Annotated in this window: 51 protein-coding genes and 4 pseudogenes (1 of these 55 cut by a window edge); 30 read left to right on the top strand and 25 right to left on the bottom strand. The window is 62.9% G+C overall.

Annotation, left to right across the window (positions count from 1 at the left end):
- Positions 1 to 29 precede the first annotated feature (29 nt).
- Positions 30 to 125, bottom strand: a pseudogene (locus tag ACZ60G_RS22900) (transcriptional regulator); the annotation flags it as partial.
- Between the two features lie 84 nt (positions 126 to 209).
- Between ACZ60G_RS22900 and ACZ60G_RS22905 the strand changes: the two are divergent.
- Both ACZ60G_RS22905 and ACZ60G_RS22910 read left to right on the top strand, forming a co-directional pair.
- Entirely contained in the window at positions 210 to 338 is a 129-nt protein-coding gene (locus ACZ60G_RS22905; RefSeq protein WP_465812059.1) for a hypothetical protein, read from the top strand.
- A gap of 1,019 nt (positions 339 to 1,357) precedes the next feature.
- The gene (locus ACZ60G_RS22910; protein ID WP_465812061.1) at positions 1,358 to 1,921 is read left to right on the top strand and encodes a hypothetical protein; all 564 of its coding nucleotides are present in this window, start codon (positions 1,358 to 1,360) and stop codon (positions 1,919 to 1,921) included.
- A gap of 173 nt (positions 1,922 to 2,094) precedes the next feature.
- On the opposite strand, the gene ACZ60G_RS22915 is transcribed toward ACZ60G_RS22910, so the two are convergent.
- Positions 2,095 to 2,664: a TetR/AcrR family transcriptional regulator gene (locus ACZ60G_RS22915; protein WP_465812063.1), complete on the bottom strand. Its 570-nt coding sequence runs from the start codon at positions 2,662 to 2,664 to the stop codon at positions 2,095 to 2,097.
- A gap of 98 nt (positions 2,665 to 2,762) precedes the next feature.
- On the opposite strand from ACZ60G_RS22915, the gene ACZ60G_RS22920 reads away from it, so the two are divergent.
- Positions 2,763 to 3,188 carry a hypothetical protein gene (locus ACZ60G_RS22920; RefSeq protein WP_465812065.1) on the top strand — a complete coding sequence of 142 codons (426 nt, stop codon included), beginning with the start codon at positions 2,763 to 2,765 and terminating at the stop codon, positions 3,186 to 3,188.
- A 470-nt stretch (positions 3,189 to 3,658) separates the two neighbouring features.
- Here the strand turns inward: ACZ60G_RS22920 and ACZ60G_RS22925 are convergent, their stop codons facing one another.
- Positions 3,659 to 4,063 carry a nuclear transport factor 2 family protein gene (locus tag ACZ60G_RS22925; RefSeq protein WP_465812067.1) on the bottom strand — a complete coding sequence of 135 codons (405 nt, stop codon included), beginning with the start codon at positions 4,061 to 4,063 and terminating at the stop codon, positions 3,659 to 3,661.
- Between the two features lie 624 nt (positions 4,064 to 4,687).
- Complete coding sequence (locus tag ACZ60G_RS22930) at positions 4,688 to 5,233, bottom strand: AAA family ATPase (protein WP_465812068.1); 546 nt, start codon at positions 5,231 to 5,233, stop codon at positions 4,688 to 4,690.
- Between the two features lie 689 nt (positions 5,234 to 5,922).
- On the opposite strand from ACZ60G_RS22930, the gene ACZ60G_RS22935 reads away from it, so the two are divergent.
- From ACZ60G_RS22935 to ACZ60G_RS22945, 3 genes are all read left to right on the top strand, one after another.
- Positions 5,923 to 7,065, top strand: coding sequence for a hypothetical protein (locus ACZ60G_RS22935; protein WP_465812070.1), 1,143 nt, complete (start codon positions 5,923 to 5,925; stop codon positions 7,063 to 7,065).
- A gap of 138 nt (positions 7,066 to 7,203) precedes the next feature.
- Entirely contained in the window at positions 7,204 to 8,208 is a 1,005-nt protein-coding gene (locus ACZ60G_RS22940) for a hypothetical protein (protein ID WP_465812072.1), read from the top strand.
- A 267-nt stretch (positions 8,209 to 8,475) separates the two neighbouring features.
- Positions 8,476 to 9,132 carry a GNAT family N-acetyltransferase gene (locus ACZ60G_RS22945; protein WP_465812073.1) on the top strand — a complete coding sequence of 219 codons (657 nt, stop codon included), beginning with the start codon at positions 8,476 to 8,478 and terminating at the stop codon, positions 9,130 to 9,132.
- Positions 9,133 to 9,328: 196 nt separating this feature from the next.
- Here ACZ60G_RS22945 and ACZ60G_RS22950 read toward each other — a convergent pair whose 3' ends face one another.
- Positions 9,329 to 10,210, bottom strand: coding sequence for an aminoglycoside phosphotransferase family protein (locus ACZ60G_RS22950; protein WP_465812075.1), 882 nt, complete (start codon positions 10,208 to 10,210; stop codon positions 9,329 to 9,331).
- A 315-nt stretch (positions 10,211 to 10,525) separates the two neighbouring features.
- On the opposite strand from ACZ60G_RS22950, the gene ACZ60G_RS22955 reads away from it, so the two are divergent.
- From ACZ60G_RS22955 to ACZ60G_RS22995, 9 genes and pseudogenes are all read left to right on the top strand, one after another.
- Positions 10,526 to 10,918 (top strand): hypothetical protein, encoded by a 393-nt coding sequence (locus ACZ60G_RS22955; RefSeq protein WP_465812076.1) that lies wholly within the window; start codon positions 10,526 to 10,528, stop codon positions 10,916 to 10,918.
- Positions 10,919 to 10,930: 12 nt separating this feature from the next.
- A complete protein-coding gene (locus ACZ60G_RS22960; protein WP_465812078.1) occupies positions 10,931 to 11,629 on the top strand; it encodes a HEAT repeat domain-containing protein in 699 nt (232 codons plus the stop codon).
- A gap of 286 nt (positions 11,630 to 11,915) precedes the next feature.
- The gene (locus tag ACZ60G_RS22965; RefSeq protein ID WP_465812079.1) at positions 11,916 to 12,227 is read left to right on the top strand and encodes a hypothetical protein; all 312 of its coding nucleotides are present in this window, start codon (positions 11,916 to 11,918) and stop codon (positions 12,225 to 12,227) included.
- Entirely contained in the window at positions 12,224 to 14,281 is a 2,058-nt protein-coding gene (locus ACZ60G_RS22970; protein WP_465812081.1) for a hypothetical protein, read from the top strand. The genes ACZ60G_RS22965 and ACZ60G_RS22970 overlap by 4 nt, the downstream gene beginning before the upstream one ends.
- Positions 14,278 to 14,640 carry a hypothetical protein gene (locus ACZ60G_RS22975; protein ID WP_465812083.1) on the top strand — a complete coding sequence of 121 codons (363 nt, stop codon included), beginning with the start codon at positions 14,278 to 14,280 and terminating at the stop codon, positions 14,638 to 14,640. The genes ACZ60G_RS22970 and ACZ60G_RS22975 overlap by 4 nt, the downstream gene beginning before the upstream one ends.
- Before the next feature lie 129 nt (positions 14,641 to 14,769).
- Positions 14,770 to 15,450, top strand: coding sequence for a hypothetical protein (locus tag ACZ60G_RS22980; protein ID WP_465812085.1), 681 nt, complete (start codon positions 14,770 to 14,772; stop codon positions 15,448 to 15,450).
- Complete coding sequence (locus ACZ60G_RS22985; protein WP_465812086.1) at positions 15,443 to 15,901, top strand: YbaB/EbfC family nucleoid-associated protein; 459 nt, start codon at positions 15,443 to 15,445, stop codon at positions 15,899 to 15,901. Before ACZ60G_RS22980 ends, ACZ60G_RS22985 begins: the two co-directional genes overlap by 8 nt.
- An 84-nt stretch (positions 15,902 to 15,985) precedes the next feature.
- A complete protein-coding gene (locus ACZ60G_RS22990; protein WP_465812088.1) occupies positions 15,986 to 16,309 on the top strand; it encodes a WXG100 family type VII secretion target in 324 nt (107 codons plus the stop codon).
- Positions 16,310 to 16,412: 103 nt separating this feature from the next.
- Positions 16,413 to 16,688, top strand: a pseudogene (locus ACZ60G_RS22995) (WXG100-like domain-containing protein); the annotation flags it as partial.
- On the opposite strand, the gene ACZ60G_RS23000 reads toward ACZ60G_RS22995, so the two are convergent.
- The 5 genes from ACZ60G_RS23000 to ACZ60G_RS23020 all read right to left on the bottom strand — a co-directional run bounded on the left by ACZ60G_RS23000 (position 16,578) and on the right by ACZ60G_RS23020 (position 21,416).
- Positions 16,578 to 17,288, bottom strand: coding sequence for a hypothetical protein (locus ACZ60G_RS23000; RefSeq protein WP_465812161.1), 711 nt, complete (start codon positions 17,286 to 17,288; stop codon positions 16,578 to 16,580). The pseudogene ACZ60G_RS22995 and the gene ACZ60G_RS23000 overlap by 111 nt on opposite strands.
- Before the next feature lie 1,272 nt (positions 17,289 to 18,560).
- Positions 18,561 to 18,926: a hypothetical protein gene (locus ACZ60G_RS23005; protein ID WP_465812163.1), complete on the bottom strand. Its 366-nt coding sequence runs from the start codon at positions 18,924 to 18,926 to the stop codon at positions 18,561 to 18,563.
- Positions 18,927 to 19,289: 363 nt separating this feature from the next.
- Complete coding sequence (locus tag ACZ60G_RS23010; protein ID WP_465812165.1) at positions 19,290 to 19,622, bottom strand: hypothetical protein; 333 nt, start codon at positions 19,620 to 19,622, stop codon at positions 19,290 to 19,292.
- A 963-nt stretch (positions 19,623 to 20,585) separates the two neighbouring features.
- Positions 20,586 to 21,026: a hypothetical protein gene (locus ACZ60G_RS23015; protein ID WP_465812166.1), complete on the bottom strand. Its 441-nt coding sequence runs from the start codon at positions 21,024 to 21,026 to the stop codon at positions 20,586 to 20,588.
- Positions 21,027 to 21,194: 168 nt separating this feature from the next.
- Positions 21,195 to 21,416 carry a hypothetical protein gene (locus ACZ60G_RS23020; protein ID WP_465812168.1) on the bottom strand — a complete coding sequence of 74 codons (222 nt, stop codon included), beginning with the start codon at positions 21,414 to 21,416 and terminating at the stop codon, positions 21,195 to 21,197.
- Between the two features lie 69 nt (positions 21,417 to 21,485).
- On the opposite strand from ACZ60G_RS23020, the pseudogene ACZ60G_RS23025 reads away from it, so the two are divergent.
- The 9 genes and pseudogenes from ACZ60G_RS23025 to ACZ60G_RS23065 form a co-directional block, all read left to right on the top strand.
- Positions 21,486 to 21,857, top strand: a pseudogene (locus ACZ60G_RS23025) (toxin glutamine deamidase domain-containing protein); the annotation flags it as partial.
- Positions 21,858 to 21,966: 109 nt separating this feature from the next.
- Complete coding sequence (locus ACZ60G_RS23030; protein WP_465812169.1) at positions 21,967 to 22,500, top strand: hypothetical protein; 534 nt, start codon at positions 21,967 to 21,969, stop codon at positions 22,498 to 22,500.
- Positions 22,501 to 23,003: 503 nt separating this feature from the next.
- On the top strand, positions 23,004 to 25,991 hold the full coding sequence (locus ACZ60G_RS23035) for a hypothetical protein (protein ID WP_465812171.1): 2,988 nt from the start codon (positions 23,004 to 23,006) through the stop codon (positions 25,989 to 25,991).
- 87 nt (positions 25,992 to 26,078) lie between these two features.
- Positions 26,079 to 26,576: a DUF6301 family protein gene (locus tag ACZ60G_RS23040; RefSeq protein WP_465812090.1), complete on the top strand. Its 498-nt coding sequence runs from the start codon at positions 26,079 to 26,081 to the stop codon at positions 26,574 to 26,576.
- Positions 26,573 to 27,022, top strand: a complete 450-nt coding sequence (locus ACZ60G_RS23045; RefSeq protein ID WP_465812091.1) for a TY-Chap domain-containing protein — start codon at positions 26,573 to 26,575, stop codon at positions 27,020 to 27,022. The genes ACZ60G_RS23040 and ACZ60G_RS23045 overlap by 4 nt, the downstream gene beginning before the upstream one ends.
- A gap of 34 nt (positions 27,023 to 27,056) precedes the next feature.
- The gene (locus ACZ60G_RS23050) at positions 27,057 to 27,293 is read left to right on the top strand and encodes a hypothetical protein (protein ID WP_465812093.1); all 237 of its coding nucleotides are present in this window, start codon (positions 27,057 to 27,059) and stop codon (positions 27,291 to 27,293) included.
- Positions 27,294 to 27,720: 427 nt separating this feature from the next.
- On the top strand, positions 27,721 to 28,383 hold the full coding sequence (locus tag ACZ60G_RS23055) for a DUF6301 family protein (protein WP_465812095.1): 663 nt from the start codon (positions 27,721 to 27,723) through the stop codon (positions 28,381 to 28,383).
- Positions 28,384 to 28,518: 135 nt separating this feature from the next.
- Positions 28,519 to 29,001: a DUF6301 family protein gene (locus ACZ60G_RS23060; protein WP_465812097.1), complete on the top strand. Its 483-nt coding sequence runs from the start codon at positions 28,519 to 28,521 to the stop codon at positions 28,999 to 29,001.
- Entirely contained in the window at positions 28,998 to 29,810 is an 813-nt protein-coding gene (locus ACZ60G_RS23065) for a TY-Chap domain-containing protein (RefSeq protein WP_465812098.1), read from the top strand. Before ACZ60G_RS23060 ends, ACZ60G_RS23065 begins: the two co-directional genes overlap by 4 nt.
- A gap of 103 nt (positions 29,811 to 29,913) precedes the next feature.
- Here the strand turns inward: ACZ60G_RS23065 and ACZ60G_RS23070 are convergent, their stop codons facing one another.
- Together ACZ60G_RS23070 and ACZ60G_RS23075 are read right to left on the bottom strand one after the other, a co-directional pair.
- Positions 29,914 to 30,891 carry an ADP-ribosylglycohydrolase family protein gene (locus ACZ60G_RS23070; RefSeq protein WP_465812100.1) on the bottom strand — a complete coding sequence of 326 codons (978 nt, stop codon included), beginning with the start codon at positions 30,889 to 30,891 and terminating at the stop codon, positions 29,914 to 29,916.
- A gap of 182 nt (positions 30,892 to 31,073) precedes the next feature.
- Positions 31,074 to 32,168: an ADP-ribosylglycohydrolase family protein gene (locus ACZ60G_RS23075; protein WP_465812102.1), complete on the bottom strand. Its 1,095-nt coding sequence runs from the start codon at positions 32,166 to 32,168 to the stop codon at positions 31,074 to 31,076.
- A gap of 428 nt (positions 32,169 to 32,596) precedes the next feature.
- Between ACZ60G_RS23075 and ACZ60G_RS23080 the strand changes: the two genes are divergently transcribed.
- The 3 genes from ACZ60G_RS23080 (at position 32,597) to ACZ60G_RS23090 (ending at position 36,011) form a co-directional block, all read left to right on the top strand.
- Complete coding sequence (locus ACZ60G_RS23080) at positions 32,597 to 32,917, top strand: hypothetical protein (RefSeq protein WP_465812103.1); 321 nt, start codon at positions 32,597 to 32,599, stop codon at positions 32,915 to 32,917.
- Positions 32,918 to 33,052: 135 nt separating this feature from the next.
- Positions 33,053 to 35,233: a TPR repeat domain-containing protein gene (locus ACZ60G_RS23085; protein WP_465812105.1), complete on the top strand. Its 2,181-nt coding sequence runs from the start codon at positions 33,053 to 33,055 to the stop codon at positions 35,231 to 35,233.
- On the top strand, positions 35,199 to 36,011 hold the full coding sequence (locus ACZ60G_RS23090) for a hypothetical protein (RefSeq protein ID WP_465812106.1): 813 nt from the start codon (positions 35,199 to 35,201) through the stop codon (positions 36,009 to 36,011). The genes ACZ60G_RS23085 and ACZ60G_RS23090 overlap by 35 nt, the downstream gene beginning before the upstream one ends.
- Before the next feature lie 14 nt (positions 36,012 to 36,025).
- Here ACZ60G_RS23090 and ACZ60G_RS23095 read toward each other — a convergent pair whose 3' ends face one another.
- Both ACZ60G_RS23095 and ACZ60G_RS23100 read right to left on the bottom strand, forming a co-directional pair.
- Positions 36,026 to 36,622 (bottom strand): DUF3558 family protein, encoded by a 597-nt coding sequence (locus ACZ60G_RS23095; protein ID WP_465812108.1) that lies wholly within the window; start codon positions 36,620 to 36,622, stop codon positions 36,026 to 36,028.
- Complete coding sequence (locus tag ACZ60G_RS23100; RefSeq protein ID WP_465812110.1) at positions 36,619 to 37,017, bottom strand: hypothetical protein; 399 nt, start codon at positions 37,015 to 37,017, stop codon at positions 36,619 to 36,621. Before ACZ60G_RS23100 ends, ACZ60G_RS23095 begins: the two co-directional genes overlap by 4 nt.
- A 214-nt stretch (positions 37,018 to 37,231) precedes the next feature.
- On the opposite strand from ACZ60G_RS23100, the gene ACZ60G_RS23105 reads away from it, so the two are divergent.
- Both ACZ60G_RS23105 and ACZ60G_RS23110 read left to right on the top strand, forming a co-directional pair.
- A complete protein-coding gene (locus tag ACZ60G_RS23105; protein WP_465812111.1) occupies positions 37,232 to 38,887 on the top strand; it encodes a hypothetical protein in 1,656 nt (551 codons plus the stop codon).
- Complete coding sequence (locus tag ACZ60G_RS23110) at positions 38,887 to 39,645, top strand: ESX secretion-associated protein EspG (RefSeq protein ID WP_465812112.1); 759 nt, start codon at positions 38,887 to 38,889, stop codon at positions 39,643 to 39,645. The genes ACZ60G_RS23105 and ACZ60G_RS23110 overlap by 1 nt, the downstream gene beginning before the upstream one ends.
- Before the next feature lie 101 nt (positions 39,646 to 39,746).
- Here ACZ60G_RS23110 and ACZ60G_RS23115 read toward each other — a convergent pair whose 3' ends face one another.
- The 8 genes and pseudogenes from ACZ60G_RS23115 to ACZ60G_RS23150 form a co-directional block, all read right to left on the bottom strand.
- A complete protein-coding gene (locus ACZ60G_RS23115) occupies positions 39,747 to 41,354 on the bottom strand; it encodes a hypothetical protein (RefSeq protein ID WP_465812114.1) in 1,608 nt (535 codons plus the stop codon).
- 427 nt (positions 41,355 to 41,781) lie between these two features.
- On the bottom strand, positions 41,782 to 42,255 hold the full coding sequence (locus tag ACZ60G_RS23120) for a DUF4254 domain-containing protein (protein ID WP_465812116.1): 474 nt from the start codon (positions 42,253 to 42,255) through the stop codon (positions 41,782 to 41,784).
- A 979-nt stretch (positions 42,256 to 43,234) separates the two neighbouring features.
- The gene (locus ACZ60G_RS23125) at positions 43,235 to 44,164 is read right to left on the bottom strand and encodes a DUF4254 domain-containing protein (protein ID WP_465812118.1); all 930 of its coding nucleotides are present in this window, start codon (positions 44,162 to 44,164) and stop codon (positions 43,235 to 43,237) included.
- A gap of 3 nt (positions 44,165 to 44,167) precedes the next feature.
- On the bottom strand, positions 44,168 to 44,548 hold the full coding sequence (locus ACZ60G_RS23130) for a hypothetical protein (RefSeq protein WP_465812120.1): 381 nt from the start codon (positions 44,546 to 44,548) through the stop codon (positions 44,168 to 44,170).
- Positions 44,549 to 45,256: 708 nt separating this feature from the next.
- Positions 45,257 to 45,514 (bottom strand): annotated as a pseudogene (locus tag ACZ60G_RS23135) (integrase core domain-containing protein); the annotation flags it as partial.
- A gap of 345 nt (positions 45,515 to 45,859) precedes the next feature.
- Positions 45,860 to 46,297, bottom strand: coding sequence for a DUF7008 domain-containing protein (locus ACZ60G_RS23140; protein ID WP_465812121.1), 438 nt, complete (start codon positions 46,295 to 46,297; stop codon positions 45,860 to 45,862).
- Complete coding sequence (locus ACZ60G_RS23145; protein ID WP_465812123.1) at positions 46,182 to 47,465, bottom strand: McrC family protein; 1,284 nt, start codon at positions 47,463 to 47,465, stop codon at positions 46,182 to 46,184. Before ACZ60G_RS23145 ends, ACZ60G_RS23140 begins: the two co-directional genes overlap by 116 nt.
- Positions 47,458 to 49,533, bottom strand: coding sequence for an McrB family protein (locus ACZ60G_RS23150; RefSeq protein WP_465812125.1), 2,076 nt, complete (start codon positions 49,531 to 49,533; stop codon positions 47,458 to 47,460). The genes ACZ60G_RS23145 and ACZ60G_RS23150 overlap by 8 nt, the downstream gene beginning before the upstream one ends.
- A 714-nt stretch (positions 49,534 to 50,247) precedes the next feature.
- Here ACZ60G_RS23150 and ACZ60G_RS23155 point away from each other — a divergent pair.
- Entirely contained in the window at positions 50,248 to 53,238 is a 2,991-nt protein-coding gene (locus tag ACZ60G_RS23155; RefSeq protein ID WP_465812127.1) for an ATP-binding protein, read from the top strand.
- Between the two features lie 353 nt (positions 53,239 to 53,591).
- Here the strand turns inward: ACZ60G_RS23155 and ACZ60G_RS23160 are convergent, their stop codons facing one another.
- The 3 genes from ACZ60G_RS23160 to ACZ60G_RS23170 form a co-directional block, all read right to left on the bottom strand.
- Positions 53,592 to 54,377: a pentapeptide repeat-containing protein gene (locus ACZ60G_RS23160; RefSeq protein WP_465812128.1), complete on the bottom strand. Its 786-nt coding sequence runs from the start codon at positions 54,375 to 54,377 to the stop codon at positions 53,592 to 53,594.
- A gap of 429 nt (positions 54,378 to 54,806) precedes the next feature.
- A complete protein-coding gene (locus ACZ60G_RS23165) occupies positions 54,807 to 55,343 on the bottom strand; it encodes a hypothetical protein (RefSeq protein WP_465812130.1) in 537 nt (178 codons plus the stop codon).
- Positions 55,344 to 55,566: 223 nt separating this feature from the next.
- Positions 55,567 to 57,671 carry the 3' portion of a DEAD/DEAH box helicase gene (locus ACZ60G_RS23170; RefSeq protein WP_465812132.1) on the bottom strand. 1,345 nt of this gene lie beyond the right edge of the window, so only the last 2,105 of its 3,450 coding nucleotides appear in the window; its start codon lies beyond the right edge, outside the window; the stop codon is at positions 55,567 to 55,569.

The following is a 57,671-nucleotide window of genomic DNA, read 5'->3' on the forward strand; positions in this document are numbered from 1 at the left end:
ATCCGCAACGCCAGCTGCAAGCTCGGGCTACGCTCACCGCCCTGCAGGTACCCGACCGTCTGGTAGTGCACCCCGAGTGCCTCGGACAGCTCTCGCCGCGAGATGCCACGCTCGGCGCGCAGCATCGCGATGCGGTTTGTAGGTAACCTCAGTAGACACTCTGCAGCTCGATCACGCCGGGCGGTGGCAGCGAGCACGACACCGAGATCGTGTTGAGCAACGGGCTACGACTGCTGGTCAAGCACAGCGGCGTCCTGCTGGGCGATTCCCGCGGGAGACGCCTGCACTTTCCCGACGCCGTCAACCCCGAACACGGCCACGATCATCTCGACCTTTGAACACGGAAATCCAGCGCCCCGAGGTGATCACGCTGCGTCAGAACCCACAACGGTGGCAAACGACACGGGCGGGGCCGGTGTGTGGAGGTATGGCATGGAAGTATTTGTGCCGCAAGGACTATCAGATCACTGGTGGCGGTATTCGCGCCGCGCACCTGTCAAGGGAATAGGGAACTGTTGTTGTTGATCGGCGGATCTATCGTGGGCGTCATCGTCGTGCTGGTGTTGCTTGGTATCGCAGCCGCGGCTCTGGATCCACGTGGCCGCACGGAGCGGCGCGACCGGGTCGATTCCGATGTGCACGAGCATGTTCGGTGGCAGTCTCAGTGGCCGAGAACTGATCATCTGCACCGTCGATGACCCACTATGCTGTCCGGCTTCGGTTGTGCCGCTGCCAGATTCGACCGTCTGCAACGATGCCCGCGAATGCCTTGTACTCGGTGGACACGCGTGTAGGCGCAGCGTCACGCTGCGGTCTGGGCACGCCTCGCCCGCGCGGCATCAAACCAAACCCGAGTTTCGTCGCGCCCCGCTTGCCCGCAACGAGTTCCAGTTCATCCCCGACCAGCAACGTGCCTGCGGCGGCTCGACATCCGGCCCGCACCGGCTTGGGGTTCGCGAGGCGATGGTCGAGGTAGCGGCACATGCGACAGTTCGTGTCGGCGACCGAGGCGCCCATGAACATAATGCAGGCGATCCACCGCCAGGGTCACGCGACCGGTAGGTCGCGGATTCGATGAATCAGTACAGCCCTCCCGACTTCCGTCGCGGACGTTCGAGCACATTCCCCCGGCACTACGAGCAGGCAGGACCACACGCCAGCCGAACTTGTTGTAGCGCTTCATTGCTGGTCGCGTCGTGGAACGATTTCATGAGTGAAGATCAGCGAGCTACTCGGGTTCCTATAGCGCTAACGTTGCCATGGCGTGCCGTGAACAGGATGCTTCCCCGCCTCGTGCGCAGGGGCAGTAGGTGCTCGCGGCGCAGTCTCAATCCGTCAATCTCACAGAGGTATTCCCATGCCCATCGAACCAGATGAACGCCTTGGCATACGCGGGCAATCCAAGGCTGTGGTACGCGCCCTGATCACCAGCGTTGTCAGTGTGTTCGCACTGATAGTCGTCGTCGTGCTCATCTCAAAGGCGCTCGGCCTGGGTGCGGAAGAGTCGGGATCGACTGCGGCGACTACAACGAGCAGCTCAGCGCCTACCGCTGAGCAAACCACACCGGCCGCTGCGCCGGTTTCCCTGTCGGATCCGCGATGTGTGCCGGCGTCGGAAAATGTCGTCGCGCAGGTGCAGGCGGGCCTGACCATGGATGGCTACCGGCTCACCAATGCCACGGTGATCATTGACGGTCGTCTCACGTTCTTCGGCGCGACGACCGTCGACGCATCTGGACAGATGCAAGAGCGTTCGGACGTGTGGATCCTGCGCGACCACATCGTGTTCGCCTCCACCGGTGGCGCACGGATCAACTCGCAATTCCCGAAAGCCTCGTCGTCACCGCTGAGTATTTCGCCGGGAGACGAGCGGGTGCTAGCCGTGGACGGGTGTGTAGTGGATGCGACGCGCAGAAGCTGATGCACCTGTTGGGCACGACGAATCGGGAGAGCTCGCAGCGATCACGGCCCGGCCACAAGCTGAATCCCCCCGGACCAGAATTTCCCGACTCACGGCCGAGGGCAAGCTGCGGTCGCATGCTCCTGACTATCCCACCTGATGTGCTCGACGAGGTGGTGCACTGCTTCGGGCGGTCACCGACCTCGGGGATAGCGGTGCCGGATCAGATCTGTTGCGGTGCGGGTTATCCGGTCGAACGGCTCGAGGCTGCCATCGGCGCGGCAGAGCACATGTGCTCCCTGTAGCAGCGTGATCAGGGTCGTCGCCAGGTCGACGGCGGTATCGTGGTCTACACCTGCCGCGGTCAACCGTTGCGCGAGAGTCGTTGTCCACGAGTCGAAGACATCCGACGCCACATCGCGCAGCGTTCCGCTGTCCGGATCGATGGTGACAGCGGCAACCGCGCAGCCCGCACCCTCGGCCGAAGCATCGACCACCGGCCGTACGGAGGCGAGGAAGGTCTCGACCACTGTCAGCGGATCGTCGGTGGGCAACTGCGCCAGATGTCCGCACACGTCGCGGCCATTTCGTGTCGCGGCCTCAGCGACGAGCTCGGCCTTACCGCCGGGGAAATGATGGTAGATCGCGCCACGCGCCGCGCCGCTGGCATCGAGAACCTCGGTGAACGACATTCCCGCGACACCCTTTGTGCGCAGCACATCGATGGCGGCGCCGATCATCCGGTCCCGCGTATCTGCCGCCATGAGTTCCTCCGGAAGAAACGTTGACTAGTACGTCCATCCTACTGCAAACTGGCAATCGCTAGTACGTACGTACTAGCGATTGATTCGAGGAGGCCGCTATGCCCATCACCGTCACCGCGCCGACCGGAGCTCTCACCGAGTCCGGCGAGTGCGAAATTCTGCCCCGGCTCACCGCGGCCCTGCTCGAGGTCAGTGGTGGCACCGGAAATGACTTCTTCACCGGAATCGTCGGTGGGACAGTGCATCTGCTGCCACCCCACGCCATCTATGCGGGTGGGGTGAACCGGCGGATTGTCATGGTCGAGCTGAAGCTGCCCAATATCGGTCTCCCTGATCCGCAGAGCCGGGCCGCGTTCATCATGGCTGCCACCGACATCGTCGACGCGCTCACGATTCCCTCGCACAACCGTGGCGACACCTGGGTGAACATCCTCAATGCCCCCGATGGTGGCTGGGGGATCGGCGGTCGTGCATACACCGGCGACACCCTGATCGCCGCGGTCGCAGCCGCCGGGACGGCATAGGGCTGCCGACGGCACCGTGATACGGGATCTGCGGCACGGTGCCCGTGTAGCCGCGAGTGTAGCCAGACCTGCCAGTCGCGACGAGCCGCAGCAGGAGAAGGTGAGTGACCAGCGAGGAGAGGGGCTCGGCATCGTGCAACCGCTTTGCGGGACCGCGATACCCATACCGAATCCGCAAGGTAGGTCTGAACACTCGCGCCGTCGACGTGTTCGGGGAACTCTTCGGGTCGCAGCTCGGAGCGATCCGCAAGGTCCACACGGACCGGACAATATTTGGTCTGTTTCGGGATTGGTTGCGGTGAGGGGTGCGGAGTTGAGATATACGTTGCGGTTCCCGGGGCATAGGACCCTGTGGCGGGCAGATCGCGTGCCCGTGCCGAACCTGAGCGGCGTCCGCGGACCAAAGCAACTTCACTTCACACCGGATGCCGACGAGCGCACATCATTCCAGCGTCGTCGAGCCGACCCCGTCAGGCACCCTTTGTCCAAGCCCAGGCCGTCAGCCGCCATTGCGTCCCCACCTTGCCGAGCGCGACGGTGAAGGTCGAGCCGGTTTGGGTTACCTGCTTGCCCTGTAGATCGACCGTCATGGTGGCCGGAACAACGACGTAGGCATGGTCACCGGTGACGGCGACGTGTCGTGGTTCGCCGAGAGCAATGTGGTAGCCCGCCGCTCCTGTGTGCTCGCCCTCGTTGCACACGTCCTGCCACCAGTCCTCGCTGGCTGTCGGCCCCTGCCACACATGCGGCGACATTCCGTCGAGTATCTGCATCGGGTCAGCACACAGAGCCGCCATCGCCTTCGAGTCCCCGTTGTTGAAGGCATCGACGTATTCGAGTACCACAGCCATGGGCGGGTCGAGGGCGATGTCCATGCTGGGGACGGTAACCCGAGTTCCCCGCGCTGGGACGAACGCTGCCATCGTGTCGTCGTTCGTCTTCGACCCCGGCACCGAGGCTGCGTGCTCATGCGGAGTCTGGGTCTGGTGCGCGGCAAGTGTCGCTCGCACGTCCAGCGCTACTCGCCCGCTGTGCGGACAGTGGAGCGTTGGTCGTGGACTGCCGATTCGCCGACCGGATCGAGGTGCGGGACGCCGATGCTCGCCACGGCAGACAGTAGTTTTGAGTCCAAGCTGATCAAGATCGTTTTGTCCGTGGCGCAGGAGAGGTTGGTTCCTGGAACCTCACCGGGTTGGCAGTCAGGTCAGCTGAGGTCAAGCGCACGTGCCGAGCGAGGCGTCCTGCCTAACTCCGTCAAGATCTCGGCGCGCTCACGGTAGGCCGCGATGTCGGGGGCGGTGTCGGTGAACCACCCCGAAACGTGCGGCCAAGCTTTGCGTGTCCTGTCCAGGTGTAATTGGCGCAGTACAGGTTTAGATGGCACATGACTGGCACTGTCCACGTGTAGTTGGCGCGTTTGAAGTTGTCGGCAAACGGATTCAGGCAACGCTGGGTACAGGGCGAGGGACGCGTCGGCCCCGGGCCGTCGGCTGCCCACATCAGTAGCGCTCTAACGCTTCCGATCGAGGTTTGTAGAGAAGGTCCGAGCGGATTCGTCGAGCAGTCGTGTGCAAGCTCCAGTCGGCTCCCATGCGCACTTCGTCCACGAAGGACAGTGGCTGCCAGCCGCGGTACCACGAGCGCATGTCGGCGACGGTGAACTCGGCTGCTTGTGGTCGTGTGTGGTGACGCCGTGCAGTTTCTTCGAAGGCCAGGTCCCACGCGTAGAAGTGTGATCGGAACGCACGTTGTTGTAGTCGCTCGAGCATGTGTCCGTATCGGTCGGCGTCGAGGATGCCCTCGACGACTACGACCGAGCAGTGGTCTAGGCAGGCGGTGGCGATCGTCTCGATCAAGGTCACATTGAATGCGTCGGGTTCGTCGCGTTCCCGCAGGATCGTGCGGCGGATAACGTCCTGGCCGACAACGGCGCAGCTTCCCTTTGCGAAGCCGCGCTGTACTTCTCTGGCGACCGAAGACTTTCCTGCCCCCGAGTCCCCACGTAGGACAACCAGTTGCCCGCTGAGTTCACAGTGCCCGTCCACATCCTCAGTGTCTCAACGACACGAGCCGCCATCTCAACCTGGACACCACGATCCGGCAGCGTCCAATCCGAGATGGCGCACCGCACCTCACCGGATCCCGCACGCGCCGACCGAACCTGGAACGGACGGGAGGGGAATGGAGTGAAGGCAGCGCAGCGGCTGGAGAGAGTCGCTCGGCAGTCACGCCCGGCGCGATGGTTTTGGACGAAGAGGCAGATGTTGGGACGGAGCTCGACCTTGTCCTGACTGCGCGGAACCTCGCTGCGCGACCATAGGTGGTGAGTCGGCGGGTGGCGTCCCATGTAGCCGCCCAGTGGATCCAGCACGGTTCGCAGATTACGTCGGCACCACGGGGCCGGCGCGAGAGGCGGGCAATGTACCGAGAGTCTTACGTCTTACCTTCGCCTGGCGCGCCGCCCATGCAGTTTGATCCGGCCCGAGTGGTTCGAGGCGAGCTGGCTTGCGGACCAGTGCTGTTCGATGTGGTCGACGAGTTCGACAGCCATCTACCCATCCGTCGACGTTGTGGCGGAGCGTATGTCGGTGCGTCGGGTCGGACCTTGGGTGCGGTGACTGCGTCGATGGTCGGGTCTGCGGGCACGAGATCCAGGTGTATGCGCGAGAGGTTATACGCAGCCGCGACGGCTTAGTCAGTCGGTCGAAAATCGCCCGATCGCCAGGATCCGTTGGTGGGTTCTGTGATACTGGCCGGACCGAAAATGCTTGGGGGTGTGGTGAAGTCGGACGACGAGCCGGGCGACGGTGAGTTCGCATTGGCGTGGCCGGAGTCTATTGCGCTGGCGTCGATGCAGATCACGATGATGCAGACGGATATCGCGGCAACCCGGGACGAAGACGAGATCGCGGCCAAGCGGGTCGTCCGTGACGAGGCTGTAGCGTGGTTGTGCACGGAGTTGGAGTCCGACCAAAGATCGAGCGCCCATACACAATTCGTTTCGGACCTTGTCAGTGCGATCGAGTCGAGCGATATAGCTCCAGTTGCGCAGACTATCGCCGATCTCGGTCGGCGGGCACCGCGAGGTGTCGGTTCCCGCAGCCGGTCGTTGCTGTTGTTGGTCGATCTCGTGCTCTTCGACCCCTGGCCGGCCAAGCTGCGGTGGCATACATCCGCGCGTCAGGAGGTACTGCGGGCATTGACCGCTGGCTTCCCCGATGTTGAGGAATCAGACTTCGACGCGATGCTGACCGAGCAGAAGTTGCTCATTCGTCGGCTCCGTCGGAAGAACGTCCGTTGGGGACGGGTAGCTGTGGCCGGCGCGCTCGGCCTCGGTATCGGAGTCGCGACCGCTGGCTGGGCCGCGCCACTGATCGGCACCGCAATCGGCACGGCGGCAGGACTTTCCGGCGCGGCGGCAACCTCAGCCGGACTGGCCACCCTCGGTGGCGGAGCGATCGCGGCAGGCGGATTCGGCGTTGCTGGCGGTACGGCATTGGTGACCGGTGTGGGTGGCGTCGTGGTCGCGGGTGCAGCCGCGACCGGTGCGCGCTGGACTCCGTTGGCCGCCGGACAGATCGTGGTCGGGGCAATGCGTCTGGACCTGATCAATCGTGTTGTGCTTGCGGGGGAGATCGATCGGGACGAACAGCGCCGACGGGTGGTGCTGGCGTTGCATCAACGTTTGGAAAGCCTTATCGCGGACCGTGAGTTGCTGATCGCGCGGATCGGGCGTCTCAGCGCCGACAACAAGCGACTCACGGCGGAGAACCGGCGACTGCGCGACGAACTGCGGCTCGAGCGCAGTCAGGTCGAAATGGCCGAGAGCGCAATCGAAGTCGTGCTCAGTCGCATTCCCGAGTCGGCTGGGAGCTGAGATGGACGAGTCCATCGATCGAAATCTCGATACCATCAGCCGACGGATGGCCGAGCTCGAGGCCGCCACCGAATCGGCGCTCACCTAGGCGATGCGGTGATTGTTCGCGGCGAGCCGGCACCTGCGTCGTATGCCGAGATGACCGAGATCAACGATCGGGTGCGCGCCGAATCCGGATGGCTCGAAATAGATCTCGACGCCGCTCTCACACCCGTGCAACGTGCACAGCTCGAGAGTTGGCGGGCGCGTCAGCGCATCGCCTGGGATCACGATGACCTGTTGGCGGTCGGTGTCGCGGGCGTCATCGGAGCGCTTGCGGTGTGGTTCGATTCGGCGCTGGACCGCGCGGTCGTCAAATCAATGAAGCCGATTCGACGCACTAAGCGGATGCGAGCTTGGGAGCGTGCCGGAAAGCGGCTGCCGATCGACTACACCGGGCCGGGATTCGGTGGGCGAGCCCATCGTGTCCGATCTGCCGGACATGATCTCGCTCGGCCGTTGGAGGCGCTGCGGCAGATCCGTACTGGCGAATTCCGTGGGGTGCGTTGGGATCACGGAGAGAAGGAAACTGTCTCGGTATCGGGTGGGTTCCGTGAGGTCGAATCCGCGTCGGAGGCGTTGGTGTTGTGGGTCAAGCACCTCGCCGCGGATCTGGTGACGCCGATGAGTCTGCCGCTGCCCGGGTCATCGTTGTTGTACGAGCTCGATAATCGAGAGCTCCGCATATTCGCGCACGCTGTCTACCTCGGCCCGTCCGCGGGCAATGGGCTGAACGTACGATCCGGGATCCTAACGCCATCGCTGAGTGTCCTCGCCACCGAAGTCGTTTTGCGAACCCACATCCATGCAAAGGCGTACGTCGCGACCGGCAGTGCCGATCTCGACGAGCGGCGCCAAAGGCTGCGTGCTGAGCTTCTCCTCGCCGCGCACGCATTGGCGGGTGCGGCCGCGGCGGGTAAAACGCTGACCCGGTTCGTCATGCTGGACGACAAACAACGCTGGACAGCGTTGCGCCACATGAACATTCCACTGCTGCTGCGAATCGGTTGCCTCGCTGTCGAGAATGCGCGCGCAATGCGATCTCATCATCAGTCCAGCGCCGAAGGATGGGATGAACTGGAGCGAATGCTGGCAGCGGATTAGCAGGAGGCGCCCAGTGAATCGCACACTCCGAGTCCTATGTGCCGGGTAGCCGGAATTATTCAATAGCGAACAGAAGGTGCAGCCGAACGGAATCCGGCAGCGAGCGCAGTGATACCGCGCGGGGCCGATGCGGGGGCATGGCGTAAACGATTGTGTCCGTGTCCATTTGATGTCGGACCCGCTGCTGATGGTGGTCCCGATCTTATCGAGCCCTGCTGGCGAAAACCCCGTGGCCGCGAATGCGGACCAGCGGCCATGATGGCGGACATGAGTCTGATGGAGCACTGGCCCTTGGCCGGATTGCAGGTGCGGACACCGCGCCTGGAACTGAGAATGCCCGGTTTGGAGGACCTGGGCGCACTTGCCGGGCTGGCTGCTGAGGGAGTACATGATCCGGCGGTGCAGCCGTTCACAGCGGCGTGGACGGATGCCGAGCCGGACGAACGTGCGCAGCGGGTGCTGAGGTGGCACTGGCGATGCTGGGCCGACTGGCAAGTCGACGCGTGGAGACTCAACCTCGTCGTGCTCCGGGACGGGCAGGTGGTCGGTACCCAAACGATCAGTGCGAAGGACTTTGCAGTCTGCTCCGAGGTGAACACCGGATCCTGGCTCGGGCGAACCCACCACGGCCAAGGCATCGGATCGGAGATGCGGGCCGCGGTGCTGGAGCTGGCCTTCGCCCAGCTCGGAGCCAACTCGGCGGTATCAGGCGCGTTCGAGGACAACCTGGGCTCGCACGGCGTTTCTCGCAAACTCGGGTACGAGGAGGACGGGCTCGAGGTGCACGCGGTGCGGGGAAAACCGGCGGTGATACGGCGGCTGCGATTGAGCCGCGCTCGATGGGAAGCCCATCGAAGCGTATCGGTGGAAGTGACCGGGCTGGCGGAGTGCCTGCCACTGTTCGGAGTCCGGACCGAACCGTGACGCCGCCGTGCGGTAGGCGTCGAACTGACGGTTTGGTGTCGTCGAAAATCCAACGAAGTTCGGGATGCCCACTGGTAGAGGGTGATTCGGCGGTTCCGGCTGCGGGGTGAGCTGGTTGGTGCTCGGCTTGGATGCCGATGAGATTGGTCGGGGCGTCCGAGGCTGAGGTTCGTGGCGACGCGGGCATTCGCGGAACTCAGTTTGCGGCGAGGACGCGTTCGAGTGTGGCGTAGCCAGCTGGCTCCCAGCTGGGCTTGCCTCCAGGCAGTCCGAGTCTGCCGTTGTGACCGATGCCGATCAGGGCCAGGGCGCGCAGGACGGCCCAGCCGCGAGCCCGCGCGATGGTGGCCTCGTCCGCATGCTCGTAGGCATCGAAGAACCGACTCGCCGTGCCCGCGGGCAACAGCATCCAGGCGGCTGCGAGATCAGCCGCAGGATCGCCTGCGCACAGCTCGCCGAAATCAATCACTCCGGAGAGCATGCCGTCCTGGACGACCACGTTCGCAGGGTGCAAGTCGCCGTGCAGCCAGAGCGGCGCGCCCTGCCAGGCGGGTGCCGCGATAGCCTTCTCCAACGTTTCCTGCGCGGCGCCAACGTCCGCTGCTAAAACCGCGAACCGGCCATCGAAATCGTCCTGCATCCTGGCCAGAGGGGTGCCACGCGTCGGGTTGACTGGGGCGTCTGCCGGCGCTGACTGGTGCAGGGCTTCGAGGAACCCTGCGAGGGTCTCGGCCGAGTCGGCGCGGGTGATCGGGGTGTGATCAGCTGGCTCGCCCTCCACCCAGCGTGCGATCGTCCAGGTGTGCTCGAACAGCTCCGAGGGCTCGCCGATGCGCACCGGAACGGGCGTCGGCAGCGGCAGACGCTCAGCCAGGAAGGGCAGCCACTTCTGTTCGGTGCGCAGCAGAATCGGGGCACGTTCGGTGCGCGGCATGCGCACAGCCAACTCCGACCCAAGACGCCACTGCTGGTTGTCCCAGCCGCCAGCGACATCTCGAAGTTCGAGGTCTGCGAGATCCGGATGCTGCTCCCGCAACAGCGCTCGCACCAGGCCCTGCTCGAACCTGAACTCGCCCATGGACGAACCTCCGATCACTAGCTCCGCTGCAAGCTAGCAGTCACCGAACTTAGCGGGCGGTAGTCGCGCACATGCATAGCTCCGTTGCACTTGTCGCGCTGGAGGCGCCGCCACAGGCCGTCGCCACTGGACTAGCCATCCGTCTCAGGCAGATGTGGCGGATTCGCCAGTTCCCCCGCTGCAGCGCCACACCTGTCATGATCTGCTACCGTCCGCACGGAAGCCATTGAGCTGCAGATACTTTCACCCATCGGCGGTGCTGGGGTAGTCAGGAACGACGCGAATGGCGACCCGATCAAATAGGCCAGGAGAGCGATGAATCCGGAAAGGGCGGCACGAGAAGCGCGAAAACGTCAGCGAGACCCACAAGCCATCGAAGCCCGTAACCGTCGGCTCAACAAGATGAGCAAGGACTCGCGAGACCTCCTCGAGAGCGTCGCCGACCGCCTGCCTTCTGACCTGGTCGAAAGCTACCGGACCTACAGCAACGTGGGTGAGTGGGCGATGCTCGTCGACGTGCTGTGCGCCAGTCTCATCAAGCGCCAGATCCCGGTCACTGAAGCGGAACGCGATGCTGTGGCGAAGGTCCTCGGCAAGTTCAATCCCCTAGTAGAGGGATACCGCTACCTCAACGACCCCCAAGGCGTGCTGTCTGAGCTCAACGTGGTCACTGCGAAAAACCTCGGGATCCGATTCGGATGGAATTGACGGAGCACCCTCATGATCATCAAGTACGCCCGCATGCCGTATGGGAGTGAGAACGGCGGCACCGAGTGGATGAACGACCTTCCGGCCCGCTACAAGGACGGAGAGCGGGGATTCGACCGGCGGATCATGCAGGATCTCGCCGCAGTCGGTGTTCCCTGCTACACGCTGGGTGATTTGTCCAATGGCCCCCGGACGATCCCTCAGGGCGTCCCGATCTTCATCGACTGGCTGGCCAATCTCGAGACGCGGATCCCGGGGCCGGAAACCGAGCACCGCTGCGCGATTCGGTCCGGGCTCATCCGCAATCTGATCGACCCGGCTGCCCGCGGCAACCAGGAGGCCATCGATCTGCTGATTGCTCAGGTCCGCCGCCAGCCACCGATTCCGGAGCGGATGCAGACGTGGGCCTGTGATGCCTTGTGCCTGATCGCGGGGCCGAAGAACTTCGTACAGATTGCGGAACTACTCGAGGAACTGCCGGAGGGGACCGCCATGATCCCGCTGGTCGAGTACCTCGGAAAGGTCAAGACACCCGAATCCCGCGATATCGCATTGAGATACCTCGACAGCCCCGCCCGCGGAAAAGCGATTAAGGCGTTGGTCCAGATGAAAGCCACTGGTGTGCGGCACCTGATCGAACCGCTCGTCCATGACCGAGCTCCAACTGTGCGCAAACAAGCCCAGCGCGCCCTGGAGAAGCTGTCATCGTGACCGGGTAGCGCCGCACGTCAACGCGTAGGAACCGACTGGCAGAACGGGGTCTGTCCACGGAACACTCTGCGCCGCAACGTCGCCCACGCCGAACCCAGCAATCCGCGTTGACAAACGGAGTGATCTCGCACGCCGAATCCACGTCTGCTGCCATGCGGGGGTAAAGGCATTGCAAAGCAATGTCTTTCAAATCGAGCGCTTCCTTCCGGTTGTGTCATGATCATGAAGCTGACGGGGCTCGATGGGTTGGCATTCTGTGGGTGACATCGGAAGATGAGGAGGGGCAGTGCTTTTCGTCCCGGAGTCGGTGCTTGGTATGGCAAGCACGATTGAACCGGCGGTGGATGCCACCCAGGGGCACGCGACACGCATCGCGGGTGCTGGTTTCGAGGCAACTCATGCCGGGCAGGACTATCTGGAGCAGGGAAAGAAACTCGCGGCGGGCGTCGAGGGGATCGTCACGATGCTGCAGTCATGGTCCGAGGCTTCCGGCGCTACGGTGGCTGCTTTGCGGCAGGCGGTGACCACGACGGTGACCACCGATCAGCAGCATGGTGCCCAGATTGCCGCAGCCGAAGGCGAGTTGGGATCGGCATGACCAATCCTCAACAGTATGAGCGGCAGTATCAAGCCGGCCTGGACAAAGCGCAGCAGGACCTTGCGCGTTTCCTCAAGGAGGACGGCAACAGCGTCTTCGATAAGGCGATCTGGAACGACAAACCGAAACTCACTGGCCCAGGTGTCAACGAGCTGCTGGATCAGGCTGCTCCAGGGCTCGAGTGGTTCCGGTTGGCGCTGGTGCGGTACCACCGTGTGTGGGATGTGTTGAAGCTGCCCGGGTTCGACAGCATCGTCGTCGAGGCGCTGTCTGTCGACGGTGTGGCGGTCGGCGGTGAGCGCATCGACACCATCAAGGATCCGAACGACGAGATGCGCCGACTAGAGGGGACATACTACGACCAACAGCGCAGTATGAAACTCGATAGCCTGCGCAGTCTGGTGACGGCGCTCAACGGTGCATCTTCGGGGACCGATTCCCACCCCAGCACGACTGATATCACGACTGACCTGGCCGGTGTCAAGGATGCGGTGCCTGAGGCATGGCAGGGAAACGCCGGCGGGGCCGCGCAGGACTATTTGGCCGGATTGCATGCCCATGCCGATCAGCAGAGCCAGTACTTGCAAGCGGTTGCGGCAGCTATGAATGGGCTGCCGGACGTGTTGCTGCAGATCGTCAAGGACAAGGCGAATTTCGTCGCTGGGTTCGACAGCTCCCAATGTCCGGTTGCTGGGCACGCCATGCGTCTCGGCGGTAGCGAAGACCCTGTGAGCACGATTATTTCCGTGGCATCGGAAAGCACCACGTGGGGCTATCTTTACAGCGACACGAACCGAAAGGCAGCCGACCAGTTCCACATGACCAACGTCGGCCCCGGCACCAGCGACGGTTCCCAGAAGATCAGGGATGCGTGCAAACAATGGCTGACTGGTCATTTCGGCCCGGCGGTGCGAGAGGCTTTCAAAGCTTTCATTCATCAGTGCGCGCTGGCGGACTACTACATTCGCCGCGCCTATCAGCCGGTGATGGACTTGCTGGACAACCACGATGCGAAGTCGTTTCCCAAGCCGCAGGACCAGCAGACACCAACGCAATCTTCCACGTCGGACAGTGGTGGGGTAAACACCGGCGTGCAGACCGCGGGGGTCAACTCGACCACGCCGCAGACCACGACCCAATCGACAACACAAACCCCCACATCGGCTGCCTCGACCTCATCGCAAACGAATCCGCTGCAGACGTTGACGAGCCTTGCCAGCCAGGCCGGACAGACAGTGCAGCAGGGCCTCAGCCAGCTCGGTACCGCCGTCCAACAAGGAATGACCGGACTCGGCGGCACCGATACGGGATCAGCGATTGCCGGCACGAACGAGTCATCCGGATCGAAGACGCTGGCGGACTTCACTGTTGCCGGTCAACGTATGGCGGTGACACAGGCGCCCGACGGTACAGTCACTGCGACGATCACCGGTCCCGACGGTAAGTCGCAGCAATATTCGATGGGGATCAAGGACGGCGTGCCCTTCTTTTCCCCGAGCGGGGAATCGACGACAATACCCACGACGACCAACGCATCCACCGACTCCGGGGGCGGCGCTGTCGGATCCACACCAGGGAGCGGGGCAACAGCGCGGGTGGAGGCGCCAACGGCAGGACTCTCTGTGCCGGTAGCGCAATCGGGAACGTCAGTGGGGACAGCGCAGATCGCGGCGACGGATTCCGCGTCCGGCTCCTCCGCGAGTGGATCGCAGACAACCGCTGGCTCGACGACCGGCGGCATGCCTGGCAGTAGCGCGGCTGGCGGTAAGAGCGCAGCTGAGCGCGACCGCAGCTCGACCGGACTAGTGCTACCACAACCGATGTGGAACACCTCTCCAGGTTTCGGCGGAGTAATCGAAGCCCCCCATGCCGCTGACGGCGCAATGCCCCCGGCTCCGGTGTTGGCAACGGCCGGCCCATTGGACAGTGGCCCGCAGGTGGCGGCTTCCGGTATCGAAGCGTCTACCGTCCCGGCGTCGCCCGTGTCTGGGAGCGAGCCCGCCCCACGAAACGACGGCGTGAAGATCGAGATCGAGATGGACGATAAGCGATGAACTACGCGGCTGAGATGGACCGAATCGTCGCCGACTACACGGCAGCGTCGCGCACGGTTCTCAACCGGTTTCTCGACGCGGACGCGCGGACAGCTCGTAGCGGTGCCGAGCTCTTCGACGAGGTCCGCCAAGACCTGATCCGGCGCGAACAACAGCACCAGCAGACCCCGGAACAGAGAGCGGCTGACGAGGCCCGTGCCGAGCATGATCGACTGTTGCGCGAAGCCGCCGACCGGGCTAAAGCGGCCACGACCAGGCGCAAGAACAGCAGGGACAACTACGTAATGCCGACCGATTGGACCGATGAGGACGAGGCCAGGGAGCAAGGTTATGGCTCACCGAAGTCCTGGCTGGTCTAGCGAGCTTCACAGTGGGCGGTTCTATTCACCTGCGCAACAAGGTGTGTGGCTTCGGGAGATGAGATTGCGAGTTGATCTAGCGGGGACGTCCAGTATGTCCATCGGCCCGAACGAGTGGTGGGGGCGGTTATGAATCTGAGCCAGCGGGCTGAACAGGACAAGCTCCATATTTCCGATTACCCGGGTGACAAGACCCTGGTCTTGCCCGAGCAGACGGACGCGCATTTCGCGTGGGCCCGTGCGAATCCAGGCAAGTGGAAGCATTTCGTGGACCCGCGCGCCGACAAGTCGGCGATCCGGCAGACCAATGTGATCGGTGGCTGGTTAGCCGACGACAAGGGCGGATTCGCCGACCTGTGGCTGAATCCGGATTTCGTACCGACTCCGCAGTACGCGCGTCGGGAAATCGCGAATGAGTTCGAGTTGGTGATGTGGCGAGTCGAATACGGGTTCAACAACATCGGTCGATTCATCGACGCCTTCAGCCGCAGTGAGTTCATTGTGGTTCTGCCCACCGATGATCCAGAGGGGCGGCGGGGTTTGCCGCTGCGCCCCGTACGCGAAGCCATGCTCTTGGACGTCCATACCTCTGCGGGCATGTTGCTGAGTGATGTCAACCCGTGGCTGCGCCGGACAGTCTCGGGCCGGGAAGTGCTCGAACAAGTGTGCACGCAGGAGCGGACGTGGGTGATCGTCAACCCTGACGGCTTTCCGAACATGGAGTTGCGTGGCTCGAATCTGGCCGATTGGTGGCGGGAGTGGACGGCTGCCGAAAGCAACCGTCTCGCAACAGAATCCGACGGTGAGTGATCGCGTGGAGCGCTGGGAACAGGAGCAGATCCGGTCTGCCAATGCTGGGCTGCGTTCGGCATTGGATGCGATACAAAACGAGTTCGACCGTGAAATCGATGAATTGGGTGAGATCCAGCGCAAGCTGGCCGCGATGAAGATCCATGCGACCACACCGAACAATCTCGCGCGGGTAACCGTGAATTCATCCGGGTTGGTGACGGAGATAACCATCGCTGATGACGCGTACCGTCGCAGCACACCGCGGCAGTTGACCGAGGATCTCAATGCCGCGATCCGAGGCGCGGTCGAGGCGGCGGCCGCAGCCCGTGAGAAGGCGCTGGCGCCCATCAAGTCGGTTGTGGATGGGATGGCCGATCTCAACGAAATTGTGCCGGGCGCACCGAGTTTGCGGGATCTGCAGACAATGTTGTCCCGGACGTCGCCGACGCCGCACGAGCAATCACGTTGAGCTGAAAAAAGATTCGCGGAACCAAAGACGCTACCGCCGCGTCGAAGTCGAAGACTGTCCGAAACCTGATGTGGGAGTGCGAACATGGCTGAGCTATGGGCTGATCCGGATCGACTGCGCGCGGTAACGCCGCAGTTCGAGCAGCTGGGTGATGATGTGAATTCGGCCTTGGAGACCCTTCGGCAGGGTATTCAGTCCGAGGGGCGCTGCTGGGGTGAGGACAAGCCCGGACAACAGTTCGAGCAGAACTATCCGCAGGGTGACGGCCAGGGCAGTGTCGGGGAATGCCTCGCCGCGCTGGCGAACCTGGCGACCAAGTTGAAGACAACCGGTGATCACATCACCACCACCGCCAACGGACTGCAAACCCAAGATCAACACAACGCCGACCAGTACCGGCCGCTGTAGGGGACAAACACCCATGACTCTGTGGTTTCCGCATCTTCCGGGCCCGCTGGGATGGCTGGAGGACTTCCTTGTCGGTCATTGGCCTGAGGGCGACGAAGACGCCATGCGCCGAACAGCCGAACACTGGTCGAATATGGCCAATGCCCTGCGGGAACTGGAGCGTCCTGCCGATCAAGCGATGAACACGGCGTTGTCGGCCATCGACGGCAAGATCCACGACGCGATGTCCACGTACTGGCAGGATGTCGCCGGCGGGGACGGCAGCGATCTACAGAACCTCATCAATGCCTGCGACAGCTTCGCCCAACAACTCGAACACGGCGCCACAGATATCGAATACGCCAAGCTGTCCATCTACTTTTCGTTGGCCGCGATGCTGGCGATTGCCTTCGTACCCGGTATCGGTGAGCTCGTCGATGTCGCTGCCGCTGCCGCCGTCAAGCTCGTCATCCGAAAGACGGTGCAGGAGCTGATCGACAAGCTCGCTGCCAAAGGCGCGGCATTTCTCGCCGAGCGAGTCGGTGTGGAAGCAGCCAGCAAGTTGGGCGCGAATGCGGCGTCGAATCTGGCTCTCAAAGTTGGTACGGAAGCTGCCGGCGGCTCGGCCTTCGGCACGGCTTTCGGCGCGGGCACGGACCTGGCCGCCCAGAGTGTCCAGATCGCTGAAGGCAACCGCGACGGCCTCGACCTGGGCTCCGTTGGCAGATCCGCAGGCGCAGGCGCCGTCGCCGGCGCGGTGGCCGGGCCGATCGCGGCGAAGGCCGGCCAGAGTCTGGCCAGTTCGGTGGGCACCGACCTCGGATCGAATTCGCTGGGCGGAGTGCTGACCCGCGGCGTCGGTGCGATTCCCGGCAACATCGCCGGCAACACCGCCGCCGCTGCCGCATCGTCCGGGGGGCACGTCGACTTCAGCACCGTCGCCGACGGTGCAGGTGCCGGATTCGGTCGTGCCAAACCGCACGATGTTGTCCCCACACATGTCGAGACCGGATCATCGGCCAGCACCCACATCGAGTCCCCCCGTGAATCCCCCGTCACGCCTGGCAGCGAGCAGCCCTCGACCACCGCCACATCCACACCGGCGACCCAAACCCACACCGACACAACACCCTCGTCCAGCACAACGCATCCCGAGGCGAGCACCTCGGCTGCCGCGACCACAACAGGAGTCCAGGAAACCCCTGGTCCGGCTTCGACTTCGGCCGCTGGCCACGACAATCCGACTGCGCCCCAACCCAATTCCGTAACCACGGGCCATTCCGTCGATACCCGTTCCATTTCCTCTGACTCATCTGCTGCACCCGCTGGCAGCACCGGAGGACATTCGACGCCCGACCGCGCCCTTGTAGGCCAAGCACAGTCCGGGGCAACCACAACACCAACGCCGGACCGACAAATCGTGCAAGGACCAGCGACACCTGCATCCAATGCGGCTACCCCCGGCGGAGACCGTCCCATGCCAACAAGTACGGCTCGGGCATCCACCGACATCCCCCAGCGTCCGGAGGGAGCATCCCGATCAGAGACACCTGCCCCTACCGATCGCGGCACGACCCCGCAGCGCCCCACCGAAACCCCTCGTTCATCCAGCAGCGTCGACGCCACGGAGCGGACGTCGGCAACACCCCCAGCACGTGAAACCACCAGCAACACACCACGTCTCGATTCCGGAGCGCACCAGCCCACGGACCGGACATCCCCCAACGGGACCAGTGACCGGTCAACACAGCCGACCCCAGCCGCCAACGGACCCAGTAGCCACCTGCCGGGTCCACGTGACACCGCCTCCCCGCCACGAGAGACCGCGAACTCGGAGCATTCGCGCAGCACGGACACGGCACAACGCCCCGCGCCCCGCTCCCAGGAATCTGCGACGAACCGTGCGCCCGTCGCCGACCGCAATACACCTGGCCCTGACCGCAATACAGCACCCGGCAGCCGTCGCGCACCCGATGATCCCAATGGCGTCCCAAACCGAAGGGCCGCCGATCTTCCCGACCGGCCCGACAGAGCAGAGCACTCAGCTGAACGACGCGACATCGCACAGGAACGACATGATGGCGCGGTCCAAACGCGAGAAGACGTGGCCCCGGAGCGAACTGATCACCCTCTCACTGGCGACGGGGACCCGCACGGTGCACCACCAGCAACTTCCGAATCGGCCAGCCATCCACATCCGTCCGAGGCGCCCACCGAAGGTAAGCCCCACTTCGTCGACCCGGGATCCCATGGCTCGGACCACAACCATCTGTCAGAACGACCTGGTGCACCTGGATCTGAACCGTTTCCGTTGCGCCAGGAGCCAGGTGCCGACCCGTTCGAACTGCCCTATCACCAGCAGAAGTTCGTCGAGCAGTTCGCCGCGAAGCATGACATGCCGTTCGACGACGTCGTCCGCGGCATTCAGGACGGCACGCTGGTTCTCGGTGACTATGGTGTCTACAAGAACAAGAATCAGCCACAACCGCGGCTGGAGACTCCCGACGAGCTCGATCCGCGCTACCTCACCGAGGTCGTGGCCCATGAGCTGGCCAACCCGCAGGAGAAACGGCTCTACGCGAGCGTCGAACCCGACGCATTCGAGCCCGGATGCCATGACAGTGAGTTGCCCGATCACCTGACGCGTTCCATGCCAAGCGACGCGCTGAATGACACTGTGGCACCGATCGACCCCACGCAGATGGTGGTCAGCCATGACGGTGACGACCTGTCACCGATATGGCGTGACCTCAGTGCGGGGGATGCGTTCCTGGACGCCAAGAACGCACTGTTCCGGATGGATTCGCGCGGTCCGGAGGTCTTCGGTCCGGGCTTCGCGCCACGCGATCCCGCCAACCTCAACATCGGCGCCCACGTCGGTCACACCGGCCCCGGCCAGGGTGATGGGTTCGTATCGCTGTCGCGAAGTCCCGAGCACACCATCGCACGGGAAACAGAGATCGCCGGCAACGACTTGAACCGGCTCGTCAGCGAGGGGAAGCTACAACGTCTGCCCGACGGCACCTTCCGGCAGACGTTGTATATGCATGAGCTGTACCACCCGCACGGCATCGACGTGGACGCCACCTTCCACGACGCCACCGCCCGCAGCCGATACCACGCGGGCAGCCACCAGGAAGCCGAGATTTTGGCCCCTGGCGGAATCTCTGGTGACACCGTGTACCGAATCTGGCCGCGGGAGATAGTCCTCGACGCCCACGGCAACCAGGTGTCTGTCAAGGTCGGCGAACCTGTCTACAACCCGCGCTTCGCCCATCTCGACAACCCACGGTTTGCCGAAACTCATCAGCTCGGCACAAGCCGCGATGGTCATCAGTCCGCAGGACACGGAACGGATCGCTCAGGAACAGAGCGAAACGGCCAAGCCGAATCGGTTGCACCGCACGATAATCCGGTTGTCCACCCAGAAATATCGTCGACACGGGCACCAGAATCGGATCCGCCACCGCACCGTCCGGGCTTCGACCCGGCGGTCGACAAATACGTCGCCAGATTCGACGACGGCCGCCTCATCCCCATGGACCCGTTCTACGCCGGCGAATACAACCCCCACATCGGCCGCTACCAACCCACCTGGCAAGAAATCGCCGCCGCCCGCGCCCACCCACCAGGTGAGAGCCCACACGACATCCAGGTGCGCAACTGGCTCGACGCCCAACAACAACCGCACCCCCACGATCCTGCTCCGGAGTCCCCGCCTCAAACCCCGCAGGAACCACGGGCCTCGTCGCGGACACCGGAATCGCTGCCACCGATAACGCATGAGCCGACGACACCACATCCGCCACTCGACTCCGACCCGCTGCCACCGCAGTCCACATCGCCAAATCATTCACGGGCACAATCACATTCGGTGTCGCAGCACGCGCCCGAAACACCGTCGCCGCACGCGTCGTCGACATCCCCGCGTGCCCCAGAGTCACCGCTGCCGACACCACATACACCTGCGCCGGAGTCGCGCTCTCCGACACCGAATCCCCCCGAAACACACCGACCAGTCACGCCTGCACCGCATCGTCCGCCAACGAATACGGCACCCTCACCCCACAATTCGGCCACTCATACGCCGACGCCACCACACCAGCCGGTACCCCGCACACCATCGGTGCCACATCAGCGTGCGCCAGAACCCAGCCCCCACCAGGTCCCGCAACCGCATCCCCGCACCCCGGTACCGCATCGCGAACCCCCGCATAGCTCGACACCCCCACGAGTACCCGAGTCGCACACGCCGGTCCAGCCGACACCCCCACTGCATGTGGGTCCTGCGGACCACTCATCGCCGCACCCGGATTCGCGCGTCACGCAGCACCGCGGTCCGCACGTACACGGCCCAGCCGATCCGCAGCATCCAGCTAGGGCGCTGAGACCGGATCAACCTGGTCCACACCAGGATCCGCGCATACAACACCACGGTGACCATGCACCGCAACGCCTGTCGCCTCAGGATTTGCAGCAGGCACATCAGGTGCGACAGATACGTGAGTGGTACCGCCAGCAGCTGCCCGAGGGCGGCCGTGCCACTCCGGTGCCCACCGAGCATGGGTCGAATGCCAAGCCCGCCTATGACTTCCGGCGCTACCCGGATGCGCACGAAGGCCCCATCGCGATGGCTGGCATCAAGGTGCACGTCACCGCCGACCGCAACGTGTCCCCGGAACGGGTGGCGCAGTTGTGGGAACGAGCGCAGCTGGCAAACGATTTGGCGTTCAATCATGGTCAGCGGTTGTTGTCCGGCGATCGGGTCCTGATCGACTTGGTGCACACGCCGGATCCGGCAGCAGCGAACCTCCACATCCACGTCAGTGAGACCTCCGGGCCCTGGCATCCCGACCACCACCCCGACACGATCGCCCAGCAGTTGCGCGAACATCTCGGACTGCAATCAGAACCAGGCCAGCGCGGACATGGGTTGAGCCCGGACGAGATTCGCCAGCTCAGCAACGACATCGCCAAGGCCGATACCCCAGTCACCCGCGGCGACATTGCGGATGGTCGCGTGATCGGACAAGGCAACCTCAACAACATCGAGGATCCCGCGTATCAGCACGTAGTCGAGGATTCCGTCCGTGCCGGCAATCGATTCCTTGTTGGCGCCGATCCTCACCTATATGCAGGGCACATCAACGATGGTGGCCCCACGAAACCGGGTCGTAGCAACGACTGCAGTGATTGCACGATGGCCATCCTGTCCACGCATAACGGTCGGCCGGTGGTCGCTGCCCCTCGATGGCCGGATGTGTTGCCTGACGGCAGCATCGACACCCGCGCGGGCGAACAGTTCGGTCTACAACGCGCCGAAGCATGGATCGGCGGCACTTGGCAACATTTCAACGACAGCGGCAGATCGATACCCGAACAGTTCCAGGCACTGCATGACTGGGTAGCCCAACAGGGCCCGGGCGCGTCGGCATACGTGCACAACGCCTGGCACGCCCGCGACCCGCAAACTGGGCAAAAGCTCTACAACCCGGACGGCAGCCCGATCATGGGGGGTTCGCACGCTACCGCGATCGTCTACCCGCACGGGGCCAGCGGGCCCATGTGGGTAGACGCGCAACCGAAGCCGCCGATCATCTCCGATAGACCCCCGGCGCACCTGGTCGACAGGTCGATGGGGGTGCGATTCATGATTTGCGACCCGAATGGAGGATCACATGGTGGCACAACGGTTCCCAACCGAGGAACAGGTCCAGCAGTATCTGGCCCAAGCATTCCCGAGCCTGCAGTTCGAAGGGCCGATTTCGTTCCAGCACGGATGGGTGTGCCGTCCGAAACTCACCCCGGAGGAGATAGCGCGGGGCATGGATCTGGGCCTCACCAGTTACGTGGTGAACCGGGAGACGGGCGTGGTGACGGTACACCCGAGTCTGGATCCGTTCACGATCGGGGAGATGTACGACCAGGCGATCGAAGCGGGCCAACCGGTCCAGGGCGCCCAGATCTACCCACATCGCACCCGAACGACAATTCAACGCACACACGAGGACTCGGAAACGATCCAGTATCAAGTCCGGATCGAGTCGCTGGTCCAACCCCCGGAGCCGACCGAGGAATTCCAACTGACCATCACCAAGCACCCGCTCGATATTCGGCCGACCTGGGCTCGCGCGACACGCGCAGCGGCGTGGGCGGAATGGAAATCCCGTCAGGACGGGACTTGGCCGGAACAGGGGACCTTCGAGGACTAGGCCCTGACCACGCGCAGCTACCGCGGGACGTTGAAATTCCATCAACGGTGTCAGCACCGGACTCGGTACTAGCAGGTACAGAGGGTTTGCCCGTACCTCGGGACACGTCACCGGTCGACACGCGCCCCGGTTACTCATCATTGGACACCGCTCAACCGAGTCCAGAACCGACACACCGTCGGCCACATGCCGACGACCCCATACGAAGCACCCGTGAGGACGCGCCCCTCCGCCTCAATCCTGAACAAGCCGCCCGCAACTACGGCCAGCCTGACACACACCGACGAGCCGCAACCGACGAGAGCTCACCGGCGCCGGGCACCGAAGCGGAGCACGGAGCGGATCTGTCGCATACTGCCCACGAGACGGCCGCGGACCTGCGCCGAGCAGAACGATGGGCCGTCGAGGCATACAACGTCATCCGTAACGCCGACGATGTGGGTCGGATCGTCGCGAGCCTCGAAGGTGCCCGCCGCCCGGACGGATCGAAATATACCCAGTCGATGATCGAAGCAGTAAAGGATCACCTTTTCCATCAAGAGCATCCGCTACGCGCAACCGACGGTGACCTCATCAATGCACGTTTCGAGGCCAACCCGGATATTGCGGAGGCGTGGATCCGACTACGGTCCGGTAGGTTCACCGACTCTGATCTCCTCCTGTTGGAGCACGAACTAGTCGAACACCAGCACTCGGTCGAAAATCCCGGTGCCAGCTATGCAGACTCGCACAGGGCCGCGAACCAAGTCGCCAATTGGGAGCGAGGACGCCGTGCATCCAGTCCCGAGGATTACACATGGGATGGTCCGGTCCACGAAAACGATCGCGGTCATGCCGACACCGACTCACACCTCGACGGTCGACGTCCGGTGCCAGGCCAAAGCGGGGGCGAAATGCGGTCGCCGGGCGGACACGAACCCGGTAGTCCGTCAGGGAGAGAGAACACTGGGCGAACCCCCGGCGACGCCGACTTCGAGGCCCCTCGAAGTCACATCGCCGGTCCCGATGAAGCTTCTAGTGCCAGAACATCCGGTGCACGGGACCAATCCAGTCCGGCCGCCGAGTCTCAGCGCTCACGCGGTCATATCGAGCCTGCGGAAGGGACTCGAGATCAGCCGAACACCGCTAATGCCCAGCGCGCAGATTCGACCGACAGTCCGTACCAGATTCCAGGAGTAAGCAAGGACCGCCCCGCCCCGGCAATACCGGAGCGGGACAATCTACCGCCCCCAGCGGGGATGTATCGCGGAGACGACGGGTGCCTGCATAAGCTGAATGATCATCCCAATTCGTGGCGCGATCGCGAAAAAGGCAGATTACACGATTTCAGCGACCCGCCGGGCGTATTCCGCAATAAGAATTATGATCGACACGACGAAAAAGGCTTTGCCCCCAATCCGGACAAAGAAAATGACAAGAAGATAGCCTTTTCCGCAATCCCGGAAGGCCCCAAACAGCCTTACGAGGTAAAAGACCCAGAGATCGCAAAAAAGATTCAACAGGAGTCCGACGAGCGCAAGAAGCAGCAGGTTGCCCGCGATCCGGCCGGACAAGAACTCGCCAGGCTCATCCCGAAGTTCAAGGATTTCGGAATATCAGAGGTTCGTCAACTCAAGGACAGCGAACTCAAGGACGGCGCGATAGAAAGGCTCGAAGAACAGATTTGCGACCATCCGAGCCTTAGCCCAACGGAAAAGCTGGAGCGGTTGGCGGATGCGAGGGAGCTCGAGAAGAACGCCAGGATTTGGAATGCTCAGGGCGTGGAAATGGTGAACACCTCCAAGGGGATGGGCGACCTGGGCGGTGACGCATATTTTCAAGACAAGGAGCTATTTCCGGGCGGTGTCCAGTTAACTCCTTTCAAGGGTGCTGCCGATGGCAGGGATATGGCCGACAGACTCACGCTCGTACCGGCGACCGAATCAACACCAACCAAGCTCATCAATGGTGAGCAGAAGGGCGTCGGCTCCGAACTCGGCTCCGCGGATACCCCACATGGTCGCGCGCAGCAGATGTCTCCGGAGCATACGGCGAGAACCTTGGCTATCGACCGGAACCTCATCACAATTTTCAATGAGACCCCCGCGCAGATGAAGGCTCGCGGTCTCGATCCGAACAGTCCTGAGGGCGTCGCGTTTATAAAAGCCCGAGATGAATTGATCCAGGCGCACCGAGACGGCACCCTGGTAATCGAGAATCACAAGGTTCACGTCGATATCAATGGCAATGTCTCGGTGACCAAATATAGCCAGGTACGTGATGGCGAGCCGGTTCCTGTCCCGATTCTCGGCGGTATCGAACGCCCCCGCGTTCGCTTGCCTGAGCTGGTAATCGAAATGGAACGCGAGCTGGTTCGAGAACATACCCTCGAAATCGCACGCGTACTCGAGGGATTGTCTCCACGTGAACGGGAGGTTGTCGGCCTAGTTGTAGAACTAGCGCGTGACCCCGACACGTTGGATCCCCAAGTAGCAATGCTGCAGCTTCAGATGCGCCAGTCATTGGAGATCATCAATCAGGCAGTAGAAAGAGGCCTGTCGCTCGAGGAAAGAAGCCAGCTGGTCGCGGCCACGAAAGCAGGCTTGATTCGGGCGCAGGAATTGGAACTCGTGCGCAACTTGGAGCTCGTCCAGCGTCTCGATCTGGGCTCCGATTCTGCAGTTATCGCGAAGATCCTGGAATTCGACGTCAAATCACGGGACATGTCGGTGGTGGCAAATATCGAAGCCGCCAACCGGGAGATAGTAAAAGAGGCGGAAGCCAGGGTTTTAGAATACCGGGATCCGCAGATGAAAGAGCGCTCACGGTTCATCGCCCATGTACTCGAGCAGGTCCGCGAGATGGATACGGCCTTCACGCAAGGCAAGGAACCAGATCTTGCCACAGTCCGAGAGAACCTCGATCTTGTGCAACGCACAATCGAGGTCGAACGAGAAAAAGAAGCTCACGCGCTCGATGGACTGGGGCTGGACCCCGCTCATGCCCGACAGGTGACCGAATCGATCGAGGCCGCGCGCGCACGTAACTTGGAGCTGGCACGCAATGAATTCGCGCGAGAAGTACTTCGGCAAGAACATAATCGCGCCGTCGGCGACAATCGAGTTCTGCAGTTGACTCGCGAGCAGGCGCGAACTATGGACGTTCGGACGTATGAGCTCTGCCTCGAACGCGAATCAACCGGTTTCGATCCGCAATCGAGGACTGTCACCTACGAGCTTGCCGGACAACCACCCGTGCGAGTCCCCTACGACTCCATGGAGCGCCGTCAGGCGGAAATCATCAAGGCCATCGAGCGTGGGACGCCCGTCCGAACAGTCGAAATCGATCATCTGACCAGCGCCGGCCAAGGCCGGATCGCGAGTGAGGCCGTGGGCGCGCGCGAGCGCGAAGACGACAGACAAGCTGAGCAACGACGCGTACAGATGCGGCGTGATGAACGCTTACGCGAACAAGCCCGCGCGCTGGAGCGAGAAGGCAGAACGCCTTCCTGAGAGGGGACATGTGCACAGTCACACCGCGATGATGGTTCCCTGAGAACGGAACCAACCGTAAATCGGCGATAGGAATAAGGTTAATCCATGACGGGATGGCGTGCGCTGACCGACGACGAGATAGTCGAATTGGCTACCGGCTTGCGGTCGTTGGACTGGTCGTGGCAGCTGCAAGAGGTGCCCGCGATAGCAGCGAAGTTCGACTGGAAGGTATTGATGACCCGAGCGGATTGGGTCATGCTCGACTGCGGTTTCGGGCTGAGCAGCGGTGCGGTAACCGGCCGCGACGGGGTGGCCGAGTCCATCAAGTTGAAGGTGACCGACTCCGCAAGCGAGGACGCGACCGGCCGAGCAATGGTGCGTGACGCGTTCGTCAGGATGACCGAGGCCATAACCGGCGCCCTCGGCGAACCGACCGCCCGCATACCCGGGGAAACCGCAGAAATCCGTTGGGCTTTCCCGGAAGCAACATTGCTCCTGAAGAATCTGAGTCTCGCACATACCGTCCAATTGATGTATCAGACGAACGCCTCGCTGGCGGCTTTCGATAGATCCATCGAATTCGAACAGCAGGGCCTGATATGACGGGTTGGACGGAATTCGGCGAGCGACTGGCCGAGCAGTTAGCGGTACTGCCCGCGGGCGCGATTGTGAAGATCGTCGAGGCGGGACCTCCTCCAGGCCACCAGCGGTTCGCGCAGTTCGCGCAGACCGACAGCGAGCTACTGGCCGAATTGGTGGGCGATGAGTTCCTCGAACCCACCGCACGGCCTGACGAAACGGGACACCGCTTGATCACCGAGACAGGCTGGCAGGAACCCGATGCCGACCACGGCCCCTACTGGTGGATCGAGCTGCCATGGCCGGTCAATACAGCCATATACCGCCAGTTGGCGGCAATGGTGGTGACCGGACTCCGTGACGCATTCCGAATCACCGACCCGGGGTCCTTGACCTACACCGCATGGAACAAGAACGAGGACGAACGCGACCTAAACCTGCCACTGCTCGGGCTGGCACGTCAGGATTGAACGGTTGCCATCCGAGCTTTGAGACAAGGAGGCCATGACCTTGGCGCTGTACGCAGAAATCGAGAAAATTGAGGAAGACGAGGAACGAGTTCGCTACCGGTACACGGATATACAGGGCAGTCAGTACACGTTGGCCCTGAACAAGGCCACCGAGGTAATCGCGTCGGAGAACGGCGCCGACGATATGCTCTATCGGGCCGTTGCGAGAAAGATCGCAACGGCATGGCTGGACAGTGGAGCAACACCCGAGCGCCTCGTAGTGCAGTCGTGAAGGCAACATCCGGAGGCCTTGCATGAAACTGACACGGCGGTTTCGCCTGGTCACAACTGGTCGGCTCGATCAAGGCCAACTCGAGGAACTTGGAGCGGTCATCGGGCTTACCCTCTCGGGTACTGCCGAGGATGCCGTGGGCAGCGAATTGGGGTGCCGGGTCCGAAACCACCCGCGATACCCGTCCATTCGCGCCACCACTATCACGCTGGTGCGCACCGGCGCCGATGAATGGTCCATCACTATTGATGCCCTCCCGTTTTCCGACATCTCGACATCGATCGGGCTCGTCGAAGTCGGTTGCCGCGCAGCAGGACTGACTGTCACCGGTCGGCACGTATCAGCGGACGCAACGGTAAGCGACGCAGCGCCCAGCCCGGCCTTACTGGAGCGCGCACGCAAACTTCTGGAAGAATCGAGAACACGAATGTGGGGTACGACCTTCACATTCGGCACACCGCCCCCCGAAGCGCCACGAGCGCGTATCACTTCCGAAGACGACCTGACACTCGACTACGCGGCGGCCATCGAAGAGCTGCTGACTCGCCCCGCAGTCCGACCTGCGTCGAAACCCCTCTTCGTCGCCGACCACATACCCGTCGCGCAGCCCACGCCGCGGCCCATCGGATGGCAGGCATTGTCCGACAACGAGATCGCCGATCTCGCCGAGAAACTGCGCACGCTGGTCTGGTCATGGCGAATGGACGATCTACTGCGCTTGGTGATCGTATTCGGTTGGCAAGACCCCAAGATCCACTCACCGGACCGGGTTCAGTTCGCCGCCGGTCTCGGCCCGGACACCGTCGACATCATCGGCGTAGACGGCGACGCGGTACGCATCGAAGTCATCGTCACCACCCAGGCGGCTGATACGCCGGAGGGCCGCGACAGCACATTGGCGGCTTATGCCCGGATGGCGGCGGTATTGACCGGATCCATCGGCGAACCAACCGATCTCCTCGACGACAGGGTTTCCGAAATCCGCTGGGCCGGTCCGGAAACGACGCTGCGGTTGATCGACTTCCACCACACGGTCCGGTTACAGCTGGTAACCAACGACTGGCTCAGCGCCCTCGACCAGGAGGATTGACAACGTCCTGTCCTCGCGACGGGAGCGGTGGCCGGCTGCGTGCTCTTGCCGACTCGGGAAGGGCGGCAACCGTTTGTGCGGCAATCTGATTCGTGTGGCAGTAGCCGTATCCGAGAGTGACGATAGGGTCAGGTCATGACGGGATGGCGAGCGCTGGACGACGCCGAGATTGTCGAGCTGGCGGGTCGATTGCGGTCGCTGCAGTGGTCCTGGCGTTTGGTCGACGTGCCGGAACTGGCCGCGGAATTCGGCTGGCATGTCGAGCGGATCGGCCCACATTCGGTACGCCTTGACGTCGGCTTCGGCCTGGCGAGCGGCTGTGTCGACGGCTGGGACGGACAAGCCCACCACATCGAGCAGTCGGTGACCGACAGCGACTCCGATGAGGCCGACAACGTGTGGGATGCCTTCGTGCGTATGACGCGTGTCCTCACGGGCTCCCTCGGTGAGCCGACTGCGCGGATACCGGGTGAATATCCTCAGGTGCGGTGGGCAGGGCTGCAGCAGGCGCTCACACTGAGAGCGTTTCCGAGTGTGGTGGACCTGGAGTTGGTGCCCAACGAGCAGTTGGTTCTCGACGATGAGGGAGACGCGCTCGCCGAGGCGGAACGCTCATGATCGGCTGGGACGAGTTCACCGAGAGGTTATCCGCTCAGTTGGGGGCCCTGCCTGCTGGTGCGGTTGTGTCTATCAGGGAGGGTGTACCGAACTCGGACCGGCGCCGGTATGCGCAGTTCTTTCAGACCGATACCGAGCTGTGCGCCGAATTACCCGGCCCCGACATGCTCGACCCTGAGGTGTGTGCGAACGCGGAGGGGCTTGGGCACATCGCCGACCTGGGCTGGCAGCCCCCTGCCGGGCGCGACGACTACAACTGGTCATACAACCTGGCGTGGCCTGCGCTACGGGCCGACTATCGCAGGCTGGCGACGATGATCGCCTCTGGTTTGCGGGATGCGTTCGGGATCGTTACCCCGGCACAGTTGACGTATAAGGCGTGGAACGAGAACAAGGGCAACGCCGAGCTCGCCCTGCCGCTGCTGGGGCTGACACCAACTGAGGACGAGCCGGCCTCGGCGATAGAGGAACTCCCGGTCAGGCCGAAACGCCGGTTGCTGCTGATCCTTTCGGGCGAACTCGACCACGATCGACTTGAGCGGTTGCGTGACACGCTCGGCCTGAGCCGCCGCGGCCGTCTCGATGACCCTGAGTCCACGCAGTTCGGTTCACGTGAGCTCGGCGCGGGTGGGGACGCCTCAGAGCTGGCCGAGCTATGGCGCGACGGCGAAAACCAGTGGTCCATCAGCGTCGAGGTCATGCCCGATGCCCTGGTAGAGAGCACCGACGTGGACCAATGGCAGGAAATGTTCGATACCGCCGCCCGGTCTGTCGGTCTCGACGTTGTCGAAGTCCGTGAATTTCCATGATCTTTGCGGGACTGCCGTTACCTGCTGATGGCCCTACTGTCACACGGCCAGGGATGTCCCGCTGGCCCTCGCAGGTGGCCGACGCCGGCTGGATCGATTGTGGTCATCTCGACGATGCGCCGGACAGCCATCGGCGAGCGCGACCGAATACAGAATTCTTGCGCCCGCGTGTTCGATCGATCGTGTTGCACCAGTGGGGCAGCGCCTCTCGTGCGGCAAGCCACGTCTGGGGTATCCCGACGAGCGGTCCAGTGCGGTCGCTGGTGTAGGCGGCGACGATCCCGCCGACGATGGCGCTGGTGGTGTCGATATCTCCGTCTGCTGCAATGCATGTGGTGACTGCGGTCGGGTAGTCGTGCAGATATGTGGCCGCGACCCACATCGTGAACGGCACCGTGTTCTGTGCGGTGACGCGAGATCCGTTGCCGAGTTCGTTGGCGGCCTCGGCTGCGGAGGCGCCGAGCAGGGTGCGGGCGCGGCGGATCAGCCGGGTCGTCTCACCGTCGTCGAGGCGGTCCAGGACGCCGGTAATGAATTCGGTTGGCGTGGGTCGTGTCCCGTTGAGGCGGGCATGCGCGGCGTGGGCTGCGGCGAGTGCGACCGCGACGGCACCGGTGACCCCTTCTGGATGCAGATGCGTCACCTGCGCCGACCGGATCGCTTCGGCGACAACCTTTTCCGGATCGCCAGCATAGAAGGCACCCAACGGGGCAACCCGCATGGCCGCACCGTTGCCACAGGAACCCTCGTCACCGAACGCGGCTGCGGCTGCCTTGCGCCAATGCACGCCGTCGCGGACTCGGCGCAGGGTGCCGACGGCGTTGAAGCCGTAGTCACGGGCGGGGTCGAAGCGTCGCGCGAAAGCGGTAGCAAGCCGATCCTGGTCGATCGCGCCGCGACTGCACAGCTCGGTGACCACAGAGCAGGCCATTTCGGTGTCGTCTGTCCACCCCCATGGCCCGGCGGGAAGATTACCGGCCCGTAGATCTGCGATGGATCGACGCATGATCGGGAACTGCTGGCCTAAAGCGTCCCCCACCGACAGTCCGTCCAAAGAATCAAGCATCAAGTCGACATGCATCGCGTCCGATGATAGCCAAGGCGAAGACGATCTACGCCGATGGCGAATGTGTGATCGAGGGAACTATCCGGAAGTTCCGGATGGTTCGTATCGAAGGCGGTCGCGAGGTCGTGCGCATGTATCAGATGTACACGCGACACGACGGCGCCGAAACTTCGAAGCCGCTTGGCGCTCAGTTCAGTTCAGTTCACCGAAGTGTCGAGCGGATAGCGGGTTTCGAGGCGGGAACGGTCTCGGTAGAAGAAGTTCAGGACGAGATCGTCGGCGATCTGGACCAATTCGTCGCGGCCCTCGACCACGGATACCCACTCGGTCGGCAGGGCGGACAGTCCGTGGACCGCGCCGATGAGGTTGCCGGCTACCGCTCCGGTGGAATCGGAGTCGCCGGAATGGTTTACCGATAGCAGCAGCGCGCCACGCACGTCGCCGGTCCGGAACGCGTACAGCGCGCAGTAGACGGCGATGGCGAGGCACTCCTCCGCGACCCAGCCCTGCCCGATCTGCTCGACTCGCTCCGGTGTCGGCGGGCCGAGATGAGCGAAGGCCAGCGCACCGGCCAGGGCGGACACCGTCTCGGAGCTGTCTGCCGGGATCGAGGTGAGTCGGATGATGATGTCGCGCACGGCGATCGGCAGTTCGACTCCACTAAGCACGCTGTCGATCAGGGCCGCGAACGCGCCGGCGGCAAGATAGCCGGTCGGATGGCCGTGGGTGAGCTGGGCGCATCGCATTGCGGCGTCGAACGCCTTGTGCGGGCCGAGGGCGGCGAGACCGAATGGTGCTGAGCGCACCACGGTCCCGCATCCCTTCGAGTTCGGATTCACCGGCCCCGGTTCACCGGGTAGATGTGGCGCCCGATATTCCTTTGCTTGGAGCCGCAATCCGCTCGTGCACGCATGGCCCGGTGACCGCATCGCGTAAAGGAACTGCCGTCCCGCCAACCAGCCGTCGTGTTCGGGTGCGGGCTTGGCTTGCTCCTGGGTGGTCAGCCAGCGCAGATATGCGCGCCGCAGCACTGGAGCTGGATCCGCGCCGGGCGGGCAACGCAGCAAGCCTTCGGCGGTGAACAACGTCATCTGGGTGTCATCGGTAATTTGCTGCGGCGCATCGGGTATCAGGCCGGGCAGGAAATCGGTGACGCCGGCCACCCCGTGCTGCTCCCTGATCTGTGCCAACTGCAAAAACTCGATCGGCCACCCGAGTGCATCACCCACCGCCCCACCCAACATCGCCCCACGCACCCGATCGAACAACGTCTCGTCTTCCCGCACGGCCACCGATCCTTGCACCGATCTGAACCTGTCGGTCGAGCAGAGTAGATCTGCTGGCCAATCGGCCGAAACCCTGAAGAGCTACTCGAAGTAGTCCTCGTCACCCTCGACGATGGTGTCTGCCCGTTTGAGGCCCGGATGCCGCGGCGGCGCTCACCTCTTGGTTGGTGTTTGCTCGGTCGAAAATCAACTGGCCGGTCTCCTCTCAGGGCGCCGGTTCCGACATCTCGGTGCGCATAGACCGAATCCTGTGTCAGTCAACAGAATCTGATCGCCGGCACGTCAATTGCGCTGGCAGCGCTCCTGCGTGGACCACCTCCGATGGCCATGAGACGACTTCGGTGGGGCCTGTGAGTTCGTGCTCGCGAATATCGGGTGAGGTAGGGTGCTGGGGGGTTCAAGCTGGACAGTTCCACCGTTGAATTGGGGGGCGTATGGCTACGTTCAAGGCTGATCTGGAGCAGTTGGGGAAGCTCGGAGCCACGCTGCACGATCTGGCTCGTGAGGCCGAGGGCGTCAAGCCGAAGCGGACTGCGGAGGTCAGCTCGCCTGAGCAGTTGCAATCCGTGGGTGCCGGATTGCTGCTCGAGAGCGAACAACTTCTCGGGGTTCTCATCCCAACGCTCAAGGAGCGATTGAGCGAGACCGGTGACGTGATGGCCAATATTGCCCAGCAGTTCAAGGACGCCGACGAGAGCAACGCGGACAACATCATGGATCTGTATCGGAAGTCCACCGGCGACTGGACGGTATAGGGGCGAGGATGACTCCGAAAAGCTGGATCGACAACACTGATCCATCGAAGCTGATCGCGCTCGGCGACTCGTGGATCACTTTCGGGCATCGACCTCGAGCACCTGTTCGACAGATACGTCGACGCCGTCACGAAGGTGAACGGCGCTTACTGGGATGGCCGATGTGCTCACGCGGCGCAGGACCGTGCGCGAGCCGACCAGAAGACCATGCAGACGCTCGCCGACAAGATCAATGCTGTCGCGCAGCGCGCCAAACAGGGTTACGACGAGATCGATGCTCCACTGCGTCGTGCGCGGGGCGCGCTGATCGAAGCGGCTCATCGTGGTTATGCCATTGCCGACACCCTCGCGTTGAGCATTCCTTCTGGGAAGTCGGTCACTGACGAGGACAAGCAGGCACTTCTTGTCCTGCAGGACGAGTTGAACGACGCTGTCCGTTCCACCGTGCAAGCCGACAGTAAGGTCCGCGACGACCTGAACAACGCCCGCGCCGAGCTACGCACGGCCTTCGTTGCCACGGCTGCGCTGGGCGTCGAGCAGGGTAAGGCGGACGGGGCGAACCTGACGGACAGTCCGATGCGCTTGGGCCCGGACGGCGTGCAACGCTTGATCGAGGCTGGTCAGTTGACGCCGGAGCAGGTAGCGGCGTTGCAGCGTGGCGACACAGCGACGATCCCGGCGTCGCAGATGGAGTACTTGACCCAGATCAGTCGGTCTCTGGATGGCAAAAGCCCGCAGGAGATCGAACAGATCATGGCCAAGCTGCCACCCGACGGGCAACGGGCACTGGCGAATTCATTCCAGATCGTGTCGAACGAGAAGATCAATGCCGGTGTCACCAACGATCCAGCAATACCGAAGCATGGCGGCGCGAACCAACTGCCCAAGCAGATCCAGTCATCTTTGACACGAAAAGACTTGGTGGTAAACCAGTTTCACAATACGGCCGGTGGAACAACCCGCAGCATCGAGTTGAACGGCGTGGCCGACAACCAGGCCATCGCCAACATGGTCAGAGTCAGCGATCCTCAACTCAGGAACGGGTCCGCGATCGATAGCGAATTACTGGATGTCGGTCGACAGTATCTTGGCGCGCAGGTCAATCATGAACAGTTGCAGCACAGCGCGTTGACGTCGTTCACCGTCGACGGCAAGGGTGCAAGCGATACCTCCGCGATTACCGAGGGAATCTTCGACGCCGTGGGGCAGGACAAGGTCGCTGTCGAGTCGGTTGTCACCGGCCCGAACGGCAAGGACTTCGTTTCCGATGCCCTCAGCCACCAGTGGCCCGACGATGGGAAAGCGGTGTCCTCGCTGTTCACCTTCGGGGACAAAGAAGCCACCGTCGAGGACCCGGGGAACCCAGCCGACGTGCAGTCCGCGATGCGCACCGGCCGGATCATGCAGTCTGTAGCTGAGGCAACCAGTACCGACGAGGCGTGGAAGTTGTTGTCGAATGTTCCCAATACCGACGGCCAGTCGGCGGGGCAGCTGAATCCTGATCTGCTGCAATCGATATCGAAGAGCATGTCACCGTATGTGCCGGACCTGGCCGGCGCTGACCAGCCCGACAAGCCCGGCTTCAACCTGCTGCGCTCGGACCACACGTCCTGGGCTGATCCCAACGGCAACAACAGTTTCAGAGGATCAGCCAACATCTTCGCTCTGATGAACACCGATGATAAAGCGGGAGAGCTGTTCAATGGGGCCGCGGTGGCTGAAGTGCTGCGGCAGGAAACCAAGTTCGGGGCAGACCCGACCAATCCCGATGCCGGTGGCTGGTTGTCGACGGCTGGCAGGCTGCATGGGCTCATCGACAAGGGCAACATGATCGAGGTTCAGGACCAATACGACGATCAGCATGCGCAAGAAGAAGCGAGCTACAAGCGGAAAGCGGCATGGTTCGATGCTGGTAAAGCAGCGTTCAGCTTCGGGTCCGGTTTCGGTGGTACAACCGAGAAATTCGCATACGCCCTCGTCAACGGCAGCGGGGACTCGCTGAAGGACGCATTCACCGGAGGTCGACCGGGTCCCGCCGCGCTTGCCGGACTGTCAGGCGCCGATTTCTACCGTGACGACTACGCCATCCTCAAGGCACGTCAGGACATCGGGCTTCCCTTGCCGCAGATCTCTTCCCAGCAGTCGTGGATGTTGGACGGAAACGGGCAATTGCTCAACTACGAGCAGATGCGAGACAAGCTCGGAAATGACCCGCAACGCAAGGATGCGTTCGAATGGTTGGTCACCCGAATGGGAGGAGGCGACGGCCATCAGGTCCGCAATGGGTACTCCGACGTGGTTCGAAAAGATGGGTGACCCTGGCAGATTCGGCGTCGCGGCGATGGCGGTGCTTGTGTTATCGGCAGGCTGCTCAACCACTGACGACGCCAGCAGCCAGACACCCGCAACGCCTACACGCACGAACCTGGAGTTGATCAACTCCGATGTGTGGTCCGCGGACCCGGCAGTTGACCTGTTCAGCAGAGGTGCCGAGTTGGTGCGCGCCACCGTCGAGTCAGGCGATCTGACGCTGTTCGGTGGAATCGACGTGGCTTTCCCGGGATATGCGGCTGCCTTTGAAACGCCCTACGATCCCGGCAATTACGATATCGAAGCGACCTTCTACTCTGGGCACGGTACTTTGCCCCAGCAGCGGAGGACGGAATATCTGCACATTACGAACTACGTCGCTGACAGTCATAGAGTTTCGGCTGTTGTGTGCCGATTCTACACCCGGCCGGACGCAATTCCGGGGGAGGAAAGCAGTGCTCACACTTTTTGTCAGGGAGTCGCTCTTGAAAACAGCGGGACTGACGCCGGGGCACCTGGTCGGCGCGATGAATCTGCGGAAAACGTCTCCGCTGGCGGGGGCAGGGTGCCTGCGTGGAATGTGTTCGGAACCTGGAAGATCAAAAAAATAAAATTCCTGGGCGGGGACGAGACTCCGGACAGTTGCTTCACTTGGTGGAGCGAAAAGTTTCCCTATCTGATTCGGGTAGGGAACAGGCGGTTTTACGAAGTCGCGCCCGGTGCCACGATGCCGCCGGAGCCACTGGCGAAACACTATCCGGAATGGATCGGTCCGTCCTCGTGAGAAGCCGGAGTGAACTATTTGGCAGGTAGGGCTGACTCGACAATCGCTGCGATCTCCTGAGCATGGTCGCACGCATTCCAGCGAGTGAGCGCTAGAGTGCTGCTCACTGACACGTCAATCGTCGCGTCCGGGCCGGTCATGACGACGTAGCATGCTTCTGCTGCGGGCTCACGGTAAGTAATCGCCTCGCGGTTGTTCACCTTTATTTCGGTCGCTGCATTGCCTTCGCGTTTGCGGAACTCGTCGAGGGTCACGTTGGTCGAAGAAATTGTCAGCGAACCTACTCTGCCTGTCTTCCCGTGCACATCCTCCTGACGTTCGAAGGTGCAACTAATGAACGCGTAGCCGTCATGAACCTGATCGGCACGTTCACGGGTGTTAGGGACGAACCCCGCTTTCGTGATGGTGTCGTCACCGATTTCGAAACACGGATCGAACTTCACCGGACTGCGGGAGTTACGAGGTTGATCCGGGGCGGGTTTGACGGATACGGCGATGCTTGGTTTCGATGTGGTCGTGTCCGTCGGTTCGCTCGGGCTGTTGCGACTCGAACAACTGGCAGCCACGATGGCGCCCATGGTCACCGCCACAGCGATACTGGTGTGTTTCACAGCGTGTCGTCACCCATCCCTGACAGATCTCCCGCGATCTTGACCCTGTTCGCGTTGACCTGATCGGCCTCGGAGATCAGCTGACCGGCGCGTAGGTATGCTTCCTGCAGCCGCATCGCTCCGTCGATCAACTGGTTGATTACCTTGATCCCGTCGGCTGCTTTGTTCGAGAAGCCATCTTGCAGTTGGTGCCCGGAGGGGAAGCCACCGAACCCCTTGGCATCCTTCACCGTGCGGAGCTTGTCACTGATCTTTTGCAGCCCGATGATCATCTGGTCGTACAGCTGGACCGCTTCGTGGACTGCCTGGGGATCGAATGCGATTTCGCCTGCGGCTGCCGCGTCGTTGAATGCTTTGATCTGGGCTTGCCCGTAGTCGATGTTGGTCGTGCTCACCGCTGCCCCCAATCCGCTGGCTTCCGAAGGAGATTACACGAGCCCACATCGGGTTCGTTCGCCTGACGTTCGCTGCGATGGCTGCGTCGGCGAGCACATCTACCGAATGCCTTGGGAGGGACCGGCATTCAGCGTCAACTGGGAAGATCTGCTGGTAGTGGCCGTGTTAGGCTCCGAACGGACCGATCGGTGATGCCTAGGGGGAATGACCACGATGGGTGATCAGGACAAGCCATCCACGGCGTCGATTCCCGGTCTTCAGGATCTGTTGGACCAGCGCGACGTCCAGGTTGCTACACAGAGGTCAGCCGATTCGCAATCACGAGCGCGGCGCGATGACGCGGAACTCAGCGACCTGGGTGCAGGCGCTGACCCGGATTACGTCAACACCGAAGAGCACTTCGAGGGCATGACTCTGGAAGCCATGTACGCCGGGGTCCACGGTGACGCCGTCGGTATGGGTGGCTTGGACGCGGCGGGCCTCCAGACGATGCGCAGAACCTGGTTTGAGTGCTTCTCCGAGCTCGCCAATCTGTCGACGTTCAACCTGATGGGGCTGAATCGGATCTTCGGCAACGGGGGTTGGCAAGGCGCTAGCGGATCAGCGGCTCAGCATGCATCGCAACAGTATTCGGCCGTTGCCAATCAGGTCGGCCGGGTGTTCGAGACGATGAGCCAACGCCTGGATTCCCTCGGATGGGCTGCTGAAGCTGTGCGTATCGCCGTCCCGGCTCCGTCGTCGTCGGTAGTAGATGGGCTCGATCCGGATAATCCTGCGCAGTCGGTGCTGCCCGGCCTGATCAATCCTGAGTATTCCGACCAGGTCGATAGCACGCGGGAAGAGGCGCGGCAGGCGGCCATCAGGGCGCTGAACAGTGTGTATAAGCAGACCTTTCCTCCGGCGGGATCTGGGGTGCCGACGTATGCGACGGTTCCGCAGATCGGGGCGAATGCGGACCTCGGCGTCGTCGGCGCGAACAATGGCACCAGTCCCGGAAGCATTGGAGCGGGCCCTGGCACGTCTGGAGACCCTTCCGGCGCTGATAGTGCTACGGCACCGCAAAATGCCATGTCTGATACGTCGTCACTGACCGCGACCCAGCCATCCGGTACGAGCCCAGCAGGGGTGCCCATGCCGGAGATGACGGGCACCGGTCCCAGCACCACAACGACACCTGCGGGTGTCGGGAACGGCCTTGACTCGCCTGGAGCGGCTGGGCTGACCGGACTCGGGAGGGGAGCAAACGGTGTGGGCGGCCCCGACACGAGTCCTCGGATAGGTGGCCCGGGTTCGTCGGTTCCAGGAGCACCTGGTGCTGCTGGGGTGGTCGGCTCTGCCGCAGGCGCGGCGGCGGCAACTCGCACTGGGACGGGCACTTTCGGGCCAATGGCGCCTGGTGCCGGTACTCGACGTAAAGACGGTGAAGGCGACGGTGAGCACCATGCCCCCGACTATCTGCGGGGAGTCGCCCCGGACTGGACCGAGGGACTGGACACACCGGTCGAGGTGATCGGTGAGGCCGGTTTCCCCGAAGCGGATCCGTTTGCCATCGTTGAGGCGGTTCCGCCGACACCGGTCCGCAGTCGGCAACCTATAACACCGACTTTCGTTGAGGCTGCGCCCGTCGAGCCGCGAACCGCGGTCGACGCCGCTCCTGCGCCTGCCGCGGGTACGCTGCCAGCGTCGGAGCCCCCTGCATCCTCAGACACCGAAGCAGAGCCGGGCCAGTCGGCTGGGTTCTCTGGGACGGGTCCCTCGCTCGATGACCTATTCGCCGAATACAGGTGGCGCGCAGACGATGTCGATGCGGCACTGGCGACGGAGCAGCCAGACGCTGGGCCCGAGAAGCGAAGGTCGGGCGCCGAGTAGTGAAGACCCAGACGGTGTGGACCTTCACTCCGGACGAATTCGCCTGGATTTGGACCGAAACCGGGCTCGACGTCTATCCAGACCCGATCAGCATCCTCGAATCAGCGACGACCGCAGAGGAATACACGCAGCTGATAAAGGCGATCAGCGCCCGCTACCCACGCGGAGCAGATCCCGATCTGACCGCACCCCTTCGGGTTCTCGCACATCCTGAACTACGCATCGTCTGCAAAGGCCGATCCCTCAACTCCCCCAAGCGAGTTCGCTCGCTCGGCGCGGCGACGGCAGACCTCGGCGTCATCCTGTTCCAAAAATCCGGTCCAACCCCAGATTTCGGCGGCGACATCAAACTCGTTGTCACCCAACGCCACCACCTCGCCAAGCACATCGCCGCGACCATGCCGCCGTCCCCGCCCGGCGGCGCCGAAACGATGATCGGCTACACGCCACGAGTGCGTGGCGAACAGCCGCCGACCTCATGGAAACCAGCGCCCAACGGCGAACGTGCCGTCGAAGAACGCATCCGCGCTCTGCTGCGGCTACCCGGCACCGCCGAGGGCCACTTCCGGATCCAACGCCACCCCCACGGTCAACGGCCGCATCCACCGGAATACCTGAGCTGGATCGACATTCGCAACGACCACCCGGCGGCCGGTCGCTACCTCATTGACGTAAACGACAACGACACCACCGTCACACCCGCTTCTCCCGCAGTCATCGTTCGTGAGTTGCATCGCCGCGTCGCACCCGGGTCCTGATTGTCCGTCTACCGCAGCCGAGGAAGCCAGCGATGGTGACAGATCCGCCCCCATGTTTGGCGTGGCCTTGCGGGTGATTTCCGACCGCGGTCTGCTGTAGATCATGACGTTCCGAATCCGATGAGTTCAATCTCGGTGCTTCGGTAGCAGATCGCTACGACGGCGCCTGGTACTGCCAGCGGTGTACTGCCGTCGCATCGGTTGTTGTCGCGGTCGAGCGGGTAGGTGGCGACTGGGGTACCGTCGGTCCGGCTCCATGAGTGGATCTCGGCATGGGGCTGGCCGTCGGATCCTTCGTAGAGGGTCGCTTCGACGAGTTCGGTAGCGAGAAATATGTCCTTCGCACCTGGGAGCGGGTAGCGGCCGTGGAGGCCGGAAAGCTTGTAGCTGACAGTGTTTTCGTCAATTACCGTCACGTGCAGTGCGTCCGAATCGTAAGGGTGTGTAGGGACCTCAGTCAGCACCTCGGGGCCGTTCGGATCGGCGGCGCTCGGCGTCGGGGTGTTGGCCGGAAGGATCGGGGCGGTCGCGAGGCGATCGGGTCGGTCGAGGATGATCGTTCCGGATTGGTGCGCGTCATAGGAAGACCAGTTGACGACAATGGTGTTGGCGAGGGCTCGTGGAAGATGCCACGGATTGGTTTCCGACACCGATATGACATGGGTGTTCGGATCAGGGGCAGTTCGGGTGAAGTCGGACTCGGTCCACAGCACGTGTCCCGTGATCGCGTCGAATGCGATCCAGCCCTTGTTATCCCAGCGCCCGAGCACGACCGTGCCGCCGTCGAGCGACCGCAGCGATCCGGGAATGTATTCGACGCCGAGTTCCTCGCCGCGTTGCGCGTTCGTGCGCAGGTAGTGCCACAGTGGCGTACCGGTGGCCCCGTCGTAGGCGGTGAGGCCTTGGGTCGAGGCGAGCACGAAACCGGTGCCCGCCACCGCTATGTCCGGGGCGCGAAGGTCGTAGCCGTTGTCGGGATACCGATCGACGGCGATCATCGGGATCGGGATCCGGTAGCGCTCGCTACCTATCCTTTGTGGAACCGCCGGAACCCGCACTGCGGCAACAGTGTTGTGGTCGATATTGGCGCTGTCGTCACCGGCGCTGATCGCGGCTGCGGTGACCCCTGCAGTGGCAACGAGGCCCAGTGACACCGACGCCACTAGGGTCCACCGCCCCAACCGGTGCACATCTGCGGGACGTAGGGCAAGGCCGATCACCAGTACCGTACCGGCGAGCACGAGCCCGTCGGCGGCTACTGCGGTCGGCAACTGGGTGAAAAATGGGTACTCGAATTGGATGCGTCCGTACATGCCTGGCAGGTGATTCTTGGCTGCCATGACCGCCGTCACCGTCGCGGCGGCGAGCGCAGCGAGCACTAACACGATCGCCCGGCCGGAGCCTTCCCGTGCGCGCAGACCTCGGACAACAATGCCAGCCGCTACGACCAGCATGAGTGCGCCGAGTACCGCTGCAGTGGTGGCGAATCTGTCGGGCACGTCGTTGATCGGTAGCCGGAACGACCCGAACACGTCCTCACCGTCGACCATCCGGTCGTCCAGTTGTACTTCCGCCGCGAAGAACCGGCTGTGGATCCCAAGGATCGTGCCGCCCGCGATAAGACCGAAACCGACGGCACCGGCAGCTGCCGTCAGCCTGGCCAGCCACCTGGATGAGCCGTTAGTTGTTGACGTGATGTCGGAATTCATTCTGTCCCCCAATGTGTGCACGCCCGGCAGTACGGTCGTTGAGTTGTGGTGTCCTGCCGCCGGAACTAGTCCATGGCCGTACTGGCGAACGCGATGAGGTCGGTGCGCCAATCTCGGTCGGAGTCGAGCAAACTTCGTCGAGACCACAAGGGGCGTCCAACTCGTCGCCGATACCTCTTAGCCCATGGATCATCGGACCGCGCAGCCAGGCTCGTCTCGGGATAGAATTCGGATCGAGCTCGATGAGGTCTGCAAATCCCGCGTCGTTGAACGCTTTGATCGTGGCTCGCGACTCGAGTCGATATTCGCCGCGATCACCGCTGCCCCCGATCTGCTGATCTCCGAGGAAGCGTACACACGGCGGCATCGGATTCGATCCACCAACTTTCGACGGCATCCCTGTTCTGCGGGTAGGAGTGACTTGCCACTACCGCCCGCGCCTGTGATCTGGCTCGGTCGAATCTCGTTCCAGCACAGGGAATGAGAAGTCCGGCAGTCGGCGCGTTCCGGCCGCGATCTCGAAGCACAGATCGCTGTAGGCCACGGCGAGCTCGGTGAGGCGATGCTGGGTGTAGCGAGAAACCAGTGTCGATGTGCCCTGCGCGGCGGCGCGGGCATCGACCGAGAACTGAGCGAGCCGGTCGATCACCATGCCGACTGTCTCGGTGTGCCGATATGCGGCATCAAAGGCTGGCGGCTGATCGGCGCTCAGCCAGCTGTCGATGCGCGACACCAGTCGATTGCGCTCGCGGTCGATCGTCCCGATATCGGCGCTGTGGTCCAGACGGGCCTCGTGCAAGCTGGCCAGTTCGTAGGCGCCTTGCAGGATCGGATGCGCGATGGCCACTGTTCCAGCGCAGGCTTGCAAGATCATGTCTTTGGACGGCAGCGGTGTCCTCATGCCTGCCTCACCGCGTGGGCCAGCTGTCCGGAACCGGCGGTCACCGAACCCCCGGCTCGCGGTGACCGCCGCGGTTCTTGTCGACGGTCCTGCGGAATCGCGGTTGCCTGGGCGCATGCAGTATTCAGAACGAGCCAGCGCCGGTCTTGGCTTCGTGGGCGCGCGAAGATCGCTGTCGGGGTGATCATTTCGTCTCTTCAATGTGTGCTCGGAGTTGGCAGGCGAGGTGCTGATCCAGTTCGTTGGATCGCGCCGATCGCAGGGGAGTGGTCGCGGATGGTTGCGTCGGGTTCGCGGCGTTGGACTGGGCATGTGGGGTGGTGATCGAGGTATATGCCGTACTGAGGGTGTCCAGCGCCCGCCCGAGAACTAGGCATTGGGGTGGGCAGCGGTGGTGGATGCTCATGGCGCGTATCGCGTCGTCGTCGTTGAGCGCACCAGGGTCTGTGAGGCAGTCGGTCAGATGCGTCTCATCGTCGGGATCGAATGGTGTCGAGGTATTCACGGCACCGCCCGTTCCGCGGCCGCGTTGTCGTCGATGATGTGCGCTCCGATCCACTGGCATGGTTGGGCGTCCCATGTGCGGTGTTCGCCGATCTGGTTGTCGGACACCGGGACTGAGCCGCAGAGCACGGCGGGGCACGTCACGCTGACTAATCGGTTGTCGCCGTCGAATTGCGGGCGCCCGCAGTCGGCGTACAGCCGAACATGGCCACAGCCCGTTGCGCCATAGGTCGGTGTGGGCTGGTGATAGCGAGGGCGTGTGCGGTCCGAGGTAGGGGGCGTTTGTGGTGGATGTGATTGGATCCAGCGTCGCCAGTTCAGGCGAAGTGCGAACCGCGCCGATACGGGGCTGGTATGGACGTTGTGCGGGGTGCGCGTCTTGTTGCAGTACCGGTCATTGAACATGGGGCAATGCACTCCCTTTCACGGGATGATCGGCGATGGGTGGGTGGAATGCTTTGGGGGACAGTTCTATTCATTGCCGTGTGGCGCGTTGTGGTAGTCGGCGGATGCCGCAGGAGAGTTCGTTGGCGAGGTCCTGATACGCGTCGGCGGCCTCGGCGAGCTGCAGTGAGGCGTCGTAGAACAGTTCGTCCGGTGCGGTGGCGAGTCCGATATGGGTGTGCACGGACTGCTGCGCGAGCTGGTCGATGACCTGCCCCATGGTGTGGGTGGATAAGCGCGCGGCGGGGAACGGGATCGGGGTGGCCGCCACTACCCATTGATCGATTGCCGACATCACGCGGGTGCGTTGCCGGTCGATGTGCTCGAGTGCGCACAGCGGCGTGTGTTCGCGGGTCTGATGCAGTATCGCGAGTTCCCCGACCGCGTCCAGCATGGGATGGTCGGTCATGGTGTGCAGCCCCCGGCAGGCGGCGAGCACGGCGTGTTTGTCGGGGAGTCCGGCGAAGGTCACCAGTGACCCCCCCAGGGCTGGAAGTCGCCGCGCCCGCCGCGTGATGTCGGTGGTCAGATCGGTATAACCATCGACCAGTTCCGCCAGCCGGAACCAGGCCGCGTGCACGGCGGGGTCGGCAGGATCGATGGTCATCAGCAGGTGGTATGCGTGTACCTGGGCTTCAGCCAACCGGGCTATCACCGCTCCCAATGTCTCGGTGTGCATGCTCGCCCCGGGCCGCGGGATCGGCAGGTGATCGGTAACCCACACATCCACCGCGAGCACGAGTGCACCTCTACGGCAACGACATTCACTGCCGAACGCGGTCAAACGCCGCTGGTACATGACACCGAAGTCGTGCGCCAGCTTCGCCAGTGGATGGATTCCTACGTGATGGCCCCGGATCGCCGACAACAGCGCCTCACCCGAGGGGAACAGCGCTACCGCGCCGGGTTCGCAACTGCCCGAGACCGTCGCGCTCCCAGCCGGATCTGGAATGGTGTGCACAGCTCACCGCCACACCACACAAGACCGAACCGGGCTGAGGAGCCGACGAGCAGCGGAGACCACGCTGGTACGCGACGGCAACGACTGCGCAGTCGAGGGCTGCGACACCCAGAACCATCCGGTCGGATGATCGGTCATTGGAAGCCAGACTCGTTCGCCGGACGCGAGAATCCGCACGCCGCGTTCCTCTAATTGGGCCAGCGTGTGCATGCCGAGCCTGCCGCCCCACGCCGGACCGACGAGGAAGACCCAGTCGCGATTCGGTCGTGAGTAGCTGATGATCGGCATCGACACGCACCGGGTCTCCTCGAGAAGCACCTCGCGCACGTGCCTGCCCAGACCCGCGGGCATCGCCACCGCGCCCAAGGCTGGAGTCGCAATCACCGACACACGCTCGAACGCACACGACACCGCGAACCCTCGCGAACAGCTCTCGGTCACCTGGCATGGGCCGGTGAGCCCGTTCCTGTCGAAGCAGGTGTGACGTTCCTTGCTCCGGGTAGTGACACCAAGTAGATGTCGGGCCCCGATGGTTGACCGCTTCTTGAGTGTATGGATGCGGGCGACGGGGTTGAAAAGTTCTGAAAGGTCTGTTGCGGCCCAACATTTGGGTTAGTCCGGCTGCTGACGAGGGCTTGTGTGAAGCGCCGAACCAGGGTGTCATCTGATCTTTGCAGCAGTCCCTTCCGCTTGTATGCAGCGCCGATCGCATCCGGCCTACCTCAATCCTGGGGCTCCTCGTCCCGAGATAGGACTGGACAATTCTTATTCACCAGGGCTGCAACGCCATTCACGCGTTGTCCCATAGGACGCATCATCAGAGCCAGTGAGATTTCGACGCAACAAGAAGGGCCGGGTCCGCCAGTGGTCGGGATTCTGCGATGCACAGCCAAGGAGGAGTCATGGCTTGGCAACATCTGGAGTCCCGGGCGCGAGTGGAAGCCCGTCCGAGACGCCGATGACTGGGGGAAGACCAACGAGGTGGTCCTGATCCTGACCGGTCGGAAACAGCAGCAGGCCGTGGAGTTCCTAGGACATGCCAAGTCCGGCCGAGAGGTAGGAACCTGAACAGCCCCGAGTTTCCTGCCGGCTTCATGGTTGAGTCATCACCGGCTGGGATGGCTGTCGTTGAGCGTAGTAGGCGGCCTCGTATTCCTCGGGTGGGATGTGTCCGAGCAGGCTGTGCAGCCGCCGGTTGTTGTACCAGTCGATCCACTCCATCGTGGCGAATTCGACGTCGGCGAGCGATTTCAGCGGCCCGGTGAGAAACGGGCTATCGCGGGCCACTGTCTCGGTTTTGAACAGCCCGATCGTCGATTCCGCGAGCGCGTTGGTGTGTCCTGTTCGTGCGGGAATGCCGACTTGGAGACCTCAACCCACCGGTCATCGCTATCTACCACGTCACCACCTACCGCTCGGCCCCCCGCGGCCGAACGCGGGTCGCGTGCTTCGGCAGTTGAGATTACCCGTCGATGGCTGGTGCCGAGCAGTGGCACGCCAATGTGCCTGGTCGCTGTGTTAGTCGCGAATGACTCCCGCGCTTTGTGCCCTTGTCGCCGCGCCCCATAGCCTGGCGCACCGTAGCTGAACTACTGCACGCCGCTCGAGTCGCATCCTCGAAGACCGACTGCGAACGTTCGATTCCGACGCGGCAAATGCGACTACGAACTGGCACTCTGGAAATGGCGTCGGTAATCATGGTTGGACGATCTTGCGAGGCCTGCCGCGTTTCGGGGCAGCAGGTCGCCACGCTGTTAAGTGATCGTCAGTGATCGCGTGCTGATGCTGAATCTTCGTACTGAAGTCGACAATGTTGTGGAGTCGATCGGGATGCCACTGGCGGATCCACGGTTCCAGCTCCATCAGACCGGCGAGCAGAGGCATCAGCTGGCCTTTTGTGGTGTTGCCGTTTGTCGAGCTTTGGCCCCGAGCGTGATTGGCTGCGGTGTGGTGGGGTGAATCCCTCCGGGCGGGTCTGTCTGGTCCTGCTATGTCGCATATGACAGGTGAGATCCCATCAGACCGACGGGCAGGTCGTGTTATCGGTGACCACCGAGCTCGGATTCGGGTGGACCGAGCGAACCCATGCGGCTGCCGATTCAGTGTCAGCATCAGTGCAGATTCCGACGACATGGATTGTGCCGAGATCGCGGTTCCTTGCTCGCACGCGAAGAACACGGTGTGAATGCCTGTGCGGGTTGGGGTGGATGATGGCAGCAGACGCCGAGTCACCAGGCGCGTATCCGGCGACGTAGGTGAGCAGCTGATGCACGTCGGCGGCCGACACGACGCGGGATTGATACGTTTTGTATTTTGCGTCGACGGGGAAGAACATGTGTTCGTTTCCGGCGCTGGGGATTTGGAGCAGGACGTCGGGTCGTAACGGTGGGCGGTTGTCGATGTCGCCGTGGACCGTGATCGCGTTGGGGCCGGTGCATGGGACGATTCGGGCGCCCGTCGGGGCTGCGTCGGCTGTCAATCGGACCACGGCTGATTCCCATAGTCTGGGCATGTCGAGCAGCAGGCTTTCGGCGGCTGTCCCGGTATCGGCAACTAGGTCGGCCACGCCACCGCCTCGTAAGACCAAACCGGACCAGAGGTGCGCTGGTTGGTAGCGACGATTGAGGCGGGTGTATGTGGCCCGGTTCAGGGCGTGCAGCGCTGCGGAAACTGAACCGTGGATGGGGAATTCGGCCGCGATGGTGGTGAGCTGCTGGGCCAGTTTCGGATCACTGACCATGGTTCGTGCGGCGCGTAGTGCGTGGCCGCATATCTGGTTTTCCCAGATGTCGACACGGCGGTCGAAGTTCTGTATGTGCAGTTGGTCGAGCATGCCGTAGCGTCGGGTGGCTTGGGCTACGGCATCGAATCTGCCGCGGAGGACCGCGACGACGTCGTTGTGGCGGACATATTCTCGGCGAAGCCCATCGCGCAATAGGTTTCGGCATTCGCCGAGCAGAGCGGCGGCGACGATGTCGGCGAAGCCGTGGCGGTCTACTGTCCAGTCGCGGGTCGTTGCCTCGTGGGGGACGGGTGCGGCCATCGCGTAACACAGCCAGCGGATGAGGGATTCGCCGGTGAATGCCATTTTGGGGGTGATTACCAGCCGGATTCGGTCGAGGGTGAGGACTCCGACTGTGGCTTCGGCTTTGAGGAGCCATCCGTGGCGGTCGGGGGTTACGGTGAAGCGGCGTTGTTGCTGTAGGGCCTGCAGGCGTGCGAGGTCGCGGCTGGTGAGTAGGTCCTCGGCCACGGTGACCGAGTGGTATTCGCCGAGACGGATTTCGTGGCGGTCAGTCATCGAGATCCTGTGTGCCAGTGGCGAATTCCTCGGCGAGTACGGTGGGTAGGTCGCTGATGGCGATGTGGGCGGGGTGGCCGGTGTTCGCGTCGACGAGACGGCCGAGGATTCGGCGGAGCAGTTCGACGCGGCCGACGCAGTAGTCCTCGATGAGGGGGAGGATGTCGTGGTAGTAGGCGGCGGCGAGTTCTTCCTCGGTGGCAACAGGTTCGTTGTTGCGTAGCAGATATGCGTGGCCGATCTGGTGGTCGGCGTCGAGGCTGGCGGTGATGCGGTCGTTGACTGAGGAGAGAAATCCCGGTAGGTCGAGGGGGCCGACGGTGCCGGAGAGGGCATCGGGGTCGGGGCTGACGGGGAGGAAGGCGAAGCGGCGGCGGATTGCGGCGTCGAGGTGGCTGACACTGCGGTCAGCGGTGTTCATCGTGGCGATGATGCGGACGTTCGGTGGGACGGTGAATTTGCGCTGGCTGATAGGGAGGTCGACGCTCATGCCGCGCTTGTCGGATTCGAGGAGGGTGATGAGTTCGCCGAAGATGCGCGGCAGGTCGCCTCGGTTGATTTCGTCGATGATCAGCAGGAAGGTTTCGTCCTCGTCGGCAGCTGCGGCTGCGGTGCAGAGTTTGTGGAACAGGCCGTCGGTGAGTTCGAGGTGCAGGCCTGCGCCGGTGGGGTGATGTGTGGGCTTGAAGCCTTCGACGAAGTCCTCGTAGCCGTAGGAGGGGTGGAAGGTGACGATGCGGGTGCGACCGGAGTCGAGCATGGTGTCGACGGCGTTGGCGCGGTCGGCGGAGTCGATGTCGTTGGCACGACCGTGTGCGGCGAGTGCTGCGTTGATCGCCAGTCGGGTCTTGCCGGTGCCGGGCGGGCCGTACAGGATCGCCTGGCCTTTGCGGTCGAGGGCTGCGAGGACCTGCGAAATATCTTCGGGGAGTTCGATGACCGCGTTGTCGTGTTCGGTTCCCTTGTGATTCGAGCCCTGCAGCAGGACTGACAACAGCTTGTCGGGCAGCTTGTGGAAGGTGGGCACCCAGGCGTTCTGTGGTTCGGGAAGGTCTTGCTGGTAGGAGGTATCCCACGCCACTGGGACAATGTGCTGCAGATGCGGACGTGATTCGTCGAAGCGGTAGCCGTCGGTGACGGTGCCGATCGCAAGAACATGGGACTTCCCACGGTTGGCCACGATTCGGTCGCCGGGCTCCAGGTCACGGTAGGCCAACAGGTTTCGTGCCTTGACGAGGTTTCCGCCGGTGCCCTGGTTGGGGTAGCTCGCGTCCAGGGCTGCTTTGAGTTCGGTGTCGCTGGTGTATTGGGTGAGATCGCCGACCTCGTCCCAGCCGACGCAAATGTAGCCTCCGGCGATGCAGTCGTCCCAGTACATGGCGTTCTTACCGGGGGCGATCTTCCATGCAGTCCGCTTGCGTGGCTTCGGGTCGAACTCCTGGTACAGGAATCGCATCACCTCGTGTGGTGCCCAGCCTGCGAACTCGGCAGTATTGGCAACAAGCTCACGGAGTTGGCGGTTCGCCCGCCACGCGGGGACGTTGCGTTCTGGGGTTCCGCCAAGCGTTTCGATGAATCGGCGCAGGTGTGAAAGCGAGAAAATCGGTAGGAAATGCTGGGGGTAGTAGGTCGCGAGGGACTTCGTCACCAACGCCTGGCCCGACAACAGCACGTTCAGCTCGTCGAGTGCCGCGAAATCCTCGCGGCCCGCCGCGTCGAATGCGGCAACGAACTGCCCGCGCAAACGTTCCCAGGCTGCGTCGATCTCGAGACCTGCGAGTGGCGGTGCCAGTCTCCACTCGCCCGAGTTGTGTCGGAATATCATGTGTTTACCCGCGCTACCACCGCTGATGCTGCCGAGATCGGTGGTGACGAATTCCATCAGACGGGAGTAGCCGAGTCCGTCACCGTCGCGGCCGAGCCCCAGGGCGTAACGGGTGAGGGGAAGCGATCCCCACTGGTCCAGCGGGAACAGATCGAGGACCTGTTGCCGCTGTTGTTCCGCTCGGGCAACGGCTTCCGCGATCGAGGCGCGGTCGAAGTCGGCTACGGCGGTGCGGATGTCCATGATGTCCTTCCGATCGGCGGGGTGATGTTTGTGATGAAAGTCAGTGTGTTGCTGGGGGAATGCGGTGATCGGCCAGATGGCTGAGGATGCCCTGGTTGGCTCCCAGCAGTCCGGGAACTTCACCTCCAAGCCCGGGCGGACGGGTTCGGTCGACGGGGGCGCATTGAGCAGTTCCGACTGGTCCAGCTGATGGTCCCGAACTATTGCGATGTTCGTCAGGTACTTCAAGGCGAGAAGCAAGACGCGTAAGCATGAAACCTCTTGGTGGAGTGCTCAAGTGGCTACATCCCCGACAAATGCGACTCTTATCCTGCTCGCGCAGCAGGTGCTCGGCAAGGGCGCGCCGAACACATCGTCAGTTTTCGAACGGCTTAAATTCGGATAGCCAATAACGTCGCCGTGCAGCGAGTTATGGGGCTCCGCATCGCCGAAAGGCCAGAGTTGGCCAGTTTCGTTCAGATCCGCACATCCCTGATCAGAGCTGTTCAAGGGTAGTGTCCAGGCGAATTGCCCTGTGTTGCACTAGTTCTCGAATCCGCTGGAATGATTGGAGAATAACGGTGTGGCGAGAGATCGGCGAGACGGTACGCAAAGCCATGGACGGTTGGGGCGCGGCAGCGCGTTTCGTTGTATGCGTGTCGGCGCTCACTGCCGCAGCTGCGGTGCTGCTCGTCTGTGCACCGTGAACAGGCCGGGGAGGTGGCGGCGCGGGGCATGACGTCGACGATGAATAGCGCCGAGGACGATCCGCGTGTGCAGTTGGCCGTCGGCCTGGCTGCGCTGCGTGCGGCGGTGGGTGGCCCGAGCTATCGAGATCTGCACCTGATTCTGAAGGTGGTGCGCAAGGTTCCGGTCAGCGCGGGCACCCTGCGCAACGCCGAAAAGAACATCGGGATGCCGAAGTTGGCGACTGTGATCCAGTTCGTGACCGCCTGCCGCCACGTCGCCGAGAACAACGACCTGGGCCTCGACCCGTCCCTGTTCGCTCCGGACACTTGGACGGGCCTTTGGCGGAAGATCAACGCACCGGTCGAGACCGCATTAGAGGTCGAGATCGCGGTGACGAAATCCGTGGCACGCGAAGACGATACCGACACGGCCCGCTGGTCCGCGCAGCTCAGCGACGACCGTGACGTATCTGGTCCGGTCCACCCTCTGCGCGAGGTCACCGATCCTTCCGTGCTGGAGGTGCATAGGCCGATCCTCGTCGACGAAGAGGCGCGTGACGACTCTCAGCAAGTGAACGCCGTTGGCGCCCTTGGCATCGTCAACGCCACCGCCCGCCACCATGAGACCGCGCTCCCGCTGCCGGAGCCGATCACCACGAGCCTTCCATCCGCGCCTCGGGCTTTTGTCGGCCGCGGCCCCGAGTTGCGGCAGATCCTCGATTCCGCCTCCCGGGAGCGGGTCGTGTCAATCCATGCGATCGACGGCATGGCTGGCATCGGCAAAACTGCCCTCGCCATCCGGGCCGCCCATGACCTGGCAGGACGGTTCCCGGATGGGCAGTACTTCATCGAACTACACGCCCACACGCCCGGCCAACCGGCCGCCGATCCGTCTGAAGTGCTGGCGGGGCTGCTAATCGAACTAGGCCTGAACCCGCACAATATCCCTGACACCCTGACCGGGCGCCGGGATCTGTGGCGCCACCGCCTAGCTAATAGGAAGGTACTGGTGGTGCTCGACGACGCCGCCAGCCGGAGCCAGGTCGAGCCGTTGCTGCCGAGCGGACCCGATTGTCTGGCCCTGATTACCAGCCGTCACCGCCTCCTACTATTGCCGGACATGCGGCCGCTTCCGTTGGAGGTTCTCGACCCGCAGGCTGCCACGGATCTATTCCTCACCGTCGCCCACCGCGACTCCAAGGACGACGGTGAACGTGACGTGGCCATGTGTATCGCTGAGGTGTGTGGGTATCTGCCATTGGCGATAGGACTGGTGGCCGGGCGCGTGGCCCACCGCCCAGGATGGACGGCTGCTGAGATTGGCGACCTGGCCGAGGAATTCGCGGCGGCGACGGACCGGTTGACTGCGCTCGACACCGCCGACGATCCCGTCGTGCGTGCCGGGTTCGATCTGTCGTACCGGGACTTACCATCCCAACGGCAACTGCTGTTCCGCCGCCTGGGATTACACCCCGGCCCGGACCTCGACGCCTACGTCGCTGCCGCCGTGGCCGGGATAGATCTGGCGACAGCCAGACGTGAGCTAGACGCCCTCTACACCGATCACCTCCTCGACGAAACCGCGCGAGGCCGGTACAGAATGCACGACCTGCTCCGCAACTACGCACATAGCGTCACCTTCCACGACTCGACCACCAACAACACTTGGGCCGTGAACCGGCTACTGGACTACTACCAGCACACCGCGACCCACGCGGATCGATGGCTGACAGTCCGTACCCGGCCTGCCGACGACAAGGCCGCTATACCCGCAGGTGGTACGGCGGGTGGTGTGGTGGTGCGGGACTTCGGAGATCAGTCGCAGGCGTTGGCCTGGATGCGCGCTGAGCGGGCCAACCTGTTGGCCTGCGTGGAGCTTACTGCTGGTCGCGACCCGGCTCGAATGGTCGCATTAACCGCGGCGATGGCAGGATTGCTGGATCGGGAAGGCCCGTGGACATTAGCGGCTCGACTGCACCATCGCGCAGCCAATACCGCCCATCGCCTCGGCGACCGCCTCGAAGAAGCCAACGCACTCTCTGAAATCGCCTATGCGGGTTGGTTCAGCAACAACACCAAGGAGACTACCGAGCTGCACCAGCGAGCCCTCGCTCTCTACCGCGCCCTCGGCAACCGGCTCGGCCAAGCCAACTCCCTGAACGGCCTGGGATGGGCGCGCCGCGAGGAAGGAAATACTGGACTGGCTATAGATCTGTACCAGCGGGCTCTGACGCTCTACCGCGACATTGGTGACGGCCTCGGAGAAGGAATGGTCCTGAACAACCTCGGCCGACTACGCCGATTCACCGGCGATAACGAGCGAGCCGCCGACCTGTACCAGCAAGCCCTAACTCTCTACTGTGACCTCAACAACAGTCAGGGCCAAGCTCACGCTCTGGTGAATCTCGGCTCCTTGCGCGCGGACACCGGCGATAGAGACCAGGCCGCTGACCTGTACCAGAGGGCCCTGACCCTCTACCGCGGCGTCGGTGACCGGCAAAGTCAATCCCTGCCTCTCACTGGTCTCGCCGAGATGCACTACGAAACTGGTGATTACAGTCAGGCCGCCGAACTGGTGCGGGAGGCGTTGGCTCTTGACCGCGACATCGGCAACCGCAGCTGGGAAGCGCTTGATCTTCGGCTCCTCGGCGCCGTGTGCCTGGCCACTGGAGACAACGGGCAAGCCGCTGAGATGTTCCAGGCGGCCCTCGCCATCCACCGCGAAACAGGCTACCGCCTTGGGGACGCCGAGGAACTCAACCGCCTCGGGCAACTACTGCTGGCCGCTAGCGAACCGGGTCAGGCGTTGACGGCCTTCGCCGACGCTCTCGAGTTGGCCCGCGAGGCCGGATCTCAGCTCGAACAGGCCCGCGCCCTTGAGGGGGCAGGCCGCTGTCGGGCTGGCCTCGGTGATAACCCCGCCGCAGTATCCGACCTGAGTGCTGCCGTCGCGATCTACCGGCGCATCGGCGCACCTGAAGCCGATTCCGCTGTCGGGCACCTTGCCGAACTCGAAGCCAATCCGTCACAGGGCTGAGCGCGGGTGTCAAGCGCGGAGCGTGCTGTTCGTGGCCTGTACCCATGCGAGAGACCAGCTGCTGGTCACCTGGCACGGGACCGCTAGCAGGTTCCTGAGGAGATGATCGCTCGAGGCCTTTCGGACTACACGGTCTTCGTCAGTGCCCTCCCTGAGGATTCGCTTCCGAAGAGTGTTTGTAAGCGTGGACAGATCCGGGGTCAACCTCGCCAGCTGGTTTGATTCGACTGGTAGGTAACTATCAGGAGATTCGATATGACTCACCGCTCGACCGCTCTGATCACCGGTGCTTCGGCGGGATTCGGTCTGGCTCTTGCGCGCTCGCTCATCGGGCGCGGCTGAACTGCCATCCGTCATGGTTGGGGACGGCTTTCCGGTGGAGTGAAGCCTCGTGGCCACCGAGTCTGGTCGTTGTAGTAGATCTGGTCTGGCGACCCGTCCCCTAATGGAACAGCATCCGTTGCCCGAATGCTGACATCGGTTAGATTCGCATCGATGAGGGCCGCCCTGGCGAGGTTGGCGCCGCGGAGCTCGGCACGAGTCAGGTCCGCGTTACTGAAATTGGCTGCAGTCATATTCGCCCACTGCAGGGCGGAATCGGTCAGGGTCACCCCGAATCCCTGTACGTCAGTTAGGTTCGCCCTTTGGAGGTTGGCGCCGAACAAGTTTGCCCCGGCCAGGAGAGCGCCGGTCAAGTTCGTGTCGTTAAGCACTGCGTGGGTGAGGTCCGCTAAAGACAGAAAGGCGTCGGTAAGGTTCGCGCCACTCATGATCACTTTCGCCAGGTTCGCGCCATAGAGGCGCGCACCAGCTAAGCATGAACCGCTGAGGTCGATCGGGTTCTGATCATCATGGCGGATATCTCGGCGGGCAATCACAGTCAGCACTGCCTCAATATCAGCGGGGGGTGGAGGAGCCAAAGTCGTCCCTTGGCGCGCGGGCCCGCGGCATTGCGACGCTGTCGTATGTGTGCGAATGAATGCGCCAAGTACAGAAAAAACAGTCGAATGATCCGAGGGTGAGTCTTTTGCCAGCCGCTCTAGCAGATAAATACCGGAAAGGCGTTCGTCGATCTTCTCTGATGAGAGGAGTTTGGCAGCCTTCTCGAACCGGTCGGTTACTGCAGTCTGCTGCGACAACGCGTACTGGTTGTTTGTGGCTCGAAGTGATTGGCTGGTGAACCAGAGCGCGCCAATGGCTGCTGCTGTTGTCGCCAGCGCGGTGATCGTTGTCCAGCCCGACCAGGCGAATATCGCGTGCAGACTGCTCGCGAATCGTTGCCCACGCGTTGGTGGCGGAGATGGAGGTTCCGGCGTTGGAGGCGGCTCAGGTGGCTGAGGGGGCGCCGGAGGATGTAACGAACGGCCTCGCCCTGCCACGTGCCCTGGACGCGCTGGCGTAGGTCCTCCCCCCATTGTCATCGCCGCCTCCTTCTGAAAACCATCTGCGCCAGCTACGGTAGCGCGATCCCGTTGGTCCAGTTTGAGATCGATGGCGCCGATTGGCAAAGCCACCCATTGATATTCAAGGTCGCGCGGCTGCCCAGTTCCGTATGACGACGGCGGCTGTCACCGAGTTCCGGGTCGGAAAATATCCAGGACCTGCTTCGCGGAGGTGAGTTGCTCCTTGCGGATCAGTTTGTGGGTGATGATCCAGCCCAGGGGTAGCAGGAGGGCCGGGGTGAGCAATGGCTCGACTCTCCAGCCAGCCACAGCGATGTCGAATCGAATCAGGAGGAGCACCAAAGGAAGTGGGGTGAATGCAATCAGGAAGGAGGTGATTCGCTGCCACAACTTTGGGGGTTCGGGTGATAGGAGGTGCAACGAGAGTGGCAGGTCGTGGTAGCGCTCGGTAACCACGATCCCCAACAAGTTCACCACTTCGTCGTATAAGTCCGATTTTGTGGGGGCCTGTGGGAAGCGTATCCACGTCGTCAGATCTCGAAAGTACTGCGCCGCAAGACGGATGCGCTCGGCGTCACGGATGTCACGCCGTCTAGTCCGTGGCGCGGTGCGTTCGATTTCGCGCGCGATGTTGTCGAGCCGCAGTAGCCAAACCTCCTGTGCGCGTTCGTCGCTCAGCGTCATCTCGTCTTCGTGGCGCATCCTGAGCAACTTGCTATGTGGAAGAATATGTTGGTGCGAGGGGTCAAGGTCAGCTGCTGCTGGAAGGTCAGGAACGACATGGCTATGATGAGCACCGTCACGGGCAGCGCCGAGGTAACGACGACCACAAATTGCGATAGGACGGTCAACAGGTTTGAGAGCGGCTGGGTTGCCGGAGTAGTCGTCGTCTACCTCTAGTTTCCAATGCATAAGGTGCCGAATGTCAGCCGTTCGCTGCCCGGAGTTCCGTTGTCAGCACACTGAAGTACTGCTGTTCACGCCAAAGGCGCCGGTTGCCGATCACGTAGAACCGACGTCTCGCGCGGGACACCGCGACGTTGAGGAGATTGGGTTTCGCGGCGGCCCACGCCCGGGCCCCGCCCTTTTCGAGTGGGGTCCCCAACACCAGGATCACGACGTCGGCTTCTTGACCTTGAACGGTGTGGACGGTTCCGACTTTTCGCTCTGCGAAATCGCGGTCGACGACTTGCCGAGCAATGGATTTCGCGCCGCGCACGACGTCCCGAAACGGGCTGACTACGCGGATGTCATTGGGCGCGATAGCCATGCCATTCGTCAGCATGTCCAGCAGGTCACGTAGTTGTTCGCCTTCGGCGGGAATCCAGTTGCCGTCGGCGCGATCCGATGGGATATCGAACCACGTATTTTCGCCGACGAATTGGCCACGGTCCGGGGTGCCGTAGATCATGAGGTCGCCGCCGTAGGCAATGCGGTTGGACACCTCGAACATGGGGCGGTCGCAGCGTCGGTGTACTCGGAGTGGCGAACCGACCCAGATCGCGGTGTCGCCGTTGGGGTCTGCCAGTGCGGTGCCATGCCGAGCAAGTCGGTCGGCGACTCGCTGCGCGGAGGTGAAATCCGGTGTCCACTCCTCTTCCAAGCGGTGATGCCGCAGCAGCGCCTGCTGCGCCGGAAACGGCAGTGTGACAATTGGTTCCAGCTGCTGTGGGTCTCCGACGATGACCGCGCGGCGGGCACGCCAAATCCCGCCGGCGACCTGCTGTGGTGTGGCTTGGCCGGCTTCATCGACAAACAGCCAGCCGAGTGCCTCGCTGTGGAGGTCCTTGAACAAGCGCGGGAGAGAGGCGAATGTTGTCGAGACCATCGGCACGACCAAGAACAGCGTCTGCCAAGCAGCGGCAATGGTTTCGGGCTTCGGTGTGGTCTTGACTTGGTTGCGAATCAGCGAGGTGGCTACCGCCAGATTGCCGCGCATCTGGGATGCCGTGTTGAGCGTGAATGCCTTGTGCAGTGTCAACGCTTCGAGGAAAAGACGGTGCCGCGCCGCGGTGAACTCCTTGTCGGCCCAGGCATTACAGAGCTGAAACTGTTGCTCGTCGGCTAGGTTCTCGCCGAATGGCACAGTCCCGGGCCACCGCTGGCATGCCTGCTCGATCAGCGCGGAAACGGCTGTCTTGGCAGCGACTGCATCGCGGTGTTCTTGGACGCGTCGTTGCCCCAACTCCGCAGCTTCCTGGTAATTCCGGTAGGCGAGTCGCGCTGCTGCGATCTGATTGTCGAGTTGTTGTTTCGTCGAATCGCGTGCCGCGACAAGCTGTTTGCTTCGTGTGCTCCAGTCTCGGCCGGCGCGGAACCACGTCGACAGTGAAACCCAGAATCCGGGCTTGCGCTGGTCGTGATCAGTGAGGATTGCGGCAGCCTGCCGATATTCAGCATCGGCGGCACGGCAGCGTTCTTGCGCCGTCCGGTGCTGTTCACCCCAGTGCTCGTGTTGCTCATTCGCGGACAGGATGTCGGCCCAAGCAGATCGGATTACTCCGTCGAGGCGGGCCAGTTCGGCAATGGCGTTTGCTACGGACTGCCGCTCCTCTGCGAGTTGACGAACTTCCTGCTGGGCGCGCTTGAACGACCTCACGGTCGCAGCCCAGTCCGGGACCGTTGCGGGTTCTGCGCTTGCCCGCGCCAACGTATCCTTCATACCGATGTTCTGGGGTGTGGCTCGGCTAGCGTCAGTCTCGTTTGCTGTCTGCGGGGCGACGGGCTGATCTCGCGAGTCGTTCCCAAACCAGAATCTGCCGACGAAGTCCCGCCGATTCGCCATCTTGCCCAAGACAGCGGTGATCAGACCCCACGCCTCACCATCGAGCACCAGCGATGCCAGGTCGGTGAAGTAGTCGACCGCCAGGGCTTCGTCTTGTGCTCCCGAAACCGCGGTGACGGCGGGTATTTCCGCCGTCACATTGGTCGCCGCGTCATTACTCGCGGTGGCGACGACGACCTCCAAGCCGGTCAAAGCGGGAAGTAACTCGTAGACCGCTGGCTTGTAGTTGTTTTCCCCCACCTGGA

This window comes from Nocardia sp. NPDC102475, from assembly GCF_055584605.1.

Bases quoted from the DNA above. Each gene is read 5' to 3' on its own strand.
- ACZ60G_RS23115 (WP_465812114.1), bottom strand. From the start codon at position 41,354: ATGAATTCCGACATCACGTCAACAACTAACGGCTCATCCAGGTGGCTG.
- ACZ60G_RS22945 (WP_465812073.1), top strand. From the start codon at position 8,476: ATGAGTCTGATGGAGCACTGGCCCTTGGCCGGATTGCAGGTGCGGACA.
- ACZ60G_RS22950 (WP_465812075.1), bottom strand. From the start codon at position 10,210: ATGGGCGAGTTCAGGTTCGAGCAGGGCCTGGTGCGAGCGCTGTTGCGG.
- ACZ60G_RS23010 (WP_465812165.1), bottom strand. From the start codon at position 19,622: ATGACCATCGCGGCTTGTGCCGAGCTGATGAGTTTCGGCAAACCGTGG.
- ACZ60G_RS23000 (WP_465812161.1), bottom strand. From the start codon at position 17,288: ATGTGTGGGGACAACATCGTGCGGTTTGGCACGACCGAATCCGGCACC.
- ACZ60G_RS23070 (WP_465812100.1), bottom strand. From the start codon at position 30,891: ATGCATGTCGACTTGATGCTTGATTCTTTGGACGGACTGTCGGTGGGG.
- ACZ60G_RS23155 (WP_465812127.1), top strand. From the start codon at position 50,248: ATGACGTCGACGATGAATAGCGCCGAGGACGATCCGCGTGTGCAGTTG.
- ACZ60G_RS23105 (WP_465812111.1), top strand. From the start codon at position 37,232: ATGGGTGATCAGGACAAGCCATCCACGGCGTCGATTCCCGGTCTTCAG.
- ACZ60G_RS22990 (WP_465812088.1), top strand. From the start codon at position 15,986: ATGGCTGAGCTATGGGCTGATCCGGATCGACTGCGCGCGGTAACGCCG.
- ACZ60G_RS23120 (WP_465812116.1), bottom strand. From the start codon at position 42,255: ATGAGGACACCGCTGCCGTCCAAAGACATGATCTTGCAAGCCTGCGCT.
- ACZ60G_RS22920 (WP_465812065.1), top strand. From the start codon at position 2,763: ATGCCCATCACCGTCACCGCGCCGACCGGAGCTCTCACCGAGTCCGGC.
- ACZ60G_RS22980 (WP_465812085.1), top strand. From the start codon at position 14,770: ATGAATCTGAGCCAGCGGGCTGAACAGGACAAGCTCCATATTTCCGAT.
- ACZ60G_RS23150 (WP_465812125.1), bottom strand. From the start codon at position 49,533: ATGGACATCCGCACCGCCGTAGCCGACTTCGACCGCGCCTCGATCGCG.
- ACZ60G_RS22940 (WP_465812072.1), top strand. From the start codon at position 7,204: ATGACCGAGATCAACGATCGGGTGCGCGCCGAATCCGGATGGCTCGAA.
- ACZ60G_RS22925 (WP_465812067.1), bottom strand. From the start codon at position 4,063: ATGGACATCGCCCTCGACCCGCCCATGGCTGTGGTACTCGAATACGTC.
- ACZ60G_RS22970 (WP_465812081.1), top strand. From the start codon at position 12,224: ATGACCAATCCTCAACAGTATGAGCGGCAGTATCAAGCCGGCCTGGAC.
- ACZ60G_RS22975 (WP_465812083.1), top strand. From the start codon at position 14,278: ATGAACTACGCGGCTGAGATGGACCGAATCGTCGCCGACTACACGGCA.
- ACZ60G_RS23165 (WP_465812130.1), bottom strand. From the start codon at position 55,343: ATGCGCCACGAAGACGAGATGACGCTGAGCGACGAACGCGCACAGGAG.
- ACZ60G_RS23015 (WP_465812166.1), bottom strand. From the start codon at position 21,026: ATGATTGAACGCCAAATCGTTTGCCAGCTGCGCTCGTTCCCACAACTG.
- ACZ60G_RS23030 (WP_465812169.1), top strand. From the start codon at position 21,967: ATGGTGGCACAACGGTTCCCAACCGAGGAACAGGTCCAGCAGTATCTG.
- ACZ60G_RS22915 (WP_465812063.1), bottom strand. From the start codon at position 2,664: ATGGCGGCAGATACGCGGGACCGGATGATCGGCGCCGCCATCGATGTG.
- ACZ60G_RS23060 (WP_465812097.1), top strand. From the start codon at position 28,519: ATGACGGGATGGCGAGCGCTGGACGACGCCGAGATTGTCGAGCTGGCG.
- ACZ60G_RS22910 (WP_465812061.1), top strand. From the start codon at position 1,358: ATGCCCATCGAACCAGATGAACGCCTTGGCATACGCGGGCAATCCAAG.
- ACZ60G_RS23065 (WP_465812098.1), top strand. From the start codon at position 28,998: ATGATCGGCTGGGACGAGTTCACCGAGAGGTTATCCGCTCAGTTGGGG.
- ACZ60G_RS23080 (WP_465812103.1), top strand. From the start codon at position 32,597: ATGGCTACGTTCAAGGCTGATCTGGAGCAGTTGGGGAAGCTCGGAGCC.
- ACZ60G_RS23050 (WP_465812093.1), top strand. From the start codon at position 27,057: ATGACCTTGGCGCTGTACGCAGAAATCGAGAAAATTGAGGAAGACGAG.
- ACZ60G_RS22955 (WP_465812076.1), top strand. From the start codon at position 10,526: ATGAATCCGGAAAGGGCGGCACGAGAAGCGCGAAAACGTCAGCGAGAC.
- ACZ60G_RS23040 (WP_465812090.1), top strand. From the start codon at position 26,079: ATGACGGGATGGCGTGCGCTGACCGACGACGAGATAGTCGAATTGGCT.
- ACZ60G_RS23035 (WP_465812171.1), top strand. From the start codon at position 23,004: ATGATCGAAGCAGTAAAGGATCACCTTTTCCATCAAGAGCATCCGCTA.
- ACZ60G_RS23140 (WP_465812121.1), bottom strand. From the start codon at position 46,297: ATGTCGTCGGAATCTGCACTGATGCTGACACTGAATCGGCAGCCGCAT.
- ACZ60G_RS23045 (WP_465812091.1), top strand. From the start codon at position 26,573: ATGACGGGTTGGACGGAATTCGGCGAGCGACTGGCCGAGCAGTTAGCG.
- ACZ60G_RS23055 (WP_465812095.1), top strand. From the start codon at position 27,721: ATGTGGGGTACGACCTTCACATTCGGCACACCGCCCCCCGAAGCGCCA.
- ACZ60G_RS22960 (WP_465812078.1), top strand. From the start codon at position 10,931: ATGATCATCAAGTACGCCCGCATGCCGTATGGGAGTGAGAACGGCGGC.
- ACZ60G_RS23145 (WP_465812123.1), bottom strand. From the start codon at position 47,465: ATGACTGACCGCCACGAAATCCGTCTCGGCGAATACCACTCGGTCACC.
- ACZ60G_RS23090 (WP_465812106.1), top strand. From the start codon at position 35,199: ATGGGTACTCCGACGTGGTTCGAAAAGATGGGTGACCCTGGCAGATTC.